Consider the following 49,079-nt stretch of genomic DNA (forward strand, 5'->3'; position numbering starts at 1 on the left):
GCCCGCCCCCATGCAGGCGACCCAGAACCTGACCGAGCCGAAGCGGGTGCGCACCGTGGCCGTGCGCGCCGACGGCAGCCTGGCGCAGACCGTGCCCGGCACTTCGGTCTCGGCCTATGCGCCGATGCAGAATCCCATTCCCGCCGGCCTGCCCGATCCGAATCCGGTCACCACGGTGCCCGCCGTTGCCCCGAGCCAGACGGCGGCCACCACTCCCGCGCCCTCGTCGGCCGGGGCCTATGTGGTGCAGGTGGCGTCGCAGCGCTCGGAGGCGGATGCCATGGGCTCCTGGCGCGCTTTGCAGACCAAGTATCCCAACCTGCTCGGCAACTACCGGGCCACGGTGAAGAAGGTGGATCTGGCTGACAAGGGCATCTATTTCCGCGCCCAGGTCGGCCCCTTCGCCTCCCGCGATCAGGCCAACGAACTGTGCCAGTCCCTGCGCGCCCAGGGCGGCGACTGCGTCGTCAACAAGAACTGACGCCGCCGCCCGTTCGGCGAGGACCGCAAAACAAAAGGCCGCCCTTTCAGGGCGGCCTTTTGTGTTTCAGACGGCTGTCAGCCGCGCTTCAATTTGAAACGACCGCGCCGTCGCCCCCTCTCCCGCTTGCGGGGGAAGGCCGGGGAGGCGGCAAGACCGCTCGCCGGACGGGGTTTTCCGACTGAAAGGCCAGTGTCGATCAGGCCGCCTTGAGCGGCAGGCCGAGGCGACCGGCCAGGTCCTGCACGAACTGGAAGGCGGTGCGGCCCGAGCGGGCGCCGCGGGTGGTCGCCCACTCCAGCGCCTCCGGCCGCCATTGCTCCTGGGCCACCCCGAGGCCGTGATGGGCCACATAGCCTTCCACCATGGCGAGATATTCGTCCTGGCTGCATTTGTGGAAGCCGAGCCAGAGGCCGAACCGGTCGGAGAGGGAGACCTTCTCCTCCACCGCCTCGCCGGGATTGATGGCGGTGGAGCGCTCGTTCTCCATCATGTCGCGGGGCAGCAGGTGGCGGCGGTTGGAGGTGGCGTAGAAGATCACATTGTCCGGCCGCCCCTCGATGCCGCCTTCCAGCACCGCCTTGAGCGACTTGTAGGAGGTGTCATCCGAATCGAAGGAGAGGTCGTCGCAGAACACGATGAAGCGGTGCGCCGAGCCGCGCACGAGGCCCATGAGGGCGGGCAGCGCCTCGATGTCCTCGCGGTGGATCTCCACCAGCTTGAGGCGCGCCGGCGCCTGCGCGGCGAGGTCGCGGTTGATGCTGGCGTGGGCCGCCTTCACCAGCGAACTCTTGCCCATGCCGCGGGCGCCCCACAGGAGCGCATTGTTGGCCGGCAGGCCGCGGGCGAACCGCGCCGTGTTCTCCACCAGCTGGTCGCGCACCCGGTCGATGCCCTGCAGCAGGTCCATCTCCACCCGGTTCACGCGCGGCACCGGCTCGAAGCGGGGCGGCTCGTTGTGCCACACGAAGGCGTCGGCGGCCTCGAAATCGGGCGTCGGCACGGCGGGCGGGGCAAGGCGCTCCAGCGCATCGGCGATGCGGGCAAGCACCTCAAGCGTTGCGGCGGCGGGCGTGGGGTCGCTCTGCTGTGTCATCTTGATCCTCCCGCCGGGGGATTAGGACGCACGGCCAGCCGCTGCAAGGCGCCGCCGCGCCGGTGTTGCGCAAAAGCCATGCGGGGCGCGCATGCGCGGAAAATACCGCGCCGCAGCAATCTCGCCCTAACTTTTCCGCACCCATGATGAAAGTCGCTCCCCGCCGCTGCCGCGCGGCGCCGTGTTCCATAGCTGCCCGGAGGCCTTCGATGACGCCACGCACCACCGCCGCGCTACTTCTGCCGGTCGTGCTGTTCGCCGCCGCGCCCGTCCGCGCCGACGGCGGCAGCGAGACCAGGAAGACGCTGAATGCCGATGGCAGCGTCTCCATGACCTATTGGAGCGCTGTAGAGGACATCGGCACCGTCTTCGGCATGGATCTGTCCAGGTCGGCCACCAGCGCCGCGCCCGTGGTCACTTCCGGCGCCAGCGACCTCGGCGGCACGGCCTATGCCAGGGTCACGCTCTCGCAGCTTCCCGACTGGCTGCTGTGGCAGAAGGGGACGGTGAACGTCTCCCTCGATCCCGCCGGCGCCACCGGCAAGGTGGCCACCACCTTCTCCCGCACGGTCACGCTGGCGAGCGGCCTCGACGCGACGCTGGCCGATACCTATCGCGTGGCCTCGGGCGCGGAGGCGTGGGAGACCGACAAGTCCGTCAGCCTGAAGCTGGTGGAAACCGGTACCACCTTTTCCCTCGCCACCAAGGCCACGCAGGAGACGCCCGCCCTGCTGCCGAGCGTCAGCGCGCAGCAGAAGGTGCTGGGCGATATCACCGTCACCACCGCGGTCGCCGACACCGGCGCGACGCTCAACAAGAGCATCACCGCAGGCTTCACCCACCGCTGGTGAGCGCTTCGAGCGTTTTCCGCGCGCCTTGGCTCGCGGCAACCGCTCTTGTGTAATGTGTTTAACGCGTTTTCTTCACGCGAACCGGTATCCACTTCGCTCGAAAACGCTCTCGTCAGCCCCAGAGAATCGCGACGAGGAACCGCGAGGCCACCAGCAGCAGGAACAGGCCGAAGCCGATCTCCAGCTGCCGGCGCCCCAACCGGTGGGCGAGCCGCGCGCCGAACGGCGCCACCAGCGCCGCCACCGGCGCGATGCAGACAAATCCGATCACCGAGACATAGCCCAGCGACAACGGCGGCAGCTGGGACAGGTGGGGCCAGCCGGCGATGGCATAGCCGATGACGCCGGGGATGGGGATGATGATGCCGATGCCGGCGGAGGTCGCCACCGCCGCATGGATGGGCACGCCGTAGAGCAGCAAGATGTTGGTGGCGATGCCGCCCCCGGAAATCCCCACCAGCGACGAGGCGAGGCCGATGACGAAGCCATAGGCGCGCATGGCGCCGGGCCCGGGCAAATGCTCGGCGATGCGGATGTCGTTGCGGCCCAGCAGGCTTTTCAGGCCCAGCAGCGAGATGACCACCACGAACACCGCCTGCAGCACCCAGCCCGCGACCACCGCCGCGATGGCGCTGCCGGTGAGGATGCCGACGATGGCCGGCACGCGCCAGCTGCGCACCACGCCGGGCAGCACCGCGCCCTTCTTCATATGGGCATTGTGGGACGAGATGGCGGTGGGAATGATGATGGCGAGCGAGGTGCCGACGCACAGCTGCATGCGCAGGCTGTCGTCCACCCCCAGCACGCCGAACACCTCGTAGAGCACGGGCACGATGACGCCGCCGCCGCCGATGCCCAGCATGCCGGCGATGAGCCCGGTGAGTACGCCGCCCGCCAGCATCGCACCCGCGAGAAGGACGATGTCGTGGGTGGAGATGGCGGCGAGCATGGGCAAATCCGGCAGGAAAGACGCATCAGGAAAGACGCGTCAGAAGGGTGCTGCAGGAGTGGCGCGGATCAACGCCCCTGTCCACCATCGCACCCGCATGCGCGCCTTCGGGAGCCGCGCCTTCCGTGCAGATCACACGGAGAGCAGCGAGGCGTGCGCTCAGGCCGCCACGGGCTGGCGCCGGCGCACCTCGTCCACTGCCGCCCGCAGCACGTCGAGCCCGGCGCCGGGCCGGATGGCTTCGGTGGAGAGATGGCGGCGGAAGATGCGCGCGCCCTTGCGGCCGGTGAACAGGCCCAGCATGTGGCGGGTGATGTCGGAGAGCCGGCCGCCGGCTTCCAGGTGGTGCGCCACATAGGGCTCGAACGCCTCCACCGCGGCGAAGCCGTCCGCATGGGGGGCTGGCGTGCCGAACAGCAGCGGGTCCACCCCGAGGAGCAGTTCCGGGTCCTGATAGGCGGCGCGGCCCAGCATCATGCCGTCGAGGCCGCGCGCCGCCTCCATGCCCTGGGCAAGGCTGGCGATGCCGCCGTTGAGCGCCACCGGCACCTGGGGCAGGCGGGTCTTCAGGCGGCGGACCCGGTCATAATCGAGGGGCGGGATGTCGCGGTTCTCGCGGGGCGACAGGCCCTTCAGCCACGCCTTGCGGGCATGGACGATGAGCGCATCGGTGCCGGCCGCCACCACGGCGTCGGCGAGGCGGTCGAGGGCTTCTTCCGGATCCTGGTCGTCCACGCCGATGCGGCATTTGACGGTGACGGGAATGGCGACGACGGCCTTCATGGCGGCGACGCAATCGGCCACCAGGTCCGGCTCGCGCATGAGACAGGCGCCGAAATTGCCGCCCTGCACCCGGTCGGACGGGCAGCCCACGTTGAGGTTGATTTCGTCATAGCCGAAATCGGCGCAGACCCGTGCCGCCTGCGCGAGTTCCGCCGGATCGCTGCCGCCCAGCTGCACCGCCACCGGGTGCTCGTCGGGCGAGAAGCCGAGCAGGCGCGCGCGATCGCCGTGGAGGATGGCCGGGGCGGTGACCATTTCCGTATAGAGCCGCGCCTGGCGCGAGAGGGTGCGGTGGAAGGCCCGGCAATGACGGTCCGTCCAATCCATCATGGGGGCCACGGCAAATATAAATGATTGATTTTTCGACATTATTTTTGTAACTTCAAGAAATTGGGTCTCGTCGTGTGCACTCGATTTTTCGCCACGATACGCCCCAATTTCCGATTTTTCGACGCGTGAGTGCACACGGAGCGCACACGGATTGGCTACCCTCCCTAAACTAAAATCCGGCTCCTGGAGAGCCCAGATCCGTCGGAAGAGCGCCACAATTGCCGCCACCAGGGTAAAGCTAGGTGGCAGCCACGCCAAAGCGAGAACGGCAGCCGGAAAGGCCAGCACCGCACAACTGCCGATGCGTCGCACCGGACCGCGCGGCGTGAACACCGCGATAGCGATCCGGCCCACAACGTGCGTAGGGCCAATGATGGCCACGGCTAGCACCACGCACCGCGCCGCCGGCCTCGACATCCGGAAACTGCGCGGGCACCGATAGCAGGGCCGCCACAGTTGGCGGAGCATTGCTCCATGATTGCGAGCGCCCTGCAGGAGAGCTCGCCGGCGCGCACTGTCATCAGCGCCGTCTTCATCCGGAGGCTGCCGGTCGCGTTTGCGCCAGAGCTAGCAGCGTGCGGTCAGGAGCGGGAATTACCCGCCTTGACTGACATGGCCTTGACCGCACGGTGCAGGAGCACGCGGATCGCTATGGGCGACAGGCCCGAGCGCAGAGAGACTTCGGCCACCGACTGCCCCTCGATTTTCACCGTGCGGACGATGTCGCGGGAGCGCTGGGGCAGGCCATCCAGAAGCCGCTCCAGGTCGAGGCGCGCGCTGGCGGGTGTTTCCTCGTCGGGCCCGGCGAGGTCCTCGATCTCTTCCACCGGGCTGGTCGCGCTCCGGCGCGTCGCCCGGAGATGGTCAATGAGCTTGTATCGGGCGATGGCGAAGAACCAGGCCGCGAACGGCCGCTGCGGGTCATAGGTGGCGCGGCGTTCGTGGATGGCGATGAGCGTGTCCTGCACCAGATCTTCCACTGACGCATCCTGGCCGAGCCGGCGTGCGAAATAGCTGCGGAGGGTCGCCGCCAGGGCCTTCAGGAGGGCGCGATAGGCTGCCTCGTCGCCCGCCTGGGCGGCGATCATCAGGGCGTCGAGTGGCGGGTTTGGCGCCGACACGTCCATCTCCGCTCCAGATCCGCGCGTGCGACGAAGACCCCTGCAGCCTGTGGGCCGCCGGAGACCGTCGCGCCTAGCCCCACGATCAAATGGCCCCACTATCCAATGACCCAACGATCAAACTTATTCTAGATCGATCGCCCTAAAACACAAGCGGGCCACGGCCAATGCACGGCGTGGTCGGGACTTACCACCGAAGCAGGCGAGGCCCCAGAAGCGCGCCGAGCACACCCGTGAGGGCAATGCCCGCGCCGTACCACAAGGTGACGAAGGGCAGCGCCGTCTCATCGCAGGCGATCGCGTAGATGGCGGCCGAAAGCGCGCCGGCCGTCACGCCCACGGCGGCGCCCGCAAGGCGCAGCCGTGTGGGGGCCATCTGGCGCATGGCATACATGCCGGCGGCCAGGATGGGCAGCGCGAGCAGCATGATGAGGGCCGTGCAGTGGTCCAGCGTGTGGCCGAGGAGGAGCGGCCGCATGGCGTCACGCGGCGCGGTGGCGAGTTGGATGCTCGCGAGCAGGGCCATGGTGCCTGCAACGGCGATCCCCACCACATAGCCGCGACCAGCCGCAGCACCCGGCCGGCCGAGCCGGTCGACGGCCATCAGCCCGGCCACCGCGAGGCCGAACGGGAAGATGAGCTTGATCCAGAACGACGCGGTGGCGAGGGCGGAGGCCATGTCCGGGCGCAAGCCGAGCAGCGCCAGCATGGCCGCCGCGGACACCGCGCTTCCGCAGGCGAACGCCAGGGCGAGCGTGCGGCGCACGGATCGGACGGGTGTGGCCGAAAGATCCCCCGCGAGAGCGTCGATCAGCGTATCCGTTGAGATGCCCTGTTGCCCTCCAGCGAAGCGCACGCCGTCGCGCATCGTGAACCCGCCTTCCAGTTAGATGCTTGGCTGAGGAAGAGCGCCCATCGATGAGCCCCGCAAGCCACGCGCCAAAGCGAAAATCATGTCAAATCATCCATCCGGGGTGCGGCGAAAGCAAGGACCGGCCCGGCGAGGTGCGCTGACAAGATCAGGAGCATTCCAGCTTCGCGGCGCGCATGCGGTGGCTGCGCACCTTGTGCCGGTTGCCGCAGGCGGACATGGAGCACCAGCGCCGGGTCCCGTTCCGTGCGGTGTCGTAGAAGATCAGGCTGCATTCCGGGTTGGCGCAGTGCCGTAGGCGCGCGCTCTCGTGCTGGGCCGCGAAGTCCGCGAAGTCCGTGGAGATGGCCGCCAGCGGGTCCATGTCGCCCGCCTCCTGCCGCTCCACCAGAAGTCCGCCGTCGCGCCAGGAGAGCCGTGGCGGCGTCGCGCCCGCTGCCAGATATTGATTGACCAGATCCAGGTCCGAGGCGGCGGGACGGCTGCCTGTCCGCAACGCGTCGAACAGGCGCGCGAGGGCTGCCCGCAAGGTATGCACTTCTGCCAGGTTGGCACCGGCCGCGCCTTTGCCTCCCGCTCCCGCCTTGAGGCCGGCAGCGGCGAGCCATCTCGTCCACCCCTCAGGCGTCGCCAGAAAGTCCCCCAGGGCCACCGGCGCGGAGTTTGCGAAATCGATCCAGAGGCGGCTGCCCAGAAAGGGCATGCCATCCCGGAAATCGCTGTCCTGCGGTGTGGTCAAGGCCCGCGCCCTTTCTCAACAGGCGCCTCAAGGGTCGCCGTAACCGGTAAGATAGTTCGTCACAGGTATGGCGCAAGGCCGGCGCGGGCAGCGGTGAAACTATTAAAAATAGTTTTACAGGTTACAGCAGGCATGTAACTCGTTTCGAGGCATCAAACCAGTTACGAAGGGCGCCCCATGTTGAATGCGTTTCTCCAGGCCGTCCGTCCTGCCGCCGGATCTCTCCCGGTGGCCGAGGTGTCCCATCGCCGGGCGGCGATCAGCGGCCTCGACATCTTCTATCGGGATGCGGGACCGGCCGACGCGCCGGTGATCGTGCTGCTGCACGGCTTTCCGTCCTCCTCCCACATGTTCCGCGATCTCATTCCCGCACTGGCCGACCGCTACCGCGTGATTGCGCCGGACTATCCGGGTTTCGGCTATTCCAGCGCGCCGGCGCCCGAAGATTTCACCTACAGCTTCGATACCCTCGCCGACGTGGTGGAGAAGCTTCTCGCCGACCTCGGCGTGAGCCGTTATGTGCTCTACATGCAGGACTTTGGCGGACCCGTGGGCATGCGCATCGCCGCCCGTCATCCGGAGCGTGTCATCGGCCTGATCGTGCAGAATGCGGTGGCGAACCTGGAGGGCTTCGCCGCCAGCGCGGCAGGCGCCTTCGGGCCCTATTGGGCCGACCGCAATGGGGAGACGGAAAAGCCCGTCCGCGGCTTTCTCACCGCCGAGACCACGCGCTTCCAGTATGAGCACGGCTCCTCGGCCCGCGCAGATCGCCTCAGCCCGGACGCCTGGCAGCATGACCAGTGGCTGCTGGACCGCCACGGCAACGACCGGATCCAGTTGGAGCTGCTCTACCGCTACCAGGACAATGTGGGCGCCTATCCGCAGTGGCAGGCCTATCTGCGCGCCCACCAGCCGAACATCCTCGTGACCTGGGGCGACAACGACCCCTTCTTCACCGCCGTCGGCCGCGACCTGTTCAAGGCGCTGGTGCCGGCCACCGAGGTGCACTCCTACGACGCCGGCCATTTCGCGCTGGAGACCCACGGGCCGGAGATCGCCGGTGCCATCCGCGCCTTCCTCGCCCGTGTGGCGCCGGCGGCCTGACGCCGTTCGCGAACGCCCTCACACATCGCCTGCCGCCGCGCCTGCCGATCCCGGCGCGGCGGCCCCCTGCCTCTCGCGGAGTCTTCCGATGCCTTCCCTGTCCCGCACGCTGCTCGCCATCGGGGCGACGACGCTCTTTCTCGGCCTGACGCTCCCTGCCGCCCGTTCCGCCCCACCTGCTCCCGCACCGGTAGCATCGCAGCCCGTCCTCTCGCCCACGATCCATTATCGGTCGAAGACCATCGACGGCGTCGACGTCTTCTATCGCGAGGCCCGCTCCCTGCCGGTGAAGGGGGCGCGCTGAGCGACCCGACCAGGGCCGCCTGCACCGGGTGTGCGGGCGGCCCATTGAGTTTTTGCTGAGCGACCTCACCAGCGCAGCAGCTTCGGCCCCATGGCCCAGCCGAACACGGTGACGAGGGCGATGCCGGTCGCGTACCACACGCCCACATAGACCGGCGTGTCGTTGAGGCAGTAGGAGGCATAGGCGAGGGCGCCGATGCCGCCTGCGACCAGTCCCAGAAGCGCCCCGCAATAGGGCAGCTCGGTCGGCACCGCCTCGCGCAGCACCAGGGTCAGCAGCACAAGCGGGATAGCCGAGAGCAGTGGGATGGCCACCACGCACAGCCGCCACTCGCGGAACATGACCACTTCGTACCAGAGCGACGGCGAAAGCGACGCGAGCTGGACGCCTGCCGCGAACCAGACCAGCCCCAAAGGCACCAGTACGAGCAGCAGCGTGCCCGACCGGGTGCCACCGGCGCGCGCGGCGCGGCGCAGTCCGTAGATCGCGATGGCCACCACAGTGGCGAGAAAGCCGATCTTCAGGAAGAAGCCGGGGGTGCGGACCGCCTCCATGATATCGGGGCGCAGGCCGAGGGTGAGCATGCACACCAGCGCCGCCGCCGCCAGGGATCCGAACACGGCAAGCGCCACGATGCGATCCTGCCGTCGGGGGTGCACGGCCTCGACGCGGGTCGAGAGGAAATCGATGAGGTCATCGGTATTCATGGGCGTGCCTCCGACAGCACGGCGGCGAGCCGCTTCATGCCGCGATGTATTCCGATCTTCACCGCCGCATCGGACATGCCGATGCGCGCGGCCGCTTCCGCGATGCTGAGGCCCTCGATCTTCACGTATTCGATGGGAAGGCGGAAATGCCGCGGCAGTGTCGCCAGCGCCCGATGCAGCTCACGCGATGTGTCCACGGCGGAAAACCCGTCGTGCTCGTCGGCGAGATCATCCACTTCGTCGATCTGGACATGGCGCAGGGCCCGGGCATTGGCCCTGAGATAATCGATGAGCTTGTAGCGCGCGATGCCGTAGGTCCAGGCCAGCACCGGCGACGAACCGTCATAGGTGTGGCGCTTGGTGTGGAGGACGAGGAGCGTGTCCTGCACCAGGTCCTCAGCCTCGTCCGTGCCCGCGCCGGAGCGGCGGAGCCTGTTGCGGAAATAGCTGCGCAGGCGGCCGGACATGTGGTGCAGCAGCGCCCGGTGCGCCGCTGCGTCGCCAGACTGGCTCGCGCGCATCAGCGCCTCGAGATCAGGCTCAGGACTGGTCATGAAGTTCCCCCTCATGCGGACGTCTTCGCCCCGGCGCGGCCGTGTGTTACGTCGCGTCCGATCACGAGACTGCGAGCACGTCGGCCGGAAGCATCAAATGAGAGGAAATACTTCCCTGCGGCTCGTTTTATTCCCTTCCTTTGGACTTATTTCCCGAGGCTCTCGTCAAAAACAGTTGACCAGATGAAAAATGATCATCTGTAACCTGAGCGGCACGATTTGCGGAAACCTCCATGTCAACGCTTTGAACATGGAGATTACATCATGCGTAAGTCGATCCTTTCCCTCGCGATCCTCGCCGGGGCTCTCGCCTTCACTGCCGCTGCCCGGGCCGACGACAGCGTGACGGACGCCAACCGCGAGAGCATCCGCGTGGCGCGGGGCGTCACCGCCGACCACGATGGCGGTGCCCAGCGCGCTCTCGGCTACGGCAATCAGGCGCACACCGGCGGGTTCGCCGGCACGCAGCAGGGCTCTTCCGGCGTCTCCGCCAACGACGCGTTCCTGTTCGAACTGGGTGATCGCGGTCTCGGCCACAACTGACCGCAGCCCGGCCGCGGTGGCAGGTCCGCCGCGACAGGTCCGCCACGGCCGGGGCTTCCATTCAAGGCCGGATCCGCTCAGGTTGGCGAAACCTGAACGGATCCGGCTTTCTTTGTTAGATTGGTCTGATGCCGGGTGGGCTATGGCGATGTGCCGGGCTGGCTCGCCACCGCGACATAGATGCGCCAGCGGCCCACTTCCTCCTGCGCCAGACGGAAGAGGGGGCTTGCCGCGAATGGATCGTTTCGCCACGCCCCATCCTGAGCCGTCACCACCACCGCCCCGCAACCGAAGCTGAGGCGCATGTGCGCGAGGTCGGCGGGTACTCCGGTTCCGTCGAAGACACGGGCGAACAGGTCGGCGGCTTCCGAACGCTGCTGCGGCGTCAGCGGTGCGAAGGCGAGCGCCATTTCGGGTCCCGCGAAACAGGACCGCCGCCGCGACAGAAGTGCCCAGGACAGGTTGATGGGCCACGGCGTCAGCTGTTCCAGCCGGCCCGGATTGCTGGCGATGCGCACGTCCGCCGCCACCTCCCGGCGCACCGCCGCCCACAAGGCCGGATCCCCTGCAAACGTCTCGCCATCAACGCTGTGCACGCCGCGCAAATTGCCGGTCGCCAGCACCCAGCTATCCGGCAGACCGGCGGCGATGAGTGCTGCTGCCGCGCCGATCGCAAGCCAGCGCCGGCGTTGCAGGATACCCGCGATCGCAGCGCCGGCGAATCCGGAAAGCACCAGAACCGCCGGCAGGACGGCGCGCCAGCCGAGGTCGTTGTTCTCGCCCGCCGTGCTGACGAGGAAAGCGCTGATGGCCAAGGCGCCAAGGGACAGGGTGCCGAGCGCGGACGCGAGGCGGTTCGTGCCGGCTTCCCCGCGATGGCGTCGGTGGAGCATCATGGCGAGGCCGGCGGCACCGGCGAAGGCGGGAAACTCGATGGGCAGCAGGACCAGCCAATAGGCCGGGATGTCGAGGATCATCCGCAGCCCAGCCGGAACGGCGGGACCAAGCACGGCAAACGGTTCGATCCGGATCGGCGGCCCGCCGCCGCGCGCCGCCGCGACTTGCAATTGCGCGAGCAGGATCGGCGCCACCAGTGCGCCGGCGCCGAGAGTCGCAGCCGCCACCAGCGCCAGGAAGCGCCCGCGTCCCCCAATCGGGCGGCGGACCGCGAGCATCAGCACGGCAGCGCCGCCCCCGAGCGCGAAGGTGACGCCGCCCACCCACAGGGAGCTGTCGAATCCCGCCGCGATCAGGACTGCGAGAACCACCGTGGCTCCGCGCGACGGGCGCGCGCGCACCTGCGCCAGCAGCCAGACGGCGAGCACCACGCTTGAGGCCGACGCCACATGGTGCGGGCTCCAGCTCGCCTGATACAGCACGCCCGCGAGCCCGGTCGCCGGCTCGATCATCGGATCGACGCGCGCCGCTCCGAACAGGGACGCCAGGATCGGCCTCAGGGAGCCGGAGGCCGCGGCTGCCAGTGCCAGCAGCGGTGCTATTGCGGAGGGGCGGAACCGGAAGGCGATTCCGGCCACCAGTGCCAATGCGGCGAAGGCCGAGAGGAAGGTGGTCGCGGCATCCGCCTCCCATCCCATCGCGCCGGTGAGAATGGCGATCTGAGCCGCTCCAAAATGCCAGAGATAATAATAGGATATGACCCCGGGTGCGCCGCCTGAGCCGAACACCGGATTGGCGGGCGGCACCACCCCGTGGAGCGCGATCTCGTCGATGAGCGCGATCTTGGCGTGATCGTAGATGGGGGTCGCCAGCGCGATGGCGCCGTCCGCGCCCACCTTGGGCAGGACGGCGGCGGCGGGAATACAGGCGAGCAGCGCGGCGACCGCCAAGGCGGGCAGGAGAAGGCGGGCTCCGGCGTCTGTCTTGGGAAGCGCCGTCCGTGCGGATCGCAGCAGCGGCGCGCCGACGCACACAAAGGCGGTGACCAGCAGGATCGTGCTTCGCGATAGTCCGATGATCGGGGCGAGGGCCAGCATCGCCATGTTCTGCACGGCCCAGCCGAGCGCCGGCGCCAGCGCAATGGCCGGGGCGCCGCGGATCATCACGGCGCGGGCGACGAGCCAGCCGGGGCCGCACCACAGCGCGAGCCCGGCGAAGATCGAAAACAGCATATGCGCGGTCGAGGCCATGGCCGGTCAGTCCCGGCGCCCGATCGGGCCGGCCGCCCTCACAGGCCGGCGAACCAGTTGAAGCCCTGTTTCTCCCAGAAGCCCAGCGGGTAGGTGTTGGTGACCTCGATGGCGCGGATCCATTTGGGATTCTTGTAGCCGAGCTTCACCGCGGTGCGCAGGCGCAGCGGGAAGCCGTAGGGGTCGGTGATGGGCTCGCCGGCATATTTGGTGGCAAGGATGGTCTGGGGATGGAGCGCCGAGGCCATGTCGATGCTCTCCATGTAGTCGTCGTTGCCGTAGAAGGCGATGTATTTGGCCGAGAGGTCGGCGCCGATGCGGGTCAGGAAGTCCTTCAGGTTCGGCCCGGACCACTGGCCGATATAATCCCAGCCCTCCACGCAGATGTGGCGGATGATCTCCTCCTGCTCGGGCAGGGCGTAGATCTGGTCCAGCGTCCACGGGCGCTTGTCCTGGATGAGGCCGGAGAGTTCCAGTTTCCAGGTGGAGACGTCCACCGGCTTCACCTCGTCGATCTCGTAATAGGCGTTGAAGCGCGGCGGCTTCACCACGAGGTCGGGGGAAAAGGTGGGGGCAAGCTTCTTGGGGTTGAACAGGGCTGCCTGCACGCCGTCGTTGAAATCCGAAACGGTTCTCAGCACGCTCTGCACCGCGCCGCGATTGGAGATGTCGCAGCCGGCGAGCAGCGACAGGGCGCCGAGGCTGAAGGTGCCGCGCAGCACCTTGCGGCGATCGATGGTCTCGATCAGCTTGCGGTTCTCGACGATGAGGCTCTTGTCGGGCGTGGTGACCGAGGACCGTCGCGGGGCGAAGGGATTGCGGAATGCCATTTTCGCCTCCGGTCAATGGGTTGTGGTGGGCGCGGGTGCGCCCTCGGAATGCGGATCTTCGGCGGGCACGCGGGGCCCGCCGGTGAGCATGGCGAGGATGGTGCGCGGCACGAGCAGCGCCAGGGCCACATGCACCACCATGAACCCCACGATGGCCGCCATGCCCAGGAAATGCGCCAGCCGTGCCCCCTGGAAGCCACCGAACAGGCTGACGAGAAAGGAGAATTGCACCGGCTTCCAGATCGCGAGGCCGGAGACGACCTGCACGATGATGATCCCGATGACACCCACATAAAGCACCTTCTGCACCGCATTGTAGTGCGTGAGGTCCGCATGCTTCAGGCGGAAGGTCAGCGCCGCCACCATCTCGGCCACCACCTCGCGCGGGCGGATGGGGAAGAACAGGCGGGCAAAGCGCCCGGTGGCGATCCCGTAGGCGAGGTAGAACAGGCCGTTGAAGACCAGGATCCACATGCCGAAGAAGTGCCACTGCAGGGCGTGCTGCGCCCAGATGCCGAGCACGATCTCCTGCGGGAAGTGCAGGAAGCCGAAGATCACTTCATCATTATAGATCTTCCACCCGCTTCCGATCATGACGATCATGGCGATGGCATTGGTCCAGTGCATGATCCGGATAGGAAGGGGATGCATGCGTCTTGTTCGATGTGTGGAAGATGTCATGGTCATCCCCTGTTATTGTCTATGTATTTATCTCAGATGTTCTCACATAATTCATTTTTACAATTGCATTTATGGATGTATTGCATAGATTATACTGAACGTGTTTGAAGGATCGGGTCCATGCGCGCCACCCCCTTGCTCTTCGCTCTTGCCCTCGTCGGCGTGGCGCCCGTCACTTTCGCCATCGCGGGCGGGCCGCCCCATGCCGACACCCAGGCCGGCCCGGCGGACGACAACCTCACCCCCGCCGAGCGCATGGCCGCGCGCTTCCCCCAGAAGGTGCGCGTGGGCGACCTCGTCGGCCTGCCGCTGCTTGATTTCGATGACCGCACCCTGGGCTATGTGCGGGAGGTGGCGCGCACGCCCGAGGGCGGCATCGTGTTGGTGGTGCCCGTGGGCGGCTGGTTCGGCCACGGCGGCCGGCCGGTGGCGGTGCCCATCGAGACGGTGGCCATTCTCGGCCGCCAGATCGCCCTGCTCGACATCCCCCGTGCCGAGCTGCCCCAGCGCGCCGGCTGGGCGGCGAAGGATGGTGCGCCCATCGCTGGCGACGAGATCATTCGGATCGCCATCACCCGCAGGTGAGGCCGGGGCGGGGAGAGGGCGGCCCATCACCGCCCCTCCATGCCCCGGGCGATGCGGTTCACCGCATCCACCGTGTCCATGTCGCGCCGGTTCACCGCCAGGTGCCGGCCGAAGGCGAGGGCGGTGCGCTCCAGCGCCGCCCGCAGGCCGAGATCGGCGATGGCCTCGAACTCCGCCACATGGGCAAGCCCCAAAATGCGGCGGTGAATCTCGATGCCGGCAAAGCCGAGCGCGTCGCGCCACACGGTGTCGAGGTGCTGGGCGAGAGCGGCTTCGCTGCCCACCGCATCGCCCTGGTCCTCGAACAGGTCGCGCCCGCCGAGGATGCCTGTGCGCTCTGTGCGCCACAGGCGGGAGAATTCCGCCGCAAATACCCGCCAGCACGTCTCCGCCGTGGCAAGCAGCTGATCGCTGGCCCGGGCCGCGGTGCGTGCGTCGGGACGGTGGGCCTTGCGGGTGAAATAGGCCATCCACAGGTGGGCCAGCAGCACGCCCACATCGAACCCCATGGGGCCATAGAGGGCGAATTCGGCGTCGATGACGCGGGTGTCGTCCGCTGTCGCCATCACCGAGCCGGTATGAAGGTCGCCGTGGAGCAGGGTTTCGGCGCAGGTGGCGAAGCGCGTCTTCATCTCCTGCGCGGCGATCTTCAGGGGCCGGTCGGCACGCACAGCCTGCGCCGTCGCCTCAAGTCCGGGCGTGTGCCGGTTGAGCGGTGCGTCCTTGAACGGGTCGGAGAACACCAGCTCCTCTGTGATGCCGGCCAGTTCGACGTTGCCGGAAAACAGGGCGAGGTCCGCCTTGCGCGCGGCGGTGGGCATGGACCAGTCGGAGCCGCTAAACAGGGTGCGGGCGAGATAGAGGCCGAGGTGGTCGCCGAGGCGGGGCAACTCCTCGCCTTCGATCAGGGCGCGGCGCACCACCTTGTGGGGCGTCAGATGCTCCATCACCAGGAGCGCCTGGGCGGGGTCGAACAGCTTGAGGTCCGGCACCCGGCCGGGATCGCGCGCGCCGAGCCTTTTCAGGGCTTCATGCTCGAAGAAGGCGCGGTCGAGCGACATGGGCCAGCTTTCGCCCACCACGCGGGCATAGGGCAGCGCCTGCTTCACCACCAGCGAGCCTCTATCGCTTTCCACGATGAAGACGAGGTTGAGGTTGCCGTCGCCCACCTCGCGCACCCGCCAACCCGTGGCGGGGCCGAGGGGATCGAGGAGTTCCGCCCGCTCGCCGAGGCGCCGCGGCAGGCTCTCGCAATCGAGGGGACGGTAGGAGATGCGCTCGAGCATGGCGGTTTTCTCCCTCTGTCAGCGGGCGGCGGGTAGGACGGCGTGCGCGTCCCACGCCAAGGCGAAGGCGGCGGCTAGCGCGATGGAGCGGCAGGCGCCGTTGTGGTCGCCCTTCTCGAAGTCGCCATCCACGCAGCCGAGCTGGTTGGTGACATGGGCGAGGCACAGCACCGGCCGGTTCTGGGCGCGGGCGAAGGCGTAGAGGGCGGCCGCTTCCATCTCCACCGCCAGCAGGCCCTCGGCCTTGCGGCGGGTGATGGCGGCTTCCGTCTCGCGGAAGGGCGCGTCGGTGGTCCAGGTGGCGCCGGTCAGCACCGGGCCATCGGCATGGGCGAAGGCCCGCCGGGCCAGGGTGATGAGAACAGGGTCCGCCGCCACGAACGGCGAGGCCGGCAGGTAGTGATAGCTCGTGCCCTCGTCGCGCAGCGCGCGGTCGATGAGGATGTGGTAGGAGGGCGGCGCGTGGTCGGCGATCTGTCCGGCGGAGGCGATGGAGATCAAAAGCTCGCAGCCGCAGACGAAGGCCTGCTCGGCCACCAGCACGGAAAAGGACGACCCCACCGCAGAGCCGACGATGCCGAAGGCAAGGCCTTCTTCCTCCCACTCCCACATGTCGGTGTGGTAGCAGGCCCAGACCGGCGAGCGGCGCGCGGCGCGGTGGATGCGCACGTAGTCCACCATATCGCCGTCGGGATCGAGCAGGACGATGCGCGGCACCGGCCCGGCCGCCAGGCCCTTCTGCCGGCGCGCCTCGCGCATCATGTTCTCGGGCCGGAACACGGAAGGGGCGCGATGGTCAGCCCGCTCGATCAGCGGCAGAAATCCGGACGGAAGCGGCGAGCGCACCGGCCATCTGGTGTCGTCGGGCTCATGCAAGGGCTGTAGCAGCATGGAAGGGTCTCACATCTTGTTCGGCCAGAGCGTTCTTCACGCGAACCGGTAGTCACTTCGCTCGCAAGCCCTCTAGGCGGGCCCCGGACAATTGGGTTGCCACCCGCAGGAAGGTGGAGACGATGCGGGTGCCGGCCGTGACCGTGGTGCCCAGGTTGCCGGCGACCTTGGAGAGGCCGCCCCGCCGGCGGCGGTAGGCGACCGGGATCTCCACGATGGCGAGGCCAGCGCGGGCCGCGCGCATCTGCATCTCGATGTTCCAGCCGTAGGTCAGCTCGCGCATCCCGAGGCCGACGAGGGCATCGCGGCGAATGGCGCGGAAGGTGCACATGTCGGAATAGGCGACGCCGTAGAGCGCCCGCATGCCGAAGCCGGCGACGCGTCCCGCAGCCACCTGGTGCCAGGCCATGCTGCCCGGCTCCCGCACGCCGCGTGTGCGCGAGGCGATGGCGAAATCCGCCGTTCCCGCCTTCAGCGGCGCCAAGAGCGCGGGCAGGAACGCCGGGTCGTCGGCGCCGTCGGCATCCATGAAGGCGATGATGTCGGCTCCGCGCGCCTCGCACACGCCTTCAAGGCAGGCGCGGCCGAAACCCCGGCCGGAGGCGAGTGCCGTGGCACCGGCGGCGATGGCGATCTCGCGGGTGGCGTCGGTGGAGCCGCCATCGGCCACGATCACCTCGTCCACCACGCCCACGGGGATCTCGGCGAGGGTCGCGCCGATGGCCTGCTCTTCGTTCAGCGCCGGGATGACGAGGGCGATGCGAGGGGCTGCGGTCTCGGCCATCACAGGCTCCATCGCAGGCCGCAATTGGCGCAGGCGGCGGGTGGCGCCTCGGACAGCAGCCCGTCGCGGAAGCAGCGATAGGCCTCGCCCTCCCAGATTTCGGACAGGCTTTGGGTGGTGGCGTCGCCCAGCGTGTAATTCTCGTAGCCGCGCTGGGAGAAGGGCGCGATGCAGCAGGGCAGGGCGCGGCCGTTGGCGGTGAAGTACATCACCGTCCACGGCCGCCGGCACATGGACCAGGGCGAACTATTCTCCGCCCGCTTCAGGCTCATGCCCGGTTCGGCGGCGGCGCCAGACGCGGAGAAGACCATGCCCAGTGAGCGGGCGATCTCGGTCGCCTCGGCGATATAGCGGGCCTCGTCGGAATTGATCTGCTCATAAAGCGCCTGGTCCGGCCGGGCGAGGCCGATGGCTTCCTGCTCGAAGAAGACAAGGCGCTGGAGATAGACTTCCCTGACGCCCAGCTCGGCGGCCACCTTCACGAAGGCCGGCAGCTCGCAAATGGTCTCCTTCAGCCCGGTGAGCCACGCGGAAACGCGCGGATTGGCGTGGCCCTCGCGCTCCTGCAGTTCGCGGAAGGCGCGCACGTTCTTCAGGATGCGGTCGAAATAATTCTTGCCGCGAATGGCGCGATAGGAGGCGGCATTGGACGCGTCCAGGGAGACGCGCAATTCGTCCAGCCCGGCCTCGATCATGGCGCGGCCGTTCTTCTCGTTCAGCACCGTGCCGTTGGTGTTGAACAGGACATAGGTGCCGCGGTCCTTCAGATAACGGACCATGCGGTCGAGGTCCGGCACCAGCATGGGCTCTCCGATCCCGTGCAGCACGCAGCGCTCCAGATCCGGGATCTGGTCGACGATGGAGGTGAACAGCTCCCAGCTCATGTCCGCCGGAGGCTCCAGCTCCTCATAGGTGCGCGGGCAGGTGGTGCACACCAGGTTGCAGCGGTTGGTGGTCTCCAGATAGAGGCACACCGGTTTGCGGACCGGAACGCTGGTGCGGTTCGCCTCCGCCCGCTCGAAATAGCGGCGGGCATCGAGGGGGCTGCCGGTGGTGATCACGTTCATGGGGCGTTGTCCGTCAAGGGGATGGATCACGAGGCGCGGCGCTGCGGGATGCCGCTTGGCAGCTCGTTGGGCAGGCCGAGGCGCCCGGCGAGGTCCTGCGTGGCGAGCAGGCGGCGCATCAGCCGTTCCGTGTGGCGGGCAACGCCGCGCTGAAGGCCGGACGTGCCGAACGGCACGGCCTGGATGATCTCGCCATGCAGCAGCCGCAGCGCGGTGGCGTCGTCCACGTCGTACCAGGGCGGAAGCAGGTGAACGTCGAGGCCGATCTCGGCGGCACGCTCCAGCGTCTGCTGGCACACGCGCTCGGTGCTCCAGTCGATGTCCTCGAACAGCCGCCAGCGCGGGGTCTTGAGGCCCAGCACGTAATAGCCGCCGTCCGTGGAGGGGCCGAGCACGGCGCGCTCGCCGGGGCGCGCCAGCACATCGGCCATCTCGGCGAGGAGTGCGGGGGGCAGGGTGGGGCTGTCGGAATTCAGCACCGCCGCCGCCGGATGCCCGAGGGCGAACAGGTGGCCCAGGGTGGCTCGCAGGCAGGCGCCGAAGCCGGGCAGTGCCGCCTCGATGCGGCCGACGCCGGGCGGCAGCAGGGCATCGAAGAAGTGGCCCGCGCCCGCCGGCCCATAGGCCACATACGGCATCACCGGTGCGAGCGCGCCGGCGGCGAAGATGTTGCCGACGATGTCCTGCACGAAGGCGGTGTTGAAGGCGGCGGCCTCGTGGGGGGAAAGCTGTGGGCAAAGCCGCGTCTTGGTGCGCCCCGCCGCCGAGGCCTTCGCCATGACGGCGATGGCGCAGGAGAGGAGGCCGGAAGTGGATACGCCACCTGTTCCTTCGGTCATCGCAAGCCCCCGCTGTGGTGTCGCTGGTTGGGAATTCGCTCGTCGCAGGCCGCCCGTTACACGCCTCACGAAGGAGTGAACGACCCGTCTTCAGGCGCCGTGGTCGCCGCCCGTGCCGGCGCTGTCAGCACGCCCGTCGAGCCGCGCGCGCAGGTCCGCGACCTCCGCTTCCAGTGCCGCGATGCGGTCGTCGCGCGCCTTCAGCGCGGCGGCGACGAGGGGCGCGTCGATCTTCTGGGGGATGTGCTGCGGGCAGTTGATGTCCCAGGCGCGCACGCGGAACAGCAGCGCGCGCTCCGGCATGGCTCCGTAGTCTTCCGGCATCAGGCGGGCGACGAGGTCCGGGTCGTTCTCCACCGCGCGCAACTCGCCCCAGATCTTGATGCGGCGGCGATGGGCGTAATCCATGAGGAACAGGAAGGCCTTGCTGTTCTCGCTCAGGTTTCCCACCGTCACATATTGGCGGTTGCCGCTGAAGTCGGCGAAGCCCAGCGTTTCCTCGTCCACCACGCGGATGAAGCCCTTCGGCCCGCCACGATGCTGCACATAGGGCTGGCCCGCTGCGTTGGCGGTGGCGAGATAGGCCGTGTCCATCTCGCCAAGAAAGGCGACGAGATCGGGCGTGATGCGGGTGCGGAAGCCGCCACGCGCCTCAACGCGGGCATACATGGCGCGCGAGCCGCGCTCGGCCTGCGCCGCCTTCACGGCTGGCGTGAAGGCGATGTCGCTGGCAGGCGCCGGGTGGATTGGGTCTGACGGATCGGGCATGGCTAGATCCTCCTCAGAGATGAGGCCGGGGCCGCATAACGGCCCCGGCTCTTGTCGCGTCAGGCTGCGCGCGGGGCGCCGGATCGCACCACCGGGAATGCGGCTCACGGGACTGATCCTTCGTTCGGCGTCCCCGCACAGGGGGCTGAGGCGGAGGGGGTGGCGAAGCCGCTGCGGCCGCGTCGCCTCCGGCTCTTCATGGGGCGCCGTGGGGGAAGGTAGGCCTTCCCGTCGTTGTGCAGAATGGGTAGAGTTTGAAAGCCATTCTTTCGAAAAGTGAAATCACGGCATGGACCGGATCGACGCCATGACCGCCTTCGTCGCGGCGCTCGACGAAGGCAGCCTTGCCCGCGCCGCACGCCGGCTGGGCCGCTCGCCGGCGGCAATCACGCGGGCGGTGGCGCAACTGGAGGAGCATCTCGGCACGCGCCTCCTCCACCGCACCACGCGCGCCCTGCACCTGACCCATGCCGGCGAGCTCTATCTCGCCTCCTCCCGGGCCATCCTCGCGGATCTTGCCGAGGCGGACCTGCTGGCCGCCGGCGAGCGCACCGATCCCAGGGGCGTCCTTTCCGTGACCGCGCCGGTCACCTTCGGGCGCCTGCACGTGGCCCCTGTGATCGAAGATCTGATCGAGGCACATCCCGCCCTGGAAGCGCGGCTGCTGCTGGTGGACCGGGTGGTGAACCTGGTCGACGAAGGCCACGACGCGGCGGTGCGCATCGGCCATCTGCCGGACTCAAGCCTCGTCGCCACGCGGGTGGGCGAGGTGCGGCGCGTGGTGTGCGCGAGCCCGGATTATCTTGTCGCCAGTGGTACGCCGGGGGTGCCGTCCGATCTGTCGACGCATCGGGTGATCTCGTTCTCGCAGATCACGGAGACTGCCGTCTGGGCCTTCGCCGCCGGGCCGTCGGGCGGGGCGCGCAAGCAGGTCAGCGTTGACGCCCGGTTCACCGTCAACAGCGCGGATGCGGCCATCGCGGCGGCGGCGCGGGGGCGCGGCATCACCCGCGTGCTGTCCTACCAGGTGGAGGAGGCGGTGGCCGCAGGCCACCTGCGCCTTGTGCTGGAGGAGTTCGAGGGGGAGCCGCTGCCCGTGCACGTGGTCTATCCGGGCGCGCGCCTGCAGGCGGCGAAGCTGCGCGCCTTCGTGGATTTCGCGGTGCCCCGCCTGAGGGCGCGGCTCGCAGAGCTGCCGGTCTCTTCGGAGCGGGCCTGAAGGCTATGGCGCTCATTCGGGCCTGCCGAGGCGCTCGCGCAGGAACTTCGTCATGAGCCGCACCTTTCTCGGGGTGTAGCGCCGGCTCGCATAGATGAGCCAGGCGGCAGTGTCGAACGAGGTCGCGGTGACTCGGATTTCGCGACATCGAAGTGGTGGGCGTGGAAGGCACCAATGGCGAGGAAGGCGCGGCCGCTGCCGCGCTTGATGTAGCGCTCAAGACCATTCAGAGCCTGCCGTCGCTCGCGGCCTGAAAATTCTCGACGAAAAATCGGCAGGTGCGCGAATAAAACGGAACGCTCCGTGGTCTTGGCTGGTGTGGGTCCGCCCACGCCAGCCGAAGCGGCCGCTCCCTCGGGGCGCCGCTCTCCCGCGCCGGACTTTCGTCCGGCCCACCCGGAGAGACCCATGACCAAATCCGACACCACCACACCCATCGCCGACGCGGACGGCATCCACCGCCGCGGCTTCCTAGAATGCATGACCTGGGCCGGCACGGGCATCCTTTGGTCCCTGTCCGGTGGCCTGCCGAGCGGCCTCGGCCTCGGCTCCGCCTTGGCGGCGGAGCCGGCCAAGGCCTTCACCTTCCTCCAGATCAGCGACTGCCATGTGGGCTTCGACAAGCCGGCCAACCCGGATGCCCTTTCGACCCTGCGCGAGGCGGTGGCGCGCATCAAGACGCTGAAGGAGAAGCCGGCCTTCATGATCCATACCGGCGACATCAGCCACTTGTCGCGGGAGAAGGAATTCGACGACGCCGACCAGATCATCAAGGAAGCCGGACTTCCAGTCTTCTACGTGCCGGGCGAGCATGACCTGCTCGATGACGGGCAGGGCAAGGCCTATCTCGAGCGCTACGGCAAGGGCGCGAAGGGCGCCGGCTGGTACAGCTACGACCATGACGGCGTCCACTTCATCGCCCTCGTGAATGTGGTGGAGCTGAAGGCCGGCGGCCTCGGCAATCTCGGCACCGAGCAGCTCGAATGGTTGGGGAGCGACGTGGCTGGGCTGCCGTCCTCCACGCCCATCGTGGTGTTCGCCCACATCCCGCTCTGGACCGTCTATCCCGAATGGGGATGGGGCACGTCGGACGGGTTGCAGGCGCTGGCCTATCTCAAGCGCTTCGGCTCGGTGACGGTGCTGAACGGCCACATCCACCAGGTTATGCAGAAGGTGGAGGGCAACGTGACCTTCCACACCGCGCGCTCCACCGCCTTCCCCCAGCCGGCGCCGGGCAGCGCGCCATCGCCCGGCCCGCTGAAGCTGCCGGCGGCGGAACTGCGCAAGAGCCTGGGCATCGCCACGGTGAACTTCGTCCGTGGCTCCCAGCCCCTCGCCATCATCGACCAGCCGCTCGCAGGCTGAGCGCGCCTTTGCCCCGTCCCGCTGTCCTGAAAGGAGTTTTTCGTGCGCCAGCCGATCATGCAGCTTCCCGTCTCGCGGGCCAATCCCGTCGTGCCCCTCCTTGCCGCAACCCTCCTCGCCCTTGCCCTCGGCCTTGCGGCACGGCCGGCCGCCGCCGGGGAGGAGGTGACGGTCTCAATTGACAATTTCACCTTCACCCCAGCCGAGGTAACGGTTGCGCCCGGCACCACCGTCACCTGGGTGAACAATGACGACATTCCGCACACGGTCGTCGACAAGAAGCAGCCCTTCCGGTCCAAGGTTCTCGATACGGAAGGCAAGTACTCCTTCACCTTCAACACGGCCGGGGACTTCACGTATTTCTGCTCGTTGCATCCCCACATGACTGGCAAGGTGGTGGTGAAACCTGCGGGCTGATTTCAACGAATAAGACTCGCAGCGGAACACGGGGTTCCGCTGCGATAGAGCTTGAGGAAGCGGGGCAGGTCGATGCTGGCAGCAGGTTCGGGATACGCGCCGTGGTGTCCCGCCGGGGAGGCGGGAGGGGCGGGTGCATTTTTCGTCCTCGACGGATGGCGGGCTTTTGTCCTCTGCCTCGCCGCCGTGGTGCCCGGCGTCGCCCGCATCCGCTCCGCCCATGCCCATCCCATGGCGGAACTCGCGGCCCGCCATGGGTACGCTGCGCCGGCCGCCGATCGCGGGCTCGATGCGGCTGGGGCGGCGCGGTTCGACGCGCTGATCCTGCCGCACCTCGACGCAGCCTATAACCTTGCGCGCTACCTGAGCCGGGATCCGGATGTGGCGCAGGACATCGTGCAGGAGGCCTTCCTGCGCGCCTATCGCAGCTTTGCCGATTTCCGGGGCCTGAGCCCGCGGGCGTGGCTGCTCGCCATCGTACGCAATTGCCATGGAACGTGGCGTCTCAAGCATCGGCGGGCGCCACCGTCCGCCGCCCCGCCGCATGGCGAAGGAGAGGCGCGGGACGATGCGGTCAGTCTCCCTGTTGACGGTGACACGCCCGAGAGCCTTCTCCTGCGCAGCACCGAGGCGGAAGCCGTGCGTGCGCTGCTGGAACACCTTCCCGAGCCGCTGCGCGAGGTGCTGGTGCTGCGCGAGCTGGACGAGCTGTCTTACCGCGAGATCGCGGAGGTAGCGGGGGTGCCGGTGGGCACGGTGATGTCGCGCCTGTCCCGCGCGCGCCGGCTGTTCGTGGATCTCTGGTTGCGCGCCACGCCAGACGGGGAGGCGACCCCATGAGCACGCCTATTCCAGAAACCGGGCCCTGCGCCGCATGGGAGGGGCTGCTGAACGGATACCTCGATGGCGAGCTGGATGCCGCCCATGTGATGGACGTGGAACGCCACCTCGCCGGTTGCCCCGCATGTGCGGGCGCCCTCGAACGCATGACGCTGGTGCGGCGGGTCATGAGCCAGGATGACGTGCGCTGGCGCGCGCCGCCGGCCCTGCGCGACAGCGTGATTGCCACCTTCGCGCGGGAACGCAGCGCGGCGGCGGCCGGGCCTTCCGGGATGGCCGGTCTGGTCGGCCGGCTGCGCGCCATGCTGCCCTCGCTCCGGCGCTGGAGCGTCATTCCTTCGCTGGCGGTGCTCGCGGTGGCGCTGCTCCTGGTGGTGTTGCCGCCGAGGGGCGGGTCATCGCTGGAGGAGGAACTGGTCGCCGGCCATGTCCGCTCCCTGCTGGCGGAGCATCTCACCGACGTGGCAAGCTCGAACCAACACACGGTGAAGCCCTGGTTCGGCGGTAAAATCGATTTCTCGCCCCCGGTGGTGGATCTTGCGGCGCGTGGCTTTCCGCTGGCGGGGGGGCGGCTCGACTATATCGGCGGGCGGGTGGTGGCGGCCCTCGTCTATCGCCGCAACGGGCATGTCATCAATGTCTTCGTCTGGCCTGCCGGCTCCGACGCGCGCGTACCCAAGGCGTTCATGGCGCGCGCCCATGAGGGCTACACCCTTCTCAACTGGTCCGAGGCTGGCCTGACCTACTGGGCCATCTCCGACCTCAACACGGTGGAACTCAAGGAATTCCAGGAGGATTTCCTTGAGGCGCTGCCGAAATAGGGTTCAGGTGGCGACGGCGAGGCGCGACAGGTCGGCGAGGGAGGAGACCACGAAATCCGGCGCATAACCGAGAGCTTCCTCCTGGGTGCGTAACGCCTTGTAGAGCGTCACTGGCCGCAGCGCGCCGGCGGTGTTGCTCCTCTGCTCAGAGATCTCTTGGGTGAGTGCACCCTGGGGCACGCGCACAATACGGGCGACGCGGAAGCCGAAGCGCTTGGCGCCGGCGATGTCGAAGCCGTTCGAGGAGACGAAGACCACCTCATGCGGCTTCACTCCGAGCCGCTCCTCCACCAGCTCGTAGGCGCGCGGGTCAGGCTTGAACACACGCTTTTCGTCCACGCTGATGGTGCTCTCGATCAGGTCGCGCAGGGCGGAGCCACCCACCAGCGTATCGAGCATCTGCGGGCTGCCGTTGGACAGGATGGCCCGGCGCGCGCCGGACAGGCCGATAAGCGCTGGCACGGCGTCCGGATAGGGCGTGAGGCGGTTATAGGCCTCGGCCATATCATCGAACAAGGTGGCGGTGGGTGTGAGGCCGAGAACGCCGAGGGTGTAGGTCAGCGCCTCCCGCGTCACCGTCCAGAAGTCGCGGTAGTCGTTCATGAGCGAGCGCAGCCAGCTGTATTCCAGCTGCTTCATGCGCCAGATCTGGGTGATGATCTCGCCATGGCCGGGAAAGGCCCGTTCGGTCACGTCGGCGACCGACTGCACGTCATAGAGGGTGCCGTAGGCGTCGAACACGAAGGCCTTGATCATGGGCGCTTTCTCTCCGGATCGATGAAAGGGACCGCTGCTCCGGACGGCCCGGCTCAGCTCGGCTCCAGTGCCGCAAGCGCCGGACGCAGCACGCCTTCCAGCAGCGCCCGCTCGGGCCGGATGCGGGACAGGACCCGGATGCCGAGCAGCACGCCGAGCAGCATGCGCGCGAGATCCTCCGCCGTCTGATCGGCACTGATGGCGCCGTCCTTCTGGCCCGCCGCCACGCGGCGGCGGAAGAAGGCTTCGATCTCGCCGAGGGTGCGGCCTGCGGCAGCCCGCATGTCGGGATCGTGGGGGCCGAGTTCCACGGCGGCATTGACCACCATGCAGCCTTTCATGTCCGGATCGTTCAGCGAGCGCTCCATCACCTCGTCGAAGAAGGCGCCGATGGCCGCACGCGGGGCGACGGCGGGATCCTCCAGGCGCCGGATGCGGTCGGCCACGCTCTCGTCCACATAGCGCTGAAGCGCGCGTTCATAGAGCGCGTGCTTGTCGCCGAAGGCGTTGTAGAGGCTGGCTCCGGTCAGCCCCATGCTGGACGCGAGGTCGCGCACGGAGGTGGCCTCATAGCCGCGCGTCCAGAAGCAGTGGATCGCCGCGTCCAGAACCTCGTTTTCGTCGAACGCCCTTGGCCGTGCCATGTCTCACGTGGTCTTTCTTCGTTGGGGTACGCGGGCAAGGCTAGAGCGTTAATGCGTTTTCTTCACGCGAACCGGTATCCACTTCGCTCGAAAACGCTCCAGCGCCCGCCCGCCTTGTCGTCACCCGGCGCGGCGCGCGGTCTGGCCGAAGAGGATCTTCTTGCCTTCCTCGGTCACCGCCGGACGGCTGGAATAGGGCTCGCCCCTGGCATAGGCGGCGATGGTCGCCGGCCGCGCCGCCACGGCCTCGAACCAGCGCTTGAGGTGGGGGAAGTCGGCGAGATCCTGGCTCTGGCGCTGGTAGGGCACGATCCAGGGATAGATGGCCATGTCGGCGATGGAATAGTCCGCGCCCGCCACATATGCCGCCCCGGTTTCGGCTTTCGCCGCCAGCCGGCGGTCGAGCACGCCGTAGAGCCGGTTCGTCTCCTTCACGTAGCGCTCGATGGCGTAGGGGATCTTCTCTGGCGCGTACTGGCTGAAATGGTGGTTCTGCCCGGCCATGGGGCCAAGCCCGCCCATCTGCCAGAACAGCCATTGGGTGACGCTGGTGCGGCTGCGCAGGTCGGCGGGGATGAAGCGCCCCGTCTTCTCGGCGAGATAGAGCAGGATGGCGCCGGATTCGAACACCGAGATCGACGCACCCTTGTCGGCGGGTTCGTGATCGACGATGGCTGGCATGCGGTTGTTGGGCGCAATCGCAAGAAAATCCGGCTTGAACTGGTCTCCGGCGCTGATATCCACCGGGACAATCCGGTAGTCGAGCCCGGTCTCTTCCAGAAAGAGCGTGATCTTGTGGCCGTTGGGTGTCGGCCAATAATAAAGATCGATCATTCTCAGAGCCCTTGATGCGCTGAACGCCACGCGGATCCGCCAGCGTCACATAAAATTCGCGGATGCGATCTTGCGATCCCTGCGTCGCCGTGCATTCTATATCAGTCGATCTAAAATGCAAATGCGCTCCGTCCGCAAGGCTCGGCCCGCCCTGGCAAAGGTGATCCCTTGATCCGCTTCTACTTCCATCCCACGCCCAATCCCGCCAAGGTCGCCCTGTTCCTGGAGGAGGCAGGCCTCCCCTACGAGGTGGTGCCCGTCGATACGGCGAAGGGCGAGCAGCACCTGCCGGCGTTTCGCGCCATCAATCCCAACGGCAAGGTGCCGGCCATCGTCGACACCGAGGGTCCCGGAGGCCGCGAGGTCCGGGTGTTCGATTCCACCGCTATCCTGCTCTATCTCGCGGAGAAGACGGGGCAGTTCCTGGGCACGCCTCAGGACCGGCCGGAGCTTCTGTCCTGGCTGCTCTTCCTTGCCAGCGGGCTCGGCCCGTTCTCGGGGCAGGCGGTGCATTTCCAGCATGCGGCGCCGCAGGGCCTCGACTATGCCGTCAACCGCTACCGTCGGGAAGTGGAGCGGCACTACAAGGTGCTCGACGACCATCTTGCCACCCGCCGCTTCATCGTGGGCGAAACCTACACCATCGCTGACATGTCGGCCTGGGGCTGGCTCGACCGCGCCGCGCGGGTGTTGAAGGTGGAGAGCGATCCCCTGTCCGGCTTCCCCAACCTGAAGCGCTGGTTCGCGGAGATCGACGGCCGCGCGGCGATGGCGCGCGCCCGCGCGGTGGGCACGGACCACAGCTTCAAGGCTTCCGGCGACGAGGAAAGCCGCCGCGCCCTTTTCCCCTCCAACTATCCGCCCGCGGCGGCGAAGTGAGCCGACCGGCGCTGGTGGTCTCTCGAAGGAAGAAGCCATGAAGATCGAAGGAAAGCGGGTCCTCGTCACCGGGGGCTCGAGCGGCATCGGTCGCGCCATTACCGCCGCTCTTCTTGAGAAGGGCGCGCGGGTGGTGATCAGCGGCCGCAGGCAGGATGCCATCGACGCGACGGTGGCCGAACTCAAGGCCAAGGGCGAGATCCATGGCATCCGCGCCGACGTGACCGAGACGGCCGGGCGGGTGGCGACGCTCGATGGCGAGCTGGCGCACCTGGGTGGGCTCGATATCCTCGTCAACAATGCAGGTGGCGTGCGCGCTGGCCGTCTGGAGGAGACGAGCGAGGCCGAAATCCGTGCCATGGTGGAGGTGGACCTTGTCGCCCCCATCCTCCTCACCCGCGCTGCCCTGCCGGCGCTCCGGGCCAGCGGCGAGGGGCTGATCGCCGACGTCACCTCAGCCATCGCGCTCATCGGCATGCCCTTCTATGCCACCTATGCCGCCACCAAGGCAGGCCTTGCACGTTTCGACGAGGCGCTTCGGCGGGAACTGGTGGGTGAGGGCGTGGGTGTGCTGACCATCTATCCCGGTGCGACGGATACCCCGATGATGCGCACAAGCCGGGCCGGCGCCGAGGTGGGCTTCACCAAGGAGCCGGCGGAGGCGGTTGCGGACGCGGTCATCGTCGCCATCGAAGGGGATGGATTCGAGGTGGTGCGGGGTGGCGAGGCCCGGGCACAGATGATCGCCCTCAATCGCTCCGACCCCACCGCCCTCGACCGACGCTTCGCCGATCTCAAGCCGGCGCTGGCCGAGGCGGTGCGCGACCACTCGGCGCTATAGCGGGCGGCGGCTACGGTTCGCATCCGGAAACGCCAAAGGACGAGGTCTTGAAATGAGTGGCGCCGGTTGGCGCCGCCTGGGCGGCTCCCTCCAGAGGCTGTCCTTCGGAGTAAAAAGCGCAAGGGACGGCTTGGAGCCCCCGGCTCGTCGCGGATTGCCGGCCAGGACAATTCGCATTTGCGACTGGATCGCGTACTGGTGCAAAATAAGGCATGCCTTCTTCCGCGCCACAGCCCGGCCCCCCATCCGAAACACGCGCTCCCCCGCGTAGCTTTCTTGGCAGAGACGGGCGCACGCTCCTGCTCTGGTGCTGGCAGGGGCTGGGCGGGACGCTGGCGATCGCCGCCATGGAAATCGCGGCCTATTTCGGTGAGACGCCGCTGGCACTCATTCCGTTCGCGACCTCCATCGTTCTGGTCCTGGGCATGCCTGAGGCAGAGGCGGCCCAGCCCCGGGCGCTGGTTGGCGGCCATCTGGTCTCGACGCTGGTGGGCCTGGCCATGCTCGCGGTTTTCGGGCGCTCCGAGCCGGCGGCGGCGGTGGCGGTGGGACTCGCGATGGTCGCCATGCGGGCCAGCGGCACCATGCATCCACCGGCGGCCATCAATCCCATTATCGTGGTGATGGAGACTATGAAGCCCGGTTTCCTGCTGATCCCAGTGGGCGTCGGCGCCGTGCTTCTGTCGCTCTATGCGTTCGGCTGGCACAATATGGCCCGGCGGGGAAGCTGGCCGTCGCGCTGGTGGTAGGCCCGGAGCGGTAACCACGGTCAAGGGCTCTCGCCATCATCCTGGCTGCCGGGGCCGCCAATACGAACAGCCGCCGCCTGCCGTGCGCTTTCGGATGAGCGCATGTCATGAGTAGCCCTCAGCCCGTGGGCTTGCCTTGCACGATTGTGCGATGGTCTCAGACAAACTGCTGGAGGCCGTGGCCAACGGACCAATTTTCCTTCGCGGCATCGGCGATGACCACGAACACGTTTTCCGGCCGGATGCCCGGGTTCTCGCCGAGCAGCTCCGCAATACGCCTGAACAGCGCCTTCTTCTGCTCCGCTGTGCGGGTATTGAAGACGGTGATCCCGATATAGACGAGATCGTCGCTCCTCGTGACACCGAAGGCCGCACCGTAGCGGAAGTTCGCGGCGTCATGCTCGCTGATAGTCATGAACTGGTCGTCTTCGGGCACGCCAAGCGTCTCGCGCAGAGCGCGGTAGAGGCTGTCGAAAATGGCCTGCCGGTACGCTGCGGGCTTTCCGGCGCGCATTGAGATGTGAATGAGCGGCATCGCGAGTCCTTTGCTTCTGTGACCCGTTTCAAGGTTAGACGCCGTCCTGTCATTTCGATATGCTATGAATAATAATATGAATGATAATGATTGGAAATGATTGAGCGCCCCCTCGACCTGGACGCCGTCCGGGCTTTCATCTGCATCGCGGAGCTTGGCAGCTTCACCCGCGCGGCCGAAGCGATGCGGACGACGCAGGCTGCGATCAGTCTGAAGCTGAAGCGGCTTGAAGAGCGGGTGGGCTGCCGGCTCGTCGAGCGGACGCCTCGCTATGTGCAGCTTACGGCGCGGGGCGATGCCTTCCTGGAACATGCCCGCGCGCTCTTGGCGGCACAGGATCGCGCCCTCGCCATATTCGCCAAAAGCCGGCAACGCCTCACCATCGGCATCAGCGATCATGTGGCGGGCCCCGAGCTTCCCGCCCTGATCGCGCGCATGAACGTGCAAGACCCGCAGTTGCTGATCGAAATCCGAATCGGATCATCGGGCGATCTGCTTCAAAGCTTCGACCGGCGCGAACTCGACACGGTGATCGTCCGCCTGCATGCGGGGCGGAGCGACGGAGACATGCTCACGGAGGAAAAGTTCGGCTGGTTCGCTTCACCAAGCTGGCAGCACCGTGCGGGCGAGCCCCTGCCGCTGGCCACGATGGCCGAGCCGTGCGGCGTGCGTGCAATGGCGGGGCAGCTCCTTGATGGGGCTGGGGTGCCCTGGACGGAAGTTTTCGTCGGCGGGGGCGTCATGGCAGTCGCTGCCGCAGTCATGGCCGGGCTCGGTGTTGCGGCATTGGCTCCACGCATGCTGCCCTTCGGCGCCGTCGAGGTCGGCCGCAAGTTCGGCCTTCCTGACCTGCCGCGCTTGCCAGTGCTGCTTCACACGAGAATCAGGGACGGCCGACCCCGCGATGCGCTCGACGCGCTTTCGGCCGCCTTCAGGAGTGCGGTGCGAGGCTAGGAGCCTTCTCTGGTTGCGCAGGGCCGACCATTTGCGTCTCGCCGGATTGATAGCGCGCCGGGGTAAGCCCCAGATGGGCGCCGACATCCCGCGATCGCCGGAAGCGATCCGGCGGGTCGATCGTCGCCTGGAAGGCGAGAGCCGTGATCGGTCCGACACCCGGCACGCTCAATCAGCCGCAGGCACAGCGGGGCGGATCGAACGGGACTGGCTGCGGCGCTCTATGAAACTCACATTCTATGGAAAGTCGGCCAACGAGGCCGACCAGCAGCTTTCCTTCCGCTATGGGCATCTTCCCAGGCTGCTCAGCCGCTCTGGCGCCATGGATCGCACATTCTGGAAGCTGGAAACGTAACGTTACGGCAGGGTGACGCCAAGTCTAGAAGTGCGCGGCTTCGCCCAGGTCCAGGGCGTGCAGGCGAACGACTGCCAGACCATCTACGACGCCTATGAGGCCCACGCGAAGGTGCCGTCCTATCGGCAGACCATGACCTTCACCGGCGTCCCGCCCATGGAACTCATCGCCATCGGGGACATCATCTACATGAACCATCTATCAATATACGCCGCCGCCCATCGAGGGGGCCGGGCCGCTCGGCCCGCAGCGGGTCTGGATCGGCACCGGCAATGGCCTGCCCCTGCGCATGACCTCGCAGCAGGAAAATACGGACGTCAATCTCTTCTACGAGAACGTGGTCGCCCCCATTCCATAGCACCGGGGACGCGCCACCTTCTGGCCGGCCGACTCCGGCGGGCGTCATGCCATTGGCTTCGGCCTTCGACCGAGGCCAAGTGGGTTCGCTCAGGCGCCACGCAGGCTTGAACCGACGGGCTATGAGTCAAGCTCATCGCCCGTGGCTATCAGTTGCGCCCGGCCGCGAACACCTGGATCGGCAGCTGGAAGGGGCCGTGACCACCGTGCCCACCGCGCCGCCGACGGCCTGGACCGCGGTTGCGCCGGGCGTGACATCGTCCGAGATGCTCTGGCCGGCCATCAGCCGGTCGCCGAGCAGGCGCACCATGTCGGGCTGGGTGGCGAACTTGCTGTGGTTCAGCGCGTCGCCGCCCTGCAATGCGGTGAGGTCCAGAACGACGATGCCCGTCGCCTGCTCGAGGCGCGCGCTATAGTCGGGATTGGTGAGGTCCACCGCGCCCACCCGCGTCACCTGTCCGGCCAGCAGGCGCGACACGCCCAATGCCTGGTCGTTGCGGGAAACGAAGAGGGTGAGGTGCGGCCGCTTCGGCCCCAGGTCCTGCACCTGCCGCTCGAACACGTCGATGTCGAGGTCGGGGGAGGCGAGCACCACATTGGTGATCTTGGCCGGCACCCGCCCTTCGCTCAGGGCAAGCTGGCGCAGGGATTCCATGGCAAGCCATGCGCCCATGGAATGGGCGAGCACCACCACCTCGTCCACCTGCGGGCTCCTGACCGCGGACGAGAGCACATAGGCCAGGTCCGACCGCGAGAAATTGGCGCTTTCCCGATCGTAGAGATAATCGGTGATCCGCCCGCGGGATGGCCAGGTGAACAGCACCGGCATGTAATCGGCGCTGGTATCGTGGATGAACTGGGCAAAGCGGAACACCGACGCATCAAAGCGGGTGTTGAAGCCGTGGACAAAGATGAGCACCCGGTGCTTGGTGCGTGGCTGCTGCCGGTACCAGGAAAAGACCTGCCTGTTGGGGATGGGGTCCACCCGCGTCACCGCGAATTCCCGCGCGGGGTCCGCCGGCACCCGGCTCGGCCACTGGATCGAGCCCACCTCACGGTTGGGCGGGATGGAGACCACGATATTGGTGAAGGCGAGGCCATCGCCCCGCTCGCCGGTGAAGAGCACGCCCTCGGCATCGCTCGGCGCGCGGGTGGTCGCCACCAGCATGTCCACCTTGCCGGCGGTGGGCGCGTCGATCGCCACCGGAACCAGCAGGCCCTCGGGCCGCGCGCAGCCGGCGAGTGCCACGATCATCAGCGGCGCAAGCAGGCGGGTCCAGGCGGATGCCCGTCGTCTTGAAACTCCAGCACCGTCCAATATTACCGCCCTTGGTTGGGAAGCCGTGCCAGCCTTCTGAGCCCAGTACCCCTTTGTAAGGGATGAAAGGCACAAGGCAAACTGGGGAAACGGGGACGCCTTTCGCGCGTGCCCCCAATGGTGAACAGCTCAGAACGTATTGTATCGCCTCAGGTGAGGCCGAGGGTCGTGCCCGCCCGACCAGCCTCAATGCAGGTTGTGGCGTCCACAACGGCAACTCTCTCCTGTGGTTTCCGGCGCGAGCCCCGGCGATGCTCTTTCGCCGGCCGTTCCCAGGTCTTAAGGTCGCCGCGAAAATCAACGCTGGAATACCATATGCCAAAGACCGTCAGGCTTCCCAACGGTGAAACCGTGCCCGCCCTCGGCCAGGGCACCTGGTACATGGGGGAGAGCGCGTCGGCGCGGGCCGGGGAGGTGGCCGCCCTGCGCGCGGGGCTCGACCTCGGCCTCACGCTCATCGACACCGCCGAGATGTATGCGGATGGCGGCGCCGAAGAGGTGGTGGGCGAGGCCATGGCCGGCCGGCGCGACGAGGTGTTCCTCGTCAGCAAGGTCTATCCCCACAATGCCAGCCGGGCCGGGGTCCAGGCCGCCTGCGAACGCAGCCTGAAGCGGCTGAAGACCGAGGTGATCGACCTTTATCTGCTGCATTGGCGCGGCAGCCATGCGCTCAGAGAGACCATCGCCGGGTTCGAGGCGCTGCAGGCGGCGGGCAAGATCCGCATGTGGGGCGTCAGCAATCTCGACACCGACGACATGGAAGAGCTGCTGGCGGCGCCGGGCGGGCGCGCCTGCGCCGCCAACCAGGTGCTCTATAATCCGAGCCGGCGCGGACCGGAATTCGATCTCCTGCCCCTCCTCGCCGAAGCCGGTATTCCGGCCATGGCCTACAGCCCCATCGAGCAGGCCCGCCTGCCGCGGGGCGGCGCGCTGGGCGCGGTGGCGAAGAAGCACGGCGTGGACCCGTTCCAGGTGGCGCTCGCCTGGGTCATGCGACGCGGTGACGTCATCGCCATCCCCAAGGCGAGCCGCATCGCCCATGTGGCTATGAACGCGGCCGCCCGCGACCTCGTACTTGATGCGGACGACCTTGCCGCCATCGATCGCGCCTTCCCCGCGCCGCGCCGCAAGGTGGGGCTGGAGATGCTTTAGAGCGTTTTCGAGCGAAGTGGGTCCCGGTTCGCGTGACGAAACCGCATCAAAATATGAATCTGGAGTGCTTTCCGTGAGCCGGCGCGGGTCTTTTGGCCGCGATGGAACTGGGGCGGGGCAGCGGCGTTGATGTCAGGTCGGAGAACGGCTGGAGGGCCGCATCCCTGAAAGGGGAGTTTCCGCCATGTCCCACAGTGTCCACCACCACGCGTTCGGCGCCGCGAGCCTTGGTATCGCGGTGGCCATCGCCTGCCTGCCCGTCGGTCCGGCGCAAGCCCAATCGCCGGCGCAGGCCATGACCCGCTCCGTGAGCGCCGAGGAGACTTATCGCGACATCGAGCAGACCCTCGGCCTCGTGCCGAGCTTCTTCAAGGCGTTCCCCGATGCGGGCATCGCCGGAGCCTGGGCCGAGTTCAAGGCGGTGCAGATCAACCCGCAGACCCACTTGTCCGGGAAGGAGAAGGAACTGATCGGGCTCGCGGTGGCGGCTCAGGTGCCGTGCCACTATTGCGTCTATTTCCACACCGCCGCAGCCCGCCTGCACGGGGCGAGCGAGGCGGAGATCCGCGAGGCCGTGGCCATGGCCGCCATTACGCGCCACTGGAGCACGGTGCTGAACGGCATGCAGGTGGACGAGGCGCAGTTCATGAAGGAGACCGACACCGCCATGGCCATGGCCGCCGCGAAGATGAAGGCCGGCCCGGCATCGACCCCGGCCAAGGGCCAATAGAGCGTTTTCGAGCGAAGTGGATGCCGGGTCGCGTGCAGAAAACGCGTCAAAGCCGGAGCGCCTGCCGGAGGGGCGTTCAGCGCTCGGCGGCGCCGCGCATCAGCAGGCGGTCGCCGCGGAACTCGAAGGCCTGGAGCCGCGACAGGAAGCTCATGCCGAGCAGGCTGGTGCGCAGCATGCCGGGCGGGGAGACGAGGGCCGGCACGTGGCGCTCCACGATGCCGCCGATGATGATGTTGTCGAGCACCACGGCGGCCGCGCGGGTGCGTCCGCCGGCGGTGTCCACGGGCACGTCGTATTTCAGGAAGTCCACCGGCAGGCCGACGGCCTTCGCCGCCTCGTGGGTCAGTACCACGGAGGAGGCGCCGGTATCCACCAGCATGTTCATGCTGGTGCCGTTGATGGCGGCGCGCACGCCGAAGTCGCCGCCGCTCCCGCGCGCCACCTCCACCGCGACGCTGCCCGGCTGGGCAACATTCACCGCATAGCCCGGCGCCACTTCCGCCAGCACCCGCCGACCCACCTGGTTCAGCGGCTCCCGATAGGTGTAGCCGAGGGCGAGGAGGGCTGCGAGCACCAGCCAGAAGGCGGCGGCCATGAGGGATTCGCCGATGCGGCCGCGGACCACCGACCACAGGCCAGCCCCGATGAAGACCGCGATGGCCAGCTGGCTCACCAGCGCGCCGAACTGGTTGAGGTCGATGCCCGCGACCTCGCCCTGCTCGTGATGGACGGCGAGCACCACCACCCCGCCGAACAGGCCGAGCAGCAGGATCCACAGGAGGCGGTCGCTGCGCATGGCGTCAGTCCGGTGCGCTGTCGCGCGCTTCGGCCTTGAGCCGGGCGAGGCGCTGGGGGAGCGCGGCCATGACGGCGGCGCGCATGGGAGGCGAATAGGAAACCCAGGCGCCGATTTCACGCAGCGAGCGGCCGCAGCCGAGGCACAGTCCGCTGAGGGGCTCGATGGCGCACAGCTTGATGCATGGCGTCTCCATAGACGGCGTCGCGGTGGCCTCCGTGTCAGGCGTCTGTCCGGGTGGTCTCAACGTCAATGGCGCGGCACTCGTTGGGTTCGATCAATGGAAGCTGGCGGCGGCGACTCGTGTCCCGCCTCACCTGCCAGGGAAGATAAGCACGCCGAGGAGGAAGACAATCACCGCCACCTGCTGGGTGGCGCCGGCCACGTCTCCGGTCTGCCCGCCGATCAGCCGGCCCGACAGCCGCATCATGGCGAACAGCGCCACCAGGGGGGCGATGAGGCCGGCAAAGGCGGTGCTGATGCCGAAGCCCGGCACCAGGATGACCGCCACCAGCAGCGCCGCCACCAGAGCGCAGGCAAGGCCCGCCGCTTCCGAGGGGCGTCCCAATGAGGCGCCGGCACCATCGGTGCGGGCAGGGGGCAGGGCAAGGAGCAGCAGCACCCCGGCCGCGCGGGAGGCCGCTTCCGCCGCCACCAGCACCAGCGCCGCGCGGACCATTCCGGCCGACATCACGAGGGCCTCCAGCGCCGCCACCCGCAGCAGCAGCGCCAGGATGAGGGCGCAGCCGCCATAGGTGCCGATGCGGCTGTCGCGCATGATGGCGAGGCGCTGGGCCTTGTCCCGCCCGCCACCGAGGCCGTCCGCCGTGTCGGCCAGTCCATCCTCGTGGAAGGCGCCGGTGGCCAGCACCAGGGCGGTGACCGCCAGAACCGATGCGAGGAACGCCGGCAGCTTCAGCGCCACGGCCCCCACCAGCACCACCGCGCCGATCAGCCCGATGACCGCGCCCGCCAGGGGAATGGCATAGGCGATGCGGTCGAGGCTGGGCATGGCGAAGGCGTCGGGGTCGTCGCGTCCGGCGGGGATGGGCAGCCGCGAATAGAAGCGCAGGGCGGCGACGAGGTCTTGTGCGATCCGATCGAGCTGCATGGCGTTCCGGCTGGCCGTGGCGGTGGCGCGCCGGATCGAGCCCGCCGCTCGCCCTTGGGAGCCTGTCTTGCGGCCGGGGTCAAGGGGCGGGATCACCGCGATGGGCTCGTGTGCCGGACCAGCGACGGCGAAGCCGGAGCGCCGAGCCGGCACCCAGGAGACAAGTTCTGCGCAGCAGGCGATGGCTTCAACAATTGGGGGGAGGCAGCGCCTGCGGCGGACTTTTGCGCTGGGCCCCAGCTCTCCTCGCAATTCTCCTTGCGCTGCCGCTTCAGTCGGCCGGGGTACGAGGGCGTCCCCCGCGCCAGCGCGTCCCACTGGCCAAACCGCGCGCCATGCCCCTATATGCCGGGCACGGACGGGCCTTTTGGCCCGGCCGACGCCGTGCTTTGGAGGCATCGAGATCATGACCGGCTTAACGAGGTCCAGCGACGGTCTGGACGAGCGCCGTCGCCGCATCCTGTTCCGCGCCTGGCATCGCGGCATGCGCGAGATGGACCTCATCCTGGGCGGCTTCGCCAATGTGGAGATCGAGGCCCTCTCCGACGCCGAGCTGGACGCCTTCGAGGAATTGCTGGAGCCCGAGGACCAGAAGGTCTTCTCCTGGATCAGCGGCAGCGAGCCGACGCCCGCCGAATTCGACACGCCGCTGTTCCGCAAGATCTGCGACTTCCATCTGTCCGGACGCGGCCTGCCGGCCTGACCGCGCCGCCGCCTTGATTCCTCCCCGGAGTACCCTCGTGAAGCGTCCCCAGCTCCTTGCCGATGCGCTGGCCGAAGGCCGGCCGCTCATCCTCTCCCGCGTCGCGGACGGCATGGAGGGCATGGTGGTGGCGGACCTCGCCCGCTCCCTCGCCGGGCGCAAGAATGCACCCTGGCCGAGCCTCACCGTCATCTGCCGGGACGGCCAGCGCATGGCGGCGCTGGAGCGGGGCCTGGCCTTCTTCGCGCCGGAGCTGGAGGTGCTGAGCTTTCCCTCGTGGGATTGCCTGCCTTACGACCGCGCCTCGCCCAACCCGTCCATCCTGGCCCGGCGCATGGCGACCCTGGCAAAGCTTGCGCGCGTCAAGGGCGGCGCTGCCAGCGTGCTACTCACCACCGTGAACGCCACGGTGCAGCGGGTGCCGGCCAAGGGGCTGGTGGCGGCGCAATCGCTGGTGGCCGCGCCGGGCAATACCATCGACCTTGAGGGCGTGACCCAATGGGCCGAGCAGAACGGCTTCCTGCGCACCCCCACCGTGCGCGACACAGGCGAATATGCGGTGCGCGGCGGCCTCATCGACCTGTTTCCGCCGGGCCTCGACGCCCCCATCCGCCTCGACTTCTTCGGCGACACGCTGGAGACCATCCGCGCCTTCGATCCCGAGACCCAGCGTACCACCGGGCAGGTCCGCTCCCTGGAACTGGTGCCCATGGCCGAGTTCCAGCTGACCACGGAAACCATGCGGCGCTTCCGCATGGCCTATGTGGCGGAGTTCGGCGCCGCCCGGAAGGGCGACACCCTCTATGAGGCGGTGAGCGAAGGCCGCCGCCACGCCGGCATGGAACACTGGCTGCCCCTGTTCCACGAGCGCATGGACACGCTGTTCGACTATCTGGAGGGCGGCACCCTGCTGCTCGACCCGCTGGCGGAAGAGGCGGGCGGCGAGCGCATCGCCCAGATCGCCGATTATTACGACGCCCGGAAGGGGGGGCAGGAGCTGGGCGGCGGCACCATCTACAATCCCCTGCCGGCGGACCGGCTCTATCTCTCCGGCCCCGAATGGAACAAGCGGCTGGCGCGCCACAGCCTCGCGCGGCTCAGCCCCTTCGCCGCGCCGGAGGGGGCGGAGGCCCGCGTCATCGATCTTGGCGGCGTGCAGGGCCGCTCCTTCGCCGCCGAGCGGGCGGAGCAGGATGCCAACGTCTTCGACGCCGCCATCACCCATGTGCGCGAGCTGCAGAAGGCCAAGAAGGTGATCCTCGCCGGCTGGTCCGAGGGCTCGCGCGAGCGGCTGGGCACGGTGCTGGCCGACCACGGGCTGAAGGGCCTCGCCGCCATCTCCCGCTTCGACAGCCTCGCCGCCCTGCCCAAGACGCAGGCGGCGCTGGCCGTGTTCGGGCTGGAGGCCGGCTTCGAGACGCCGGACTTCGCCGTCATCGGCGAGCAGGACATCCTCGGCGACCGGCTGGTGCGCCCCAAGCGCAAGGCCCGCCGCCCGCAGGACGTGCTGACGGAACTCACCGCGCTCACCGCCGGCGACCTCGTGGTGCATGTGGACCACGGCATCGGCCGCTTCATCGGCCTGAAGACCGTGGAGGCCATGGGCGCCCCCCACGACTGCCTGGAGATCCACTACGCCGGCGGCGACAAGCTGTTCCTGCCGGTGGAAAATCTCGAACTGCTGAGCCGCTACGGCTCGGAGGACACCGAAGCCCAGCTCGACAAGCTGGGCGGCGGCGCCTGGCAGGCGCGCAAGGCGCGGATGAAGAAGCGCATCCGCGAGATGGCGTCCGAACTCATCAAGATCGCCGCCCAGCGCCAGCTCGGCGAGGCACCCAAGCTGGTGCCGGCCATGGGCCTCTACGACGAGTTCCGCGCCCGCTTCCCCTATGAGGAGACCGACGACCAGGACGCCGCCATCGACGCGGTGCTGGACGACCTCGCCTCCGGCCACCCCATGGACCGGCTGATCTGCGGCGACGTGGGCTTCGGCAAGACGGAAGTGGCCCTGCGCGCCGCCTTCGCCGTGGCGCTCTCCGGCAAGCAGGTGGCGGTGGTGGTGCCCACCACGCTGCTGGCCCGCCAGCATCACAAGACCTTCTCCGAGCGCTTCAAGGGCCTGCCGGTGAACATCGCCCAGGCCTCGCGCATGGTGACGGGCAAGGACCTCACCGCCGTGAAGAAGGGCATCGCCGACGGCACGGTGGACATCGTGGTGGGCACCCACGCCTTGCTGGGCAAGGCCATCAGCTTCAAGGACCTCGGCCTGGTCATCGTGGACGAGGAGCAGCATTTCGGCGTCTCCCACAAGGAGCGGCTGAAGCAGCTGCGCGCCGAAGTTCATGTGCTGACGCTGACCGCCACCCCCATCCCCCGCACCCTGCAACTGGCCATGACAGGGGTGCGCGAGCTTTCCATCATCGCCACGCCGCCGGTGGACCGTCTGGCGGTGCGCACCTTCATCACGCCGTTCGATCCGCTGGTGGTGCGCGAGGCGCTGCTACGCGAGCGCTATCGCGGCGGCCAGAGCTTCTATGTGGTGCCGCGCATCGAGGATCTGGGCGAGGTGCGCGAGTTCCTGGCCGCGTCCGTGCCCGAGGTGAAGGTGGCGGTGGCCCACGGCCAGCTCGCCGCCGGGGCGCTGGAAGACATCATGACCGCCTTCTACGACGGCCAGTATGATGTGCTGCTCTCCACCACAATTGTGGAATCCGGCCTCGACGTGCCCAATGCCAACACGCTGATCGTGCACCGCGCCGACATGTTCGGCCTCGCCCAGCTCTACCAGTTGCGCGGCCGCGTGGGCCGGGCCAAGGCGCGGGCCTATGCCATCTTCACCGTGCCGGCGAGCAAGCCCATGACGGTGCAGGCGGAACGCCGGCTGAAGGTGCTGCAGTCGCTGGAGACGCTGGGCGCCGGCTTCCAGCTGGCGAGCCACGACCTCGACATCCGCGGCGCCGGCAATCTCTTGGGCGACGAGCAGTCGGGCCACATCAAGGAAGTGGGCTACGAGCTTTACCAGGAGATGCTGCAGGAGGCGATTGCCCACCTCAAGGCCGGCATCACCGACTATGTGGACGACAAGTGGTCCCCCAACATCACCATCGGCATGCCGGTGCTGATCCCGGAGGACTATGTGGCCGACCTCCACGTGCGCCTCACCCTCTACCGCCGCCTCGCGGACATCCAGGACGACGGCGAGATCGACGCCTTCGGGGCGGAGCTGGTGGACCGCTTCGGCCCGACGCCGGAGGAGGTAGGCCAGCTCTTGAAGCTCACCCAGATCAAGGCGCTGGCCCGCAAGGCCAATGTGGAGAAGGTGGACGCCGGCCCCAAGGGCGTGGTGCTGGGCTTCCGCGACAACGAGTTCGCCGACCCCTCGGGCCTCGTGAAGCTCATCGGGCAGGAGGGCAACCAGGCCAAGGTGCGGCCCGACTTCAAGGTGGTGTTCCTGCGCGACTGGTCCACCGCCGAGGCCCGGCTGAAGGGCACGCTGGTGGTGCTGAAGAAGCTCGCCGCGCTGGCGGGCAAGAAGGCGCTCTGAGAGGGGGCTCCGGGCCTGCCGCCGTGCGGTTGCCGACATGAAAAGACCCGCCGGGGCGCTGCCGCGGCGGGTCTTGTTGTTCTGTGGCTCCGGCTGTGCCGGGAAGCGTTCGGCCTACTTGACGCCGAGCACGCCGCCGACGGCGCCGCCCACCGCGCCCACCGTGCCGCCCACCACGGCGCCCACGGGGCCGGCCGCTTTCTCGCCGGCGCGGGCACCTTCCTTGGCGCCTTCGCCGGTGCCCTTCACGCCGCCGGCCACGCCACCGGTGACGGCGCCGCCGACGCCACCCACCGTGCCGCCCACGGCGGTGCCCACCGGCCCGGCCGCCTTGTCGCCCACTTCGGCACCCTTGTTGGCGCCCTGCTCGGCGCCCTTGACCACGCCCTGCGCGAATACGGCGGTGGAGCCCAGCGCCAGAACGAGGGCTGCCGCGACAATGGTCGTCTTCATGACTGATCCTTTCGTGCTCGACACTTCCCGATGGCCGGACGGACAGGCCGTCCCGGCCGGGCGCGCGACCTTACGGGGCGTTTTGGTCTGCTCTCCCTGCCCAACCATAGCGTGCCCGAGGGGCACCCGCCATGGTGTCAGGGGAGGGATCAGCGGGAGTTGAAGGGACGGGATCGGCACCGCTGGGCGAAGCCTGGTGCGCAAAAAGAAACGGCCGGGCACAAGGCCCGGCCGAACTCACTCAAGTTGCTTCGCCGCCCGGGCAAGCCGGCTGTTGCCGGTTTGCGTTACGCAAAGACTCGCCGGGCGGCGTCAGAGGTTCGTTCTACCTCAGAAGTCCATGCCGCCGCCCGGGCAAACCGGCTGTTGCCGGTTTGCGTTACGCAAAAACTCGCCGGGCGGCGTCGCAGGCCTGTTCTACCTCAGAAGTCCATGCCGCCGCCCGGCATGGCCGGGGCCGCGGGGGCGTTCTTCTTCGGCAGCTCGGCGATGAGCGCCTCGGTGGTGATGAGCAGGCCCGACACGGAGGCGGCATCCTGAAGGGCGGTGCGCACGACCTTGGTGGGGTCGATGATGCCGGCCTTCACCATGTCCACATATTCGCCGGTCTGGGCGTTGTAGCCGAAGCTGTAGTCCGAGGACTCCAGGATCTTGCCCACCACCACGGAACCGTCGTCGCCCGCGTTCTGGACGATCTGGCGGGCCGGAGCCTGGATGGCGCGGCGGACGATCTCGATGCCGGTCTTCTGGTCGGCATTATCGACCTTCAGGCCCTCGAGCGCCTTGATGGAGCGCAGCAGGGCCACGCCGCCGCCGGGGACGATGCCTTCTTCCACCGCGGCGCGGGTGGCGTGCAGGGCGTCGTCCACGCGATCCTTCTTCTCCTTGACTTCCACTTCCGTGGAGCCGCCCACGCGCACCACGGCGACGCCGCCGGCGAGCTTGGCAAGGCGCTCCTGCGCCTTCTCACGGTCGTAGTCGGAGGTGGTGGTCTCGATCTGGGCGCGGATCTGGGCGATGCGGGCCTCGATGTCGGCCTTCTCGCCGGAGCCGTCGACGATGGTGGTGTTCTCCTTCTCGATCACCACCTTCTTGGCGCGGCCGAGCATGGAGAGGTTCACGCTGTCGAGCTTGATGCCGAGATCGTCGGAGATCACGGTGCCGCCGGTGAGGATCGCGATGTCCTGCAGCATGGCTTTGCGGCGATCGCCGAAGCCGGGAGCCTTCACGGCCGCGACCTTGAGGCCGCCGCGCAGCTTGTTCACCACGAGGGTGGCGAGCGCCTCGCCTTCCACGTCCTCGGCGATGATCAGCAGCGGACGGGCCGACTGCACCACCGCCTCGAGCACGGGCAGCAGCTCCTGGAGGCCGGAGAGCTTCTTCTCGTTGATGAGGATGTAGGGTTCCTCGAACTCAACGCGCATCTTTTCGGCGTTGGTCACGAAGTAGGGCGAGAGGTAGCCGCGGTCGAACTGCATGCCCTCGACCACGTCCAGCTCGGTCTCGGCGGTCTTGGCTTCCTCGACGGTGATGACGCCCTCGTTGCCGACCTTCTTCATGGCCTCGGCGAGGAACTTGCCGACCTCGGCGTCGCCGTTGGCGGAGATGGTGCCGACCTGGGCGATCTCGTCGTTGGAGGTCACCTTGCGCGAGTTGGCGGCCAGGTCCTTGACGATGGCGTCCACCGCGAGGTCGATGCCGCGCTTCAGGTCCATGGGGTTCATGCCGGCGGCAACCGCCTTGGCGCCCTCGCGGACGATGGCCTGGGCCAGCACGGTGGCGGTGGTGGTGCCGTCGCCGGCCAGATCGTTGGTCTTGGAGGCGACTTCACGCACCAGCTGGGCGCCGAGGTTCTCGAACCGGTCTTCCAGCTCGATCTCCTTGGCCACCGACACACCGTCCTTGGTGATGCGGGGGGCGCCGAAGCTCTTCTCGATCACCACGTTGCGGCCCTTGGGACCGAGGGTGACCTTCACGGCATTGGCGAGGATGTCGACGCCGCGCAGAACCTTGTCGCGCGCATCAACGGAAAATTTTACGTCCTTGGCAGCCATGTGGCCTGCTCCTTCAAAGTGGGACGAAAGACGGGATCTGTGTGAAAGCCGTGGTCAGCCGGGCTGACTCAGGCGGCCTTCTGGGCGTTGGCCGAAGTCTCGAGCACGCCGAGGATGTCGCTCTCCTTCATGATCAGGAGATCCTGGCCGTCGATCTTCACCTCGGTGCCCGACCACTTGCCGAACAGCACCAGGTCGCCGGCCTTCACGTCGAGGGCGACGAGCTCGCCCTTCTCGTTGCGGGCGCCCGGGCCCACGGCGATGACTTCGCCCTGCTGGGGCTTTTCCTTGACGCTGTCGGGAATGATGATGCCGCCGGCAGTCTTCTGCTCGGCTTCGATGCGCTTCACAACCACGCGGTCGTGCAGAGGACGGAAACCCATCGGGAAACCTCCGGTTCGATGCTTCAATTCAAGGCGCCGGGCCTAGAGCACCCGGCCCGACCGCGATCTAAGACCGCGGTTTTCGTCCCGCAAGGGGGTGCGGAAAAAATTTAGCACTCGTGGGAGCGGAGTGCTAGCAGGGCCGAAATACGAATGAAATCAAGGCTGCGGGAGCGCCCCGCCTGATTTCTGTGCGCCCACCCCTTCATCAGGGTGGCTGTCAGCAGTCCTGGCTTGAGGCTGCTAGACCATTGTTTTCGCAGACAGAAACCAATCTTTAGCCTTGGTCGTTGGAAACTTTGGAGCCGACAATGCAATTGTCTGGTCCCGACGGTCTCCACGCCGGCCGTGAGACGTCCGGGACAGGGATATGGAGGTGTGCCCCATGGTGTCCCATCCGTCCAAGGTGTCGCGTGATTTCGTCCTGCAGATGGAGGGCTACGGCCTCGCCACGGCCGAGATCCTCTACCGGATGCCCGACCATCCCGCCCTTCTTCAGACCTATCTCTGGCAGGAATACGACCTCTGCCCGCGGTTTCCCGAACTCAACAAGTTCCTCGATTTCTGGCAACGGGAGATCGAGGGGCAGCTCCATTCGGTGCGGGTGGCCCATAGCGGGCTCATCAAGCCGGCGGAGCTGCGGACCGTGGACGGGATGTTCCTGTTGAACTGATCGGCCCGGAGCCGACGGCTGTCGCAACCGGATAACACCCGGCGGGCGACGCGCGTCCTAACCTGCCCCTTCAACGCCGGCCGCGTTCGCGCTCCGGCGCAACAGGGGAGAAGGCCATGGCGGGCAAGCGCATTTTGATGATCGTCGGCGATTTCGGCGAGGATTACGAGATCATGGTGCCCTACCAGGCGCTGCTGGCGGTGGGGCACACGGTGCATGGCGTCTGCCCCGGCAAGAAGGCCGGCGACAAGATCGCCACCGCCATCCACGATTTCGAGGGCCACCAGACTTATACGGAAAAGCCCGGCCACCTCTTCGCCCTCAACGCCACCTTCGCCGAGGTGGATGTTGCCAGCTACGACGCCCTGCTGGTTCCCGGCGGCCGCGCGCCGGAATATCTGCGGCTCTATCCCGAGGTGATCGCCGCGGTCCGGCATTTCTTCGACGCCGGCAAGCCGGTGGCGGCCATCTGCCACGGCGCGCAGATGCTGGCGGCCGCCGGCGTCCTCAAGGGCCGCACCTGCTCGGCCTATCCCGCCTGCCGCCCGGAAGTGGAGCTTGGCGGCGGCACCTATGCCGACATTCCCGTGGATGCGGCCGTCACCGAGGGCAACCTCGTGAGCGCCCCCGCCTGGCCGGCGCATCCGGCCTTTGTTGCGCAGTTCCTTACCCTATTGGGAACATCCATCTCGCTTTGAGCTGCCCGTCGGGTTATGGATGGGGCAGGGCGGCGATACGGCATGCGCGCACCGCGGGGGTTGCGCGCATGCCGGCCGCCCGGTCGATCTCATGCCATCGGCCTTTCGTCGTTGACCGATGCCGGGTGGGTACGCTCAAGTGCCGCGTGGGCTTGACCAAAGCTCGTGAGGCAAGCTCATGAGCCTTGGTTTCAAGGTGCAGGCGAGCGGGAGGAACATCCCATGTGCCGTTTGTTCAGCGAGGCCGATGCCGCCCTGTGGGTCCAGGAGACCCGGGCGCTGCGCCTGAATGGCTTCAGCACCAGCGTGCGGCTCGAAGCCTTCTTCTGGAACGTGATCGAGGATATCGCCGCCCGTGACGGCCTCTCCGTGAACCGGCTTTTGTCGCGGCTCTACGACGAGAAGGCGCAGGCCGGCCGGGACATCGACAATTTCACCTCTTTCCTGCGGGTGTGCTGCGGGCGCTATCTGGCGCTGCGGGCCCAGGGCCTCGTGCCCGAGGCGGGAGCGCTGGCGGTGCTCGATGTCGATCGCATCCTCCACGCCGAGCGCGACACGCCCCTCCTCGCCCGCCGGCCATCGTCGGCGGCCTGAGGGAAAGCGGGGGTCGGCATCATGGTGTGGATGCGGCCAAGGCTCGAGGACCCTACGCCCTGACAGCGCCGTTTTCGCGATGCTAAGAGTTAAGGTGACCCGTGGAAACGAGGTTGGAAACGAGGTCCCGTTGGATCACCGCACGCCCCGAACGTCCGAATTGCTCGCCGCCGTCCTCGCCGCCCAGGAAGAGGACAAGGTGGCCATTGGCGACCTGGTGAACGCCTTGCGCAACCGCGCCTTCGGCATTCTCTTCCTCATCTTCGGCATTCCCAACTGCATCCCCATGCCGCCCGGAATCCCGGTGATCTGCGGCATCATCCTCGGCCTCATCGGCCTGCAGATGGCCTTGGGCCGGCAGGAATTGTGGCTGCCGGAGACCATCGCCAGGCGCACCTTTTCGCGGGCCATGCTGGAGAGCATCGTCACCCGCTCGCGGCCCTGGATCGAGCGCTTCGAAAAGCTCTCCCGCCCGCGCCTGGAGCAGTTCGCCGGCCCCACCGCCCGCCGCTTGGTGGGGGCGACGGTGGTGCTGCTGGGCTTCATCCTGCTTTTGCCCATCCCCTTCCTCGGCAATCTGCCGCCGGGCTTCGCCGTGTGCATCTTCGGCCTTGGGCTGGTGGAGCGGGACGGCCTCGTGATCCTCGCCGGCTTCGGCGCGACGGTGCTGGGGCTGCTGATCACCGCCGCCATGAGCTGGGCCATCTACCAGGGCGCGGTCGCCATCTTCTGACCCCGCCGCGATCCCTGTTCCGATTCCAGCCATTCGAGCCAGCAGCCCTCAAACATGCGCGTTGACGCCTTCGACTTCGACCTCCCGGAGGAGCATATCGCCTTGCGCCCGGCCGAACCGCGCGATGCCGCGCGGATGCTGGTGGTGCGTCCGGGCGGGACGCCGGAATTGTCCGACCTGCGGGTCGCAGACCTGCCCGGTTTCATCACCTCCAACGATGCCTTGGTGGTGAACGACACCCGCGTCATCCCCGCAGCCCTTGAAGGCGTGCGCGAGCGCGACGGCGGCGCGGCGGTGCGGATCGAGGCCAACCTCATCAAGCGGCTGGACGCCTCGCGCTGGCAGGCCTTCGCCAAGCCGGGCAAGCGCCTGCGGTTGGGCGATCGTGTGCGCTTCGGCGGGGAGGGGAGGGCCTGCCTGCTCGGCGCCCTCGATGCGGAGATCGCGGCCAAGGAGGAGGACGGCTCGGTGGTCCTCGCCTTCGATCTTGCGGGCGCGGCGCTGGACGAGGCGGTGACGGCGGTGGGGCACATGCCCATCCCGCCCTATATCGCCGCCCGCCGCGCCGAGGACGACCGCGACCGCGCCGACTACCAGACCCTGTTCGCCCGCGTCTCCGGCTCGGTGGCCGCGCCCACGGCGAGCCTGCATTTTACCCCCGAGCTTCTGGCCCGCATCGCCGCCACCGGGGCCGGGATGCACATGGTGACGCTGCATGTGGGGGCGGGTACCTTCCTGCCGGTGAAGGCGGAGGACACCACCGGCCATCGCATGCACGCCGAATGGGGCGCGGTGAGCGCGGAGACAGCCGCCGCCCTCAACGCCGTGAAGGCCGCGGGCGGGCGCATCTTCACCGTGGGCTCCACCTCCACCCGCCTCATCGAGAGCGCCACGGGGGAAGACGGCCTCATCCGCCCCTTCGTGGGGGAGACGGACATCTTCATCACCCCCGGTTACCGCTTCCGCGCGGTGAACGGCATGCTCACCAACTTCCACCTGCCGCGCTCGACGCTGGTGATGCTGGTGGCCGCCTTCGTGGGGCACGAGGCGCAGAAGCGCGCTTATGCCCATGCCATCGCGAACGGCTACCGCTTCTATTCCTATGGCGATGCGTGCCTGCTTCTGCCAGAAGGCGGGCCATGACGTGCCCTCAGCCTCTCGCCGACACCTTCTCCTTCACTCTCTCCGCCACCGACGGCGCCGCCCGCACCGGCTTCGTCTCGACGCCGCGCGGTGCCATCCGCACGCCGGCCTTCATGCCGGTGGGCACGGCGGCCACGGTGAAGGGGCTCTATTTCGACCAGGTGCGGCAGACCGGCGCCGACATCGTGCTCGCCAACACCTACCACCTCATGCTGCGCCCCGGCGCGGAGCGCATCGCCAGGCTTGGCGGGCTGCACACTTTCATGGGCTGGGACGGGCCGATCCTCACCGATTCCGGCGGCTTCCAGGTGATGAGCCTGTCGAGCCTGCGCAAGATGAGCGAGCAGGGCGTCACCTTCCGCTCCCATGTGGACGGCGCCTATTTCGAGATGAGCCCCGAGCGCTCGGTGGAGATCCAGGGCCTGCTCGGCGCCGACATCCAGATGCAGCTCGATGAATGCGTGCGCCTGCCCTGCACGGATGACGAGGCCGCCCGCGCCATGCGCCTCTCTTTGCGCTGGGCCGAGCGCTCGAAGCGCGCATTCGAGGCGCAGCCGAAGGGCCGGGCCCTGTTCGGCATCGTGCAGGGCGGGGCGGTGCCGGCGCTGCGGGTGGAATCGGCCCGCGCGCTGGCGGACATGGATTTCCCCGGCTATTCCATCGGTGGCCTTGCGGTGGGTGAGCCGCAGGAGGTCATGCTGGCCATGATCGAGACGGTGGAGCCGCATTTGCCGGCGCTGAAGCCGCGCTACCTGATGGGCGTGGGCACGCCGGACGACCTTCTGGAATCGGTGGCGCGCGGCATCGACATGTTCGATTGCGTGATGCCCACCCGCTCGGGCCGGCACGCTTTGGCCTTCACCCGCTTCGGCCGCATCAATCTGAAGAATGCCCGCCACGCTGACGACGCCCGTCCGCTGGACGAGGAAAGCGACTGCCCGGCCCTCCGCGATTATTCCCGCGCCTATCTCCACCACCTGGTGCGCTGCGAGGAGATGCTGGGCTCCATGCTGCTCACCTGGGCCAATGTCCATTATTACGAGCAGCTCATGGCCGGTGCCCGCGCTGCCATCGCCGAGGGGCGGTATGGGGATTATGTGGCAGGGGTAAAGGA

At 67.9% G+C, this 49,079-nt stretch carries 52 protein-coding genes and 2 pseudogenes; 25 read left to right on the top strand and 29 right to left on the bottom strand.

Features of this window, described 5'->3' with window-relative positions; translation table 11 throughout:
• Positions 1-481: SPOR domain-containing protein (locus K9U41_RS04440; RefSeq protein ID WP_282639651.1), on the top strand; the 481-nt coding region annotated here is incomplete at its 5' end.
• 199 nt (positions 482-680) lie between these two features.
• Here the strand turns inward: K9U41_RS04440 and K9U41_RS04445 are convergent.
• Positions 681-1,577, bottom strand: coding sequence for an ATP-binding protein (locus tag K9U41_RS04445; protein WP_282639652.1), 897 nt, complete (start codon positions 1,575-1,577; stop codon positions 681-683).
• A gap of 209 nt (positions 1,578-1,786) precedes the next feature.
• Here K9U41_RS04445 and K9U41_RS04450 point away from each other — a divergent pair, with 209 nt between their 5' ends.
• Positions 1,787-2,428 carry a hypothetical protein gene (locus tag K9U41_RS04450; protein ID WP_282639653.1) on the top strand — a complete coding sequence of 214 codons (642 nt, stop codon included), beginning with the start codon at positions 1,787-1,789 and terminating at the stop codon, positions 2,426-2,428.
• Positions 2,429-2,540: 112 nt separating this feature from the next.
• On the opposite strand, the gene K9U41_RS04455 is transcribed toward K9U41_RS04450, so the two are convergent.
• The 5 genes from K9U41_RS04455 to K9U41_RS04475 all read right to left on the bottom strand — a co-directional run bounded on the left by K9U41_RS04455 (position 2,541) and on the right by K9U41_RS04475 (position 7,221).
• Positions 2,541-3,377, bottom strand: coding sequence for a sulfite exporter TauE/SafE family protein (locus tag K9U41_RS04455; protein ID WP_282639654.1), 837 nt, complete (start codon positions 3,375-3,377; stop codon positions 2,541-2,543).
• A 159-nt stretch (positions 3,378-3,536) separates the two neighbouring features.
• Positions 3,537-4,529, bottom strand: coding sequence for a tRNA dihydrouridine(20/20a) synthase DusA (gene dusA / locus K9U41_RS04460; RefSeq protein WP_282639655.1), 993 nt, complete (start codon positions 4,527-4,529; stop codon positions 3,537-3,539).
• A 542-nt stretch (positions 4,530-5,071) separates the two neighbouring features.
• Positions 5,072-5,611, bottom strand: a complete 540-nt coding sequence (locus K9U41_RS04465) for a sigma-70 family RNA polymerase sigma factor (protein WP_282639656.1) — start codon at positions 5,609-5,611, stop codon at positions 5,072-5,074.
• 187 nt (positions 5,612-5,798) lie between these two features.
• Complete coding sequence (locus tag K9U41_RS04470; protein WP_282639657.1) at positions 5,799-6,479, bottom strand: DUF1109 domain-containing protein; 681 nt, start codon at positions 6,477-6,479, stop codon at positions 5,799-5,801.
• Between the two features lie 151 nt (positions 6,480-6,630).
• Complete coding sequence (locus tag K9U41_RS04475) at positions 6,631-7,221, bottom strand: CGNR zinc finger domain-containing protein (RefSeq protein WP_282639658.1); 591 nt, start codon at positions 7,219-7,221, stop codon at positions 6,631-6,633.
• Positions 7,222-7,398: 177 nt separating this feature from the next.
• Here K9U41_RS04475 and K9U41_RS04480 point away from each other — a divergent pair, with 177 nt between their 5' ends.
• Both K9U41_RS04480 and K9U41_RS04485 read left to right on the top strand, forming a co-directional pair.
• Positions 7,399-8,325 (top strand): alpha/beta fold hydrolase, encoded by a 927-nt coding sequence (locus K9U41_RS04480; protein WP_282639659.1) that lies wholly within the window; start codon positions 7,399-7,401, stop codon positions 8,323-8,325.
• An 88-nt stretch (positions 8,326-8,413) separates the two neighbouring features.
• Positions 8,414-8,629, top strand: a complete 216-nt coding sequence (locus K9U41_RS04485; protein WP_282639660.1) for a hypothetical protein — start codon at positions 8,414-8,416, stop codon at positions 8,627-8,629.
• Positions 8,630-8,694: 65 nt separating this feature from the next.
• Here the strand turns inward: K9U41_RS04485 and K9U41_RS04490 are convergent, their stop codons facing one another.
• Both K9U41_RS04490 and K9U41_RS04495 read right to left on the bottom strand, forming a co-directional pair.
• The gene (locus K9U41_RS04490) at positions 8,695-9,336 is read right to left on the bottom strand and encodes a DUF1109 domain-containing protein (RefSeq protein ID WP_282639661.1); all 642 of its coding nucleotides are present in this window, start codon (positions 9,334-9,336) and stop codon (positions 8,695-8,697) included.
• Positions 9,333-9,890, bottom strand: a complete 558-nt coding sequence (locus K9U41_RS04495; RefSeq protein WP_282639662.1) for a sigma-70 family RNA polymerase sigma factor — start codon at positions 9,888-9,890, stop codon at positions 9,333-9,335. The genes K9U41_RS04490 and K9U41_RS04495 overlap by 4 nt, the downstream gene beginning before the upstream one ends.
• A 264-nt stretch (positions 9,891-10,154) precedes the next feature.
• Here K9U41_RS04495 and K9U41_RS04500 point away from each other — a divergent pair, with 264 nt between their 5' ends.
• Positions 10,155-10,433 carry a hypothetical protein gene (locus K9U41_RS04500; RefSeq protein WP_282639663.1) on the top strand — a complete coding sequence of 93 codons (279 nt, stop codon included), beginning with the start codon at positions 10,155-10,157 and terminating at the stop codon, positions 10,431-10,433.
• A 140-nt stretch (positions 10,434-10,573) separates the two neighbouring features.
• On the opposite strand, the gene K9U41_RS04505 is transcribed toward K9U41_RS04500, so the two are convergent.
• The 3 genes from K9U41_RS04505 to K9U41_RS04515 are packed head-to-tail and all read right to left on the bottom strand — an operon-like array spanning position 10,574 to position 14,091.
• Positions 10,574-12,580, bottom strand: coding sequence for a hypothetical protein (locus tag K9U41_RS04505; RefSeq protein WP_282639664.1), 2,007 nt, complete (start codon positions 12,578-12,580; stop codon positions 10,574-10,576).
• Between the two features lie 38 nt (positions 12,581-12,618).
• On the bottom strand, positions 12,619-13,410 hold the full coding sequence (locus K9U41_RS04510; RefSeq protein ID WP_282639665.1) for a molybdopterin-dependent oxidoreductase: 792 nt from the start codon (positions 13,408-13,410) through the stop codon (positions 12,619-12,621).
• 12 nt (positions 13,411-13,422) lie between these two features.
• Positions 13,423-14,091, bottom strand: coding sequence for a cytochrome b/b6 domain-containing protein (locus K9U41_RS04515; protein WP_282639666.1), 669 nt, complete (start codon positions 14,089-14,091; stop codon positions 13,423-13,425).
• A gap of 120 nt (positions 14,092-14,211) precedes the next feature.
• On the opposite strand from K9U41_RS04515, the gene K9U41_RS04520 reads away from it, so the two are divergent.
• Positions 14,212-14,676 (top strand): PRC-barrel domain-containing protein, encoded by a 465-nt coding sequence (locus tag K9U41_RS04520; RefSeq protein WP_282639667.1) that lies wholly within the window; start codon positions 14,212-14,214, stop codon positions 14,674-14,676.
• 26 nt (positions 14,677-14,702) lie between these two features.
• Here K9U41_RS04520 and mtnK read toward each other — a convergent pair whose 3' ends face one another.
• From mtnK to K9U41_RS04550, 6 genes are all read right to left on the bottom strand, one after another.
• Positions 14,703-15,962, bottom strand: a complete 1,260-nt coding sequence (mtnK, locus tag K9U41_RS04525) for an S-methyl-5-thioribose kinase (protein WP_282639668.1) — start codon at positions 15,960-15,962, stop codon at positions 14,703-14,705.
• Between the two features lie 18 nt (positions 15,963-15,980).
• Positions 15,981-16,853: a nucleoside phosphorylase gene (locus K9U41_RS04530; RefSeq protein WP_282639669.1), complete on the bottom strand. Its 873-nt coding sequence runs from the start codon at positions 16,851-16,853 to the stop codon at positions 15,981-15,983.
• 52 nt (positions 16,854-16,905) lie between these two features.
• Positions 16,906-17,637, bottom strand: a complete 732-nt coding sequence (locus tag K9U41_RS04535; protein WP_282639670.1) for a glycosyltransferase family 2 protein — start codon at positions 17,635-17,637, stop codon at positions 16,906-16,908.
• Complete coding sequence (locus K9U41_RS04540) at positions 17,637-18,704, bottom strand: radical SAM protein (protein ID WP_282639671.1); 1,068 nt, start codon at positions 18,702-18,704, stop codon at positions 17,637-17,639. Before K9U41_RS04540 ends, K9U41_RS04535 begins: the two co-directional genes overlap by 1 nt.
• A 26-nt stretch (positions 18,705-18,730) precedes the next feature.
• Positions 18,731-19,543 (bottom strand): TIGR04282 family arsenosugar biosynthesis glycosyltransferase, encoded by an 813-nt coding sequence (locus tag K9U41_RS04545; RefSeq protein ID WP_282639672.1) that lies wholly within the window; start codon positions 19,541-19,543, stop codon positions 18,731-18,733.
• A gap of 90 nt (positions 19,544-19,633) precedes the next feature.
• Positions 19,634-20,311, bottom strand: coding sequence for a pyridoxamine 5'-phosphate oxidase family protein (locus tag K9U41_RS04550; protein WP_282639673.1), 678 nt, complete (start codon positions 20,309-20,311; stop codon positions 19,634-19,636).
• A gap of 289 nt (positions 20,312-20,600) precedes the next feature.
• Between K9U41_RS04550 and K9U41_RS04555 the strand changes: the two genes are divergently transcribed.
• The 5 genes from K9U41_RS04555 to K9U41_RS04575 all read left to right on the top strand — a co-directional run bounded on the left by K9U41_RS04555 (position 20,601) and on the right by K9U41_RS04575 (position 24,973).
• The gene (locus K9U41_RS04555; RefSeq protein WP_282639674.1) at positions 20,601-21,530 is read left to right on the top strand and encodes a LysR family transcriptional regulator; all 930 of its coding nucleotides are present in this window, start codon (positions 20,601-20,603) and stop codon (positions 21,528-21,530) included.
• A 408-nt stretch (positions 21,531-21,938) separates the two neighbouring features.
• The gene (locus tag K9U41_RS04560) at positions 21,939-22,895 is read left to right on the top strand and encodes a metallophosphoesterase family protein (protein WP_282639675.1); all 957 of its coding nucleotides are present in this window, start codon (positions 21,939-21,941) and stop codon (positions 22,893-22,895) included.
• 57 nt (positions 22,896-22,952) lie between these two features.
• Entirely contained in the window at positions 22,953-23,312 is a 360-nt protein-coding gene (locus tag K9U41_RS04565) for a cupredoxin domain-containing protein (protein ID WP_282639702.1), read from the top strand.
• Positions 23,313-23,384: 72 nt separating this feature from the next.
• Positions 23,385-24,152, top strand: a complete 768-nt coding sequence (locus K9U41_RS04570) for a sigma-70 family RNA polymerase sigma factor (RefSeq protein ID WP_282639676.1) — start codon at positions 23,385-23,387, stop codon at positions 24,150-24,152.
• Complete coding sequence (locus K9U41_RS04575) at positions 24,149-24,973, top strand: anti-sigma factor family protein (RefSeq protein WP_282639677.1); 825 nt, start codon at positions 24,149-24,151, stop codon at positions 24,971-24,973. The genes K9U41_RS04570 and K9U41_RS04575 overlap by 4 nt, the downstream gene beginning before the upstream one ends.
• Before the next feature lie 3 nt (positions 24,974-24,976).
• Here K9U41_RS04575 and K9U41_RS04580 read toward each other — a convergent pair whose 3' ends face one another.
• The 3 genes from K9U41_RS04580 to K9U41_RS04590 form a co-directional block, all read right to left on the bottom strand.
• Positions 24,977-25,729 carry a haloacid dehalogenase type II gene (locus K9U41_RS04580; protein WP_282639678.1) on the bottom strand — a complete coding sequence of 251 codons (753 nt, stop codon included), beginning with the start codon at positions 25,727-25,729 and terminating at the stop codon, positions 24,977-24,979.
• Between the two features lie 53 nt (positions 25,730-25,782).
• A complete protein-coding gene (locus K9U41_RS04585; RefSeq protein ID WP_282639679.1) occupies positions 25,783-26,373 on the bottom strand; it encodes a TetR/AcrR family transcriptional regulator in 591 nt (196 codons plus the stop codon).
• A 120-nt stretch (positions 26,374-26,493) separates the two neighbouring features.
• On the bottom strand, positions 26,494-27,207 hold the full coding sequence (locus K9U41_RS04590) for a glutathione binding-like protein (RefSeq protein WP_282639680.1): 714 nt from the start codon (positions 27,205-27,207) through the stop codon (positions 26,494-26,496).
• A gap of 168 nt (positions 27,208-27,375) precedes the next feature.
• Here K9U41_RS04590 and K9U41_RS04595 point away from each other — a divergent pair, with 168 nt between their 5' ends.
• The 3 genes from K9U41_RS04595 (at position 27,376) to K9U41_RS04605 (ending at position 29,676) form a co-directional block, all read left to right on the top strand.
• A complete protein-coding gene (locus tag K9U41_RS04595) occupies positions 27,376-28,086 on the top strand; it encodes a glutathione S-transferase family protein (protein ID WP_282639681.1) in 711 nt (236 codons plus the stop codon).
• A gap of 37 nt (positions 28,087-28,123) precedes the next feature.
• Entirely contained in the window at positions 28,124-28,927 is an 804-nt protein-coding gene (locus K9U41_RS04600; RefSeq protein WP_282639682.1) for an SDR family NAD(P)-dependent oxidoreductase, read from the top strand.
• Between the two features lie 212 nt (positions 28,928-29,139).
• Positions 29,140-29,676, top strand: coding sequence for an HPP family protein (locus K9U41_RS04605; RefSeq protein ID WP_432715725.1), 537 nt, complete (start codon positions 29,140-29,142; stop codon positions 29,674-29,676).
• 157 nt (positions 29,677-29,833) lie between these two features.
• Here the strand turns inward: K9U41_RS04605 and K9U41_RS04610 are convergent, their stop codons facing one another.
• Entirely contained in the window at positions 29,834-30,211 is a 378-nt protein-coding gene (locus K9U41_RS04610) for a tautomerase family protein (RefSeq protein WP_282639684.1), read from the bottom strand.
• Between the two features lie 96 nt (positions 30,212-30,307).
• On the opposite strand from K9U41_RS04610, the gene K9U41_RS04615 reads away from it, so the two are divergent.
• Positions 30,308-31,165: a LysR family transcriptional regulator gene (locus K9U41_RS04615; RefSeq protein WP_282639685.1), complete on the top strand. Its 858-nt coding sequence runs from the start codon at positions 30,308-30,310 to the stop codon at positions 31,163-31,165.
• A gap of 22 nt (positions 31,166-31,187) precedes the next feature.
• Here K9U41_RS04615 and K9U41_RS04620 read toward each other — a convergent pair.
• Together K9U41_RS04620 and K9U41_RS04625 are read right to left on the bottom strand one after the other, a co-directional pair.
• Positions 31,188-31,337, bottom strand: a pseudogene (locus K9U41_RS04620) (transposase); the annotation flags it as partial.
• A 673-nt stretch (positions 31,338-32,010) separates the two neighbouring features.
• A complete protein-coding gene (locus tag K9U41_RS04625; RefSeq protein WP_282639686.1) occupies positions 32,011-33,132 on the bottom strand; it encodes an alpha/beta hydrolase in 1,122 nt (373 codons plus the stop codon).
• Between the two features lie 378 nt (positions 33,133-33,510).
• Between K9U41_RS04625 and K9U41_RS04630 the strand changes: the two genes are divergently transcribed.
• Positions 33,511-34,347 (top strand): aldo/keto reductase, encoded by an 837-nt coding sequence (locus K9U41_RS04630; protein WP_282639687.1) that lies wholly within the window; start codon positions 33,511-33,513, stop codon positions 34,345-34,347.
• 184 nt (positions 34,348-34,531) lie between these two features.
• Entirely contained in the window at positions 34,532-35,077 is a 546-nt protein-coding gene (locus K9U41_RS04635) for a carboxymuconolactone decarboxylase family protein (protein ID WP_282639688.1), read from the top strand.
• A 76-nt stretch (positions 35,078-35,153) separates the two neighbouring features.
• On the opposite strand, the gene K9U41_RS04640 is transcribed toward K9U41_RS04635, so the two are convergent.
• From K9U41_RS04640 to cobS, 3 genes are all read right to left on the bottom strand, one after another.
• Entirely contained in the window at positions 35,154-35,876 is a 723-nt protein-coding gene (locus K9U41_RS04640) for a retropepsin-like aspartic protease family protein (RefSeq protein WP_282639689.1), read from the bottom strand.
• Positions 35,877-35,880: 4 nt separating this feature from the next.
• Positions 35,881-36,072, bottom strand: coding sequence for a DUF1289 domain-containing protein (locus K9U41_RS04645; RefSeq protein ID WP_282639690.1), 192 nt, complete (start codon positions 36,070-36,072; stop codon positions 35,881-35,883).
• 117 nt (positions 36,073-36,189) lie between these two features.
• On the bottom strand, positions 36,190-36,987 hold the full coding sequence (gene cobS / locus K9U41_RS04650) for an adenosylcobinamide-GDP ribazoletransferase (RefSeq protein WP_282639691.1): 798 nt from the start codon (positions 36,985-36,987) through the stop codon (positions 36,190-36,192).
• Positions 36,988-37,393: 406 nt separating this feature from the next.
• Between cobS and K9U41_RS04655 the strand changes: the two genes are divergently transcribed.
• Positions 37,394-37,690, top strand: coding sequence for a succinate dehydrogenase assembly factor 2 (locus tag K9U41_RS04655; RefSeq protein WP_149574183.1), 297 nt, complete (start codon positions 37,394-37,396; stop codon positions 37,688-37,690).
• Positions 37,691-37,727: 37 nt separating this feature from the next.
• Positions 37,728-41,234, top strand: coding sequence for a transcription-repair coupling factor (gene mfd, locus K9U41_RS04660; protein WP_282639692.1), 3,507 nt, complete (start codon positions 37,728-37,730; stop codon positions 41,232-41,234).
• A gap of 120 nt (positions 41,235-41,354) precedes the next feature.
• Here mfd and K9U41_RS23915 read toward each other — a convergent pair.
• From K9U41_RS23915 to groES, 3 genes and pseudogenes are all read right to left on the bottom strand, one after another.
• Positions 41,355-41,495 (bottom strand): annotated as a pseudogene (locus K9U41_RS23915) (DUF1236 domain-containing protein); the annotation flags it as partial.
• A 614-nt stretch (positions 41,496-42,109) separates the two neighbouring features.
• On the bottom strand, positions 42,110-43,741 hold the full coding sequence (gene groL / locus K9U41_RS04670) for a chaperonin GroEL (RefSeq protein WP_282639694.1): 1,632 nt from the start codon (positions 43,739-43,741) through the stop codon (positions 42,110-42,112).
• Between the two features lie 68 nt (positions 43,742-43,809).
• Positions 43,810-44,124 (bottom strand): co-chaperone GroES, encoded by a 315-nt coding sequence (gene groES / locus K9U41_RS04675; protein ID WP_282639695.1) that lies wholly within the window; start codon positions 44,122-44,124, stop codon positions 43,810-43,812.
• A gap of 385 nt (positions 44,125-44,509) precedes the next feature.
• Between groES and K9U41_RS04680 the strand changes: the two genes are divergently transcribed.
• The 6 genes from K9U41_RS04680 to tgt form a co-directional block, all read left to right on the top strand.
• Complete coding sequence (locus K9U41_RS04680) at positions 44,510-44,797, top strand: usg protein (protein ID WP_282639696.1); 288 nt, start codon at positions 44,510-44,512, stop codon at positions 44,795-44,797.
• A 116-nt stretch (positions 44,798-44,913) separates the two neighbouring features.
• Positions 44,914-45,495: a DJ-1/PfpI family protein gene (locus K9U41_RS04685; protein WP_282639697.1), complete on the top strand. Its 582-nt coding sequence runs from the start codon at positions 44,914-44,916 to the stop codon at positions 45,493-45,495.
• A 222-nt stretch (positions 45,496-45,717) separates the two neighbouring features.
• A complete protein-coding gene (locus tag K9U41_RS04690; RefSeq protein WP_282639698.1) occupies positions 45,718-46,089 on the top strand; it encodes a ribbon-helix-helix domain-containing protein in 372 nt (123 codons plus the stop codon).
• 130 nt (positions 46,090-46,219) lie between these two features.
• The gene (locus tag K9U41_RS04695; protein ID WP_282639699.1) at positions 46,220-46,822 is read left to right on the top strand and encodes an exopolysaccharide biosynthesis protein; all 603 of its coding nucleotides are present in this window, start codon (positions 46,220-46,222) and stop codon (positions 46,820-46,822) included.
• A 54-nt stretch (positions 46,823-46,876) separates the two neighbouring features.
• Positions 46,877-47,965, top strand: a complete 1,089-nt coding sequence (queA, locus tag K9U41_RS04700) for a tRNA preQ1(34) S-adenosylmethionine ribosyltransferase-isomerase QueA (RefSeq protein ID WP_282639700.1) — start codon at positions 46,877-46,879, stop codon at positions 47,963-47,965.
• Positions 47,962-49,079 (top strand): tRNA guanosine(34) transglycosylase Tgt (tgt, locus tag K9U41_RS04705; RefSeq protein WP_282639701.1); only part of this gene is annotated, 1,118 nt, incomplete at its 3' end. The genes queA and tgt, both read left to right, overlap by 4 nt.

Origin of the sequence: Xanthobacter autotrophicus, from assembly GCF_029991245.1 — a bacterium.
GTDB lineage: Bacteria > Pseudomonadota > Alphaproteobacteria > Rhizobiales > Xanthobacteraceae > Xanthobacter > Xanthobacter autotrophicus_C.

Bases quoted from the DNA above. Each gene is read 5' to 3' on its own strand.
- K9U41_RS04535 (WP_282639670.1), bottom strand. From the start codon at position 17,637: ATGGCCGAGACCGCAGCCCCTCGCATCGCCCTCGTCATCCCGGCGCTG.
- K9U41_RS04680 (WP_282639696.1), top strand. From the start codon at position 44,510: ATGGTGTCCCATCCGTCCAAGGTGTCGCGTGATTTCGTCCTGCAGATG.
- K9U41_RS04495 (WP_282639662.1), bottom strand. From the start codon at position 9,890: ATGACCAGTCCTGAGCCTGATCTCGAGGCGCTGATGCGCGCGAGCCAG.
- K9U41_RS04545 (WP_282639672.1), bottom strand. From the start codon at position 19,543: ATGACCGAAGGAACAGGTGGCGTATCCACTTCCGGCCTCCTCTCCTGC.
- K9U41_RS04480 (WP_282639659.1), top strand. From the start codon at position 7,399: ATGTTGAATGCGTTTCTCCAGGCCGTCCGTCCTGCCGCCGGATCTCTC.
- K9U41_RS04685 (WP_282639697.1), top strand. From the start codon at position 44,914: ATGGCGGGCAAGCGCATTTTGATGATCGTCGGCGATTTCGGCGAGGAT.
- cobS (WP_282639691.1), bottom strand. From the start codon at position 36,987: ATGCAGCTCGATCGGATCGCACAAGACCTCGTCGCCGCCCTGCGCTTC.
- K9U41_RS04455 (WP_282639654.1), bottom strand. From the start codon at position 3,377: ATGCTCGCCGCCATCTCCACCCACGACATCGTCCTTCTCGCGGGTGCG.
- mtnK (WP_282639668.1), bottom strand. From the start codon at position 15,962: ATGCTCGAGCGCATCTCCTACCGTCCCCTCGATTGCGAGAGCCTGCCG.
- K9U41_RS04625 (WP_282639686.1), bottom strand. From the start codon at position 33,132: ATGATCGTGGCACTCGCCGGCTGCGCGCGGCCCGAGGGCCTGCTGGTT.
- K9U41_RS04570 (WP_282639676.1), top strand. From the start codon at position 23,385: ATGCTGGCAGCAGGTTCGGGATACGCGCCGTGGTGTCCCGCCGGGGAG.
- K9U41_RS04485 (WP_282639660.1), top strand. From the start codon at position 8,414: ATGCCTTCCCTGTCCCGCACGCTGCTCGCCATCGGGGCGACGACGCTC.
- K9U41_RS04565 (WP_282639702.1), top strand. From the start codon at position 22,953: ATGCAGCTTCCCGTCTCGCGGGCCAATCCCGTCGTGCCCCTCCTTGCC.
- groES (WP_282639695.1), bottom strand. From the start codon at position 44,124: ATGGGTTTCCGTCCTCTGCACGACCGCGTGGTTGTGAAGCGCATCGAA.
- K9U41_RS04615 (WP_282639685.1), top strand. From the start codon at position 30,308: ATGATTGAGCGCCCCCTCGACCTGGACGCCGTCCGGGCTTTCATCTGC.
- K9U41_RS04510 (WP_282639665.1), bottom strand. From the start codon at position 13,410: ATGGCATTCCGCAATCCCTTCGCCCCGCGACGGTCCTCGGTCACCACG.
- K9U41_RS04655 (WP_149574183.1), top strand. From the start codon at position 37,394: ATGACCGGCTTAACGAGGTCCAGCGACGGTCTGGACGAGCGCCGTCGC.
- K9U41_RS04635 (WP_282639688.1), top strand. From the start codon at position 34,532: ATGTCCCACAGTGTCCACCACCACGCGTTCGGCGCCGCGAGCCTTGGT.
- K9U41_RS04445 (WP_282639652.1), bottom strand. From the start codon at position 1,577: ATGACACAGCAGAGCGACCCCACGCCCGCCGCCGCAACGCTTGAGGTG.
- K9U41_RS04600 (WP_282639682.1), top strand. From the start codon at position 28,124: ATGAAGATCGAAGGAAAGCGGGTCCTCGTCACCGGGGGCTCGAGCGGC.
- groL (WP_282639694.1), bottom strand. From the start codon at position 43,741: ATGGCTGCCAAGGACGTAAAATTTTCCGTTGATGCGCGCGACAAGGTT.
- K9U41_RS04585 (WP_282639679.1), bottom strand. From the start codon at position 26,373: ATGGCACGGCCAAGGGCGTTCGACGAAAACGAGGTTCTGGACGCGGCG.
- K9U41_RS04590 (WP_282639680.1), bottom strand. From the start codon at position 27,207: ATGATCGATCTTTATTATTGGCCGACACCCAACGGCCACAAGATCACG.
- K9U41_RS04575 (WP_282639677.1), top strand. From the start codon at position 24,149: ATGAGCACGCCTATTCCAGAAACCGGGCCCTGCGCCGCATGGGAGGGG.
- K9U41_RS04640 (WP_282639689.1), bottom strand. From the start codon at position 35,876: ATGCGCAGCGACCGCCTCCTGTGGATCCTGCTGCTCGGCCTGTTCGGC.
- K9U41_RS04560 (WP_282639675.1), top strand. From the start codon at position 21,939: ATGACCAAATCCGACACCACCACACCCATCGCCGACGCGGACGGCATC.
- K9U41_RS04540 (WP_282639671.1), bottom strand. From the start codon at position 18,704: ATGAACGTGATCACCACCGGCAGCCCCCTCGATGCCCGCCGCTATTTC.
- K9U41_RS04450 (WP_282639653.1), top strand. From the start codon at position 1,787: ATGACGCCACGCACCACCGCCGCGCTACTTCTGCCGGTCGTGCTGTTC.
- K9U41_RS04550 (WP_282639673.1), bottom strand. From the start codon at position 20,311: ATGCCCGATCCGTCAGACCCAATCCACCCGGCGCCTGCCAGCGACATC.
- K9U41_RS04530 (WP_282639669.1), bottom strand. From the start codon at position 16,853: ATGCTGCTACAGCCCTTGCATGAGCCCGACGACACCAGATGGCCGGTG.
- K9U41_RS04605 (WP_432715725.1), top strand. From the start codon at position 29,140: ATGCCTTCTTCCGCGCCACAGCCCGGCCCCCCATCCGAAACACGCGCT.
- K9U41_RS04520 (WP_282639667.1), top strand. From the start codon at position 14,212: ATGCGCGCCACCCCCTTGCTCTTCGCTCTTGCCCTCGTCGGCGTGGCG.
- K9U41_RS04505 (WP_282639664.1), bottom strand. From the start codon at position 12,580: ATGGCCTCGACCGCGCATATGCTGTTTTCGATCTTCGCCGGGCTCGCG.
- K9U41_RS04645 (WP_282639690.1), bottom strand. From the start codon at position 36,072: ATGGAGACGCCATGCATCAAGCTGTGCGCCATCGAGCCCCTCAGCGGA.
- K9U41_RS04500 (WP_282639663.1), top strand. From the start codon at position 10,155: ATGCGTAAGTCGATCCTTTCCCTCGCGATCCTCGCCGGGGCTCTCGCC.
- dusA (WP_282639655.1), bottom strand. From the start codon at position 4,529: ATGTCGAAAAATCAATCATTTATATTTGCCGTGGCCCCCATGATGGAT.
- K9U41_RS04580 (WP_282639678.1), bottom strand. From the start codon at position 25,729: ATGATCAAGGCCTTCGTGTTCGACGCCTACGGCACCCTCTATGACGTG.
- K9U41_RS04630 (WP_282639687.1), top strand. From the start codon at position 33,511: ATGCCAAAGACCGTCAGGCTTCCCAACGGTGAAACCGTGCCCGCCCTC.
- queA (WP_282639700.1), top strand. From the start codon at position 46,877: ATGCGCGTTGACGCCTTCGACTTCGACCTCCCGGAGGAGCATATCGCC.
- K9U41_RS04610 (WP_282639684.1), bottom strand. From the start codon at position 30,211: ATGCCGCTCATTCACATCTCAATGCGCGCCGGAAAGCCCGCAGCGTAC.
- K9U41_RS04470 (WP_282639657.1), bottom strand. From the start codon at position 6,479: ATGCGCGACGGCGTGCGCTTCGCTGGAGGGCAACAGGGCATCTCAACG.
- K9U41_RS04490 (WP_282639661.1), bottom strand. From the start codon at position 9,336: ATGAATACCGATGACCTCATCGATTTCCTCTCGACCCGCGTCGAGGCC.
- K9U41_RS04555 (WP_282639674.1), top strand. From the start codon at position 20,601: ATGGACCGGATCGACGCCATGACCGCCTTCGTCGCGGCGCTCGACGAA.
- K9U41_RS04515 (WP_282639666.1), bottom strand. From the start codon at position 14,091: ATGACATCTTCCACACATCGAACAAGACGCATGCATCCCCTTCCTATC.
- K9U41_RS04690 (WP_282639698.1), top strand. From the start codon at position 45,718: ATGTGCCGTTTGTTCAGCGAGGCCGATGCCGCCCTGTGGGTCCAGGAG.